A 44,788-nucleotide genomic window follows, 5' to 3' on the forward strand; every position below is an offset into this window, starting at 1 on the left:
GGCCCTCGACGAAGCGGACGAAGCCGTTCCACGGGTCGGGGTCGGTGAGGGCGTCGGCGGCGATCTCGTCCAGGGCGGCGATCCGCTGGGGCAGGATCGCGTCCAGGAGCGCCTCGCGGGTCGGGAAGTGGTTGTAGAGCGTGCCGATGCTGACCCCGGCACCGCGCGCGATCTCCTCCAGCGGCGCGTCCAGGCCGCGTTCGCCGAACACCCGCACGGCGGTGGCCAGCAGCTTGTCGCGGTTGCGGGCGGCGTCGGCCCGCAGCGGCCTGGATCCGGTCGGCATGGGTCCATCATACGAACTTGAGGAGACCCTCAATTTATGTGCTACCGTCGGACCAACAACCTGAGGAATCCCTCAACTTAATTTCGGAGGACGCACCATGAACGCAGCCGCCCACGGAACCGTCGTCGTCGTCGGCACCGGCCCCGGCCTCGGCATGTCGATCGCGCACCGCTTCGGCCGGGAGGGCCGCCCGGTGGCGCTGGTCTCGCGCGGCGCCGACCGCCACGAGGGCTATGTCCGCTCGCTGGCGGACGCGGGCGTCAAGGCCGAGGCGTTCGCCGCCGACGTGCGCGGCGACCGGTTCCCCGCCGTCCTGGACGAGATCGCCGACCGGCTCGGCCCGGTCGAGGTGCTCTACTACGGCGCGTTCGGCGCGGACCCGGCGGGCGGGCCGACGCCGATCCTGGACGCCGGGTCCGACCACGTCCGCCGGGCGATGGACTGGATCTACCCGGCCGTGGACGCCGCCCGCGCCGTGCTCCCCGGCATGCTGGAGCGCGGCGCGGGCGGGCTGCTGTTCGCGGGCGGCCTCAGCTCCGTGGTGCCGATGCCCGCGCTGGGCGACATGGCGCTCTCCTCGGCGGCGCTGCGCAACTACGCCCTGACCCTCCACGCGGCCCTCGCCGACAGGGGCGTCTACGCGGGGACGCTCACCATCGGCGGGCTCGTCGAGCGCGGCGACATCCACGCGATGGTGACGGCGGCCCCCGAGAAGTACGGCGACGCCGACGGGCACACCCTCGACCCGGACGCCATCGCGGCGACCGCCTGGGAGATGTACACCGCGCGCGACCGCGCCGAGACGGTGTTCAACGCCTTCACGTGACCGGGGCGTTCTGGACGGCGTAGTTCAGCACGACGACGCCCGACCGGCGGGCGTGCGTGCCGACGAGGGTCAGCGGCGTCCGCGGGTTCTCCGGGAACGGCCCCAGGGGCCGCCCCACGACGACGGGGTGCACCGCGAAGCGGAGCCGGTCGAGCAGGCCGTTCTCCAGGAGGGTGTGCGACAGCCGTCCGTGACCGAAGACGACCAGGTCGCCACCCTCCTGCTCCTTCAGCCCGCGCACCTCGGCGACCGCGTCGCCGCGTACGAGGACCGAGTTGTTCCACTCGGCGCGCTCCAGCGTCGAGGAGAACACGTACTTGCGGATGCCGTTGATCGCGTCGGCGAAGTCCCCCGTCTGGCCCGGCCAGCGCCAGGACAGGTCCTCGTACGTTCCGCGCCCCATGAGCATGGCGTCGCAGCCCCGCAGGAGCTCGAACGCCTCCTTGTGGAACTCCTCGTCGAAGTAGTCCAGGGCCCAGGAGCCGGGATCGTTCACGACCCCGTCGGTGCTGATCAGCGTCGACTCGATGATCTGGCGCATGCGCGGTCCTCTCGGTCGGGAAGGCGGTGGGGGGTGTCAGTCGTTCCGGGCGTCGGGCGCGGGCGGCCACAGCCAGACCCGGTCGGCGGTGACGCGCACGATGACCCGCTCGGCGTCGGGTTCCGGCGGCGGCTCCGCGCCGTCCATGTACCGGGCGTACAGCTCGTGCAGCAGCGTCTTGTCCGGGTCGTCGGTGATCGTCACGGTGCCGCGGATCTCCGCGTACCCGGACGCGTCCGCCACCAGGAGGCTCACGCGGGGGTCGCGCTCCATGTTGCGGGTCTTCAGCCGCCCCCTGATCGTGCTGAACACCACCGCGTCGCCGTCGTGCTTGACGAAGATGACCGAGGACTGCGGCCGTCCGTCGGCGTTGGTGGTGGCGAGGACCGCCGTGTGCGGCCCGTCGATCAGGCTCCGGGCGGCGGCGGGCAGGGCGACGGTCACGGGCTCTCCTCCGCGGTCGGGGTGCTGGTTCCGTTCATGGAGACCCGGCGGGGGCCCGGCGGGAATCGCTTCGCGGCACGGCTGTGACGCGGGTCACCCGGCGGTTCCGCGGACGCCGATTCCTTTGGGCGCGCCGGGAGGTCTCCATGTGCGGACGGTGCTGTCGGCGGGTGGGGACGGACGAGGATGACGCGTACGGGAGAAGCGGCCGGGACGGTGGAGGACTTCGCCACCCTGGCCGAACCGTTCCGGAGTGAGCTGCTGGCGCACTGCTACCGGATGCTGGGCTCGGTGGACGAGGCCGAGGACCTGGTCCAGGAGACCTTCCTGCGGGCGTGGCGCGCCTACGACCGGTTCGAGGGCCGCTCGTCCCTGCGGACCTGGCTGTACCAGATCGCCACCAACGTCTGCCTGACGGCGCTGCGCCGGGCGGGACGCCGCGTGCTGCCCTCCGGGCTGGGCGCGCCGGGCGAGGACCCGTTCGCGCCACCGGAGACGGCGGACCCGCACGGCCCCTGGCTGCAACCGTTCCCCGACGCGCTCGTCACCGCCGGGGCCCAGGACCCCGCCGCCGTGGTCGTCTCGCGGGAGAGCCTGCGGCTGGCCCTCATCGCGTGCCTCCAGTACCTGCCGCCCCGGCAGCGGGCCGTGCTGATCCTGCGGGACGTGCTGGCCTTCCCCGCCCCGGAGGTGGCGCGGATGCTCGGCACCACCACGGCGGCGGTCAAGAGCAGCCTGCAACGCGCCCGCGCCCGGCTGGAGGAGGTCGGCCCGGCGGCCGACCTGGCCGCCGAACCCTCCGGGCGCCGCCAGCGGGAGCTGCTGGAGGGGTACGTCGCGGCGTTCGAGAACAGCGACGCGGCGGCGTTCGAAAGGCTGCTCCGCCAGGACGCCGCGCTGGAGATGCCGCCGACCCCCACCTGGTTCTCCGGCCGCGCGACCTGCGTGCCCTTCCTCGCCTCGGCAGTCGGCTCCCCCGGCGACTGGCTGATGGTCCCGACCACGGCCAACGGCCAGCCCGCCGCCGCGGCCTACCGCCGCGGGCCGGACGGGGTCCACCGCGCGTTCGGGCTCGCCGTGCTCACCGTGACCGAGGCGGGCATCTCCCGGATCGTCGCCTTCGGCTTCCCCGGGATCCTCACCCGGCTCGGCCTTCCGGAGACCCGCACGCCCTCGCGGTAGGTGGGCGGCGCGGGCGTCCATCCCGTTCGGCTCTGGCCTTGAGGGTGGACACGCGCAGGGAGGTGTCGATCATGAGGGTGGCGAAGTACGGCGCGGCCAGCCGGATCATCCAGCCGGGCAAACGCCGGGAGCCCTGCGGCCTTGAGCTTGCTGAAGACGTCTGTCGGGATCGCGTAGGCGATCTGCCAGTACTCGCCGCGGTCGATGCAGATCAGCGCCCCCTTGCCGCCCTGGAAGAACGGCACCTGGTCCTGCGGGCGGCGGGGCAGACGGAACCACAGCACGTCCATGGGAGACGAGGAGCCCACCGGGGTCAGGTCGGCCTTCACCTTCACCGGCCCGTCCTCGGTGTCGGCCCGCACCCCGCTCGCCCGTCCCCGTTCGGTGATCAGTTCGGTCACCCGGGCGCGGCGCAGCAGGCGGAAGGAGGGGTAGGCCGCGGCCTTGCCCGCCAGGAAGTCCAGCACGTCCCACTGCGGCAGGAACGCGATGGAGGGGCAGCGCACCTTCAACCGGGTGAAGTCGGCGAAGGTGACGTCCCGGCCGCCCATGTTGACCGTCACCTGCGGCATCTTGGTGTGTGGCAGGTCCAGGAACTCCTGGATCCACCCCAGCTCGGCGATCAGTTCCAGCGTGGAGGGGTGGACGGTGTCGCCGCGAAAATCGCGCAGGAAGTCGGCGCGCTTTTCCAGCACCACCACCTGCACGCCCTGGCGGGCCAGCAGCAGCCCGGCCATCATGCCCGCCGGGCCGCCCCCGACGACGCAGCACTGTGCGCGCATCTCATCCCTGTTCTGGAAACAGCAGCCCGACCAGGGCCGCGACGTCGATGGGGGTGCCCAGCCGCCGGTTGATGGCGACGGCGGCGAACAGCGTCCGGGCCGCGGTGGCGGTGTCGTGCGGGCGCAGCTCACCGGCGGCGACCCGCTCGGCCAGAAAGTCACCGATCAGCCGCTGGCCCTGGTCCACCAGCCCGGCCAGTGGCGCGCGGGCCTGGGCGGCGCTGAAGAACACCGCCATCAGCTCGGCGTTGTCGGCCAGCAGCCGGTCGAACGCCTCCAGCAACCCGATCAGCACCTCGGTCGCCGGGCGGGTGTCGTCGTGGTCCCGCTCCCGCAGCTCCCGCAGCCGGGGCAGGAAGCCCCGCTCCGACAACAGCGTCTCCACCATCGCCTCTTTGCTGTCGAAGTAGCGGTACAGCAGTCCCGGCGTCACCCCGGCGGCCTGGGCCACGTCCTTGACCGTGGCCCCGTCCACCCCCTTGGCGGCGAACATCCGCAGGGCCGCGTCCAGTAGCTGCTCCCGGCGCCATGCCGCCTGCTCACCTCGTGGCCTGACCATCGCCCACCTCGTTGAATAAATGTTTATTCAACGTCGCATGCGGATGCGGGGCCGTTGACAAGATCATGTCGGGGGTCGCAGGCTGTGCCGTCGACGCTGGAGGTGAATCCCATGTTCGAAGAGCGGCTCGTGGAGTTCTCCCGCGAGCGTCTGGGCGGCCGCCCCCTCCCGGACGACCTGCGCACGATGCTGGTGGCGGAGTGGCAGGGGCGCGCCGAGTTCCGGGACCTGCTCGGCATCACCTTCCTGGAGGCAGGGAAGCCCCACCCGTTTCTCGACGCCGGCCATCGCGGCGCGGACGCCGACCCCGAGACGCGGGCCATCGACGCCGCGCTCGCGGAGATGAGCGGCCATCTCGGGATCGTGGCGCAGAGCGACAAGGGCTGGATCGGCTACTGGCTGCACCCCGACGAGCCCGCGGACCGTCCCCCGCCCCTCATCCAGCTCGACACCGAGGGCTCGTACTGGAGCATGGTGGGCAGCACCCTGGCCGAGGCGTGCGCCGCCGACCGCGCCCGGTACCACGATGAGCCCGACGAGCGGGTGGCCTTCACCCTGATCGCCGACCGGCTCGCCGAACTGGGCCTGCCCCTCGGCACCCGCGACTACGACGCCCTCCGCGACCCCGAGTACGCGGTGAACCCGGAGAAACTCACCGACGAGCTCATCGAGGCCGAGTGCAGGAGACGCGGCCTCGCCTGAGGCGCGGCCGGCCTCAGCGTTCGCCGCGTCCCGCCGTCTCCAGGAAGGTCGCGATCTCGTCCGCGACGACGTCGGGCGCCTCCAGGGCGCACAGGTGGCCGAGTCCGCTCAGCAGGACCGCGCGGCCTCCGGGGATGCGCCGCACGCCGTCGAGCTGCTTGGCCTGGTCCACGACGACGTCCTTCCCGCCGAGGACGTAGCAGGTCGGCACGCGTATGCCGGGCAGCTCGTCGGCCTGGCTCGTCAGCGCGCCACCGGTCGGCCAGCCGTGCCACATCCGTTCGGTGACGGTCAGCATGCCGCTCGCCAGCCCCGAGGTCCGCGACGGGTCCACAGAGATCGCCGCGGCTCCCCGCGCGAGGGCCTCGGCATCGCCGTACGCGGCGTCGAAGCCGGCGAGCACCCGGTCCTCGGCGGTCGTCCCGGCGGCGTTCTACGGAACGACTCCGACCAGGTGGTAGGCGCGGGCGCCCGCCTCGTCGATCGCGTCGTGCAGGGTCGCGGCCAGCGCGGGCAGCCTCCCGTCCGTCGGCACTCCGGCGGACCGGCCGTGTCCGGGCAGGTCGAAGACCAGGACGCGGAAGCCGCCCAGGCGTCGCGCGAGCGCTCCCAGCTGGTCGGCCGTGGCGCCGAACCCCGGCAGCAGGACGATCTCCGGGAACCCTGGCCGTGCTCCTCCCAGTGGATCCCCGAGCTGGTGTACGGCACCGGTTCAGTCCGTCCGCGCGGCGTGGGTCGTGGTGAAGGCCAGGAGGGTCGCGGCGGTGCGGGGCGGGTCCTCCAGCATGGGCGAGTGGCCGACGCCGGGCAGCATCTCGATCCTCGCTCCCGGAACGGCGCGGTAGTCGGCGGCGGAGGACGGCCGCCATCTCCGGTCCTCCTCACCGAAGATCACCAGCAGTGGTGTGCCGAGGGGCGCCAGCCGGTCCGGGAGCGGCCGCTCCTCCAGGTAGGCGAGGGTGCCCCGCATCGAGGCGGTGAGCGTGTGGAAGGTCATGGCCCGCACGTCGTCCAAGAACTCCTGGGGGATCTCGTAGCCCGGACGGCTGAACGCGGAACCGGCGAACAGGCGGAGCCGCTCGTCGGTCAGGTGCGGCCACTGCGAGGGCTCGATGTCGACCCGCGGCGCGATGTAGGCGTCCATGCCGGGCCCGGTGCCGATGAGCGCGAGCGCGGTCACCAGGTCGGGCCGTCGTTCGGCGAGGGCGGTGGCGACCGCGCCGCCGCTGGAGTGGCCGACCACGACGGCGTGCCCGACGCCGAGCCGGTCCAGCGCCGCGCCGACCCGGCGCGCCTGGTCGGGGACCGCATAGCCGCGGTCCTCCGGTTTGGCCGACCGGCCGTGGCCGAGCAGGTCGATCCGGATGACGCGATGGGATCCGGTCAGCAGCGGGACCAGCGGGTCCCACGAGCGGGTCGAGGAGGCGGACCCGTGGATGAGCAGGAGCGCGGGGGCGTCGTCAGGGCCGTCCTGGCGCACGTGGAGGTCGGCGGCCTCGGCGTCGTCGTGCGCGTGCGGTTTCCCGTCAGGAATGGTCATGGGCCCACTGTGACCGCCGGTCCACGTCGGTGGATTGGACGAATGTTCCCCTCCCCCGGCTCGCCCGGGTCCTGTCGCCGACAGTGGACGCGGCCGGACGGCGCGGCCCCGCGTTGATGACCGGCGGGTGCTCAGGCGAGCCCGCCGCGAAGCCCTCACTTGTCCCGTCAGGAGACGGCCAGCGAGACGAGGATGGCCAGCGAGCCGACCGTCGTGAGGAGGAAGCGGGCGATGACAAGGGGCCGGAACCAGCCGGGGAAGACCTCCTTGGCCGCCCCCATCAGCGCCTTGACGTCGATGGTCGCGGTGCCGGACCGGCGGAGGGCGCTCTCCACGTACCGGTCGACGAAGACCTGGCTGGTGGTGATGAAGCCGCCGGCGACCAGCAGGACGGGCTGCAGGATCCAGGTGGGAAGTGGCTGGTCGGCGAGGTTCAGCACGGCGAGCGCCGCGAGCCCGGCGGCGATCACCACCGAGACCGCCACGCTGGCTTTGCCAGCGGTGAAGTCGAGACCGTGCTCGGCCAGGACGGCGGGGGCGTGGCCCTGGCGCCGGATCTCGGTTTCGGCCGCCCGCTGCGCGGCGGCGCCGTGCCGGTGGCCGACGAGCGGAACGGCCAGGTAGGTCAGGGCCGTCAGGATCTGGAGGGCGATGACGACGGACACGAGGGGTCTCCTTGGGCAGGCATTTGAACTTAGTTCGACAACGTAGCGGCGATTTGATCTAAGTTCAACGCGGGTTAGGGTGAGCGGCATGCTGACCAAGGAGCAGATCGTCCGGGCCGCCGTCGAGGTGCTCGACGCCGAGGGGGTGGACGGGCTGAACGTCCGTCGTCTGGGCGCGCATCTCGGGTCGGCCGCGTCGGCGATGTACTACCACGTGAAGAACAAGGACAAGCTCCTCGTCCTCGCCGCCGACCACGTGTTCGGCGAGATCCCGATGCCCGACCCGGCCGGGGCGGGATGGCGGGAGGCCGCCGCGTCGCTGGCGAGGGGGGCGTACGCGATGGTCGTCCGGCACTACTGGCTGATCCCGGCGATGAGCACGCATCTCATCTACGGCCCCAACAAGGCCCGCTTCGACGAGCAGTCGCTGGGGGTCTACGAATCGGCCGGGTTCACCGAGGCCGAAGCCGACCAGGCGGCCGCGACCGTCCTCATGTTCGTGATCGGCGCCGCGCAGGGGGAGGCGGCGCAGGCGGCCTGGCGGGCGCAGCTCCGGCGAAGCGGCGCCGACGGCGACAAGGAGCTTCGCGAGATCACCGCCGAGGTGTTCGAGATCGCCCGCGCCTTCCCCCGGCTGCGGGCCCGCATCGACTCCGACACCGTCCGGCCGTCCGACGACACTTTCGAGTTCGGGCTCCAGGCCCTCCTCGCCGGACTGGAGTCACGCCTGACCGCCCGTGGAACACCGGCGCGGTAAGAGGCGGCCTCTAGCATCGGAGCATGCGGCTCATCGCGCACGAACGCGGCGACGCGGCGGTGTGGGACGTCGTGCGTCCGGCACGGCCCAGCCGGGTGGCCGGTGTCACCATGGCCGGGTTCCTTCGGGGCGCGGCTCCGGCCGACCACCGGGTGGTGCCGCACGCGGCCGTGATGCTGGCGCTGGACCTCGGCCCCGCCCCGCTCATCGTGGACGACGCCGACGGGCGGCGGCACCGGGGAGGTCTCGTCGCCGGGCCCGGGCTCGGCGGCGCGGTCCGGGTGCGCGGCGAGAACGTCGAGTGCCTGCACGTGCGCCTGACGCCGGTGGCCGCACGCGCCGTTCTGGGCGTCGATCCGGCCGACCTGGGCAGCGGCGTGGTGGCCCTGGACGACCTGTGGGGACGGCAGGCGTCACGGATCCGTGAGCGCCTGGCCGACGCCTCCTCCTGGGAGGAACGCTTCGCGCTGGCCGAGGCGCTGCTCGCCCAGCGGCGTACGGCGGGCGCGCCGGTGGAGCCGGAAGTGGCCTGGGCCTGGCAGCGCATCGCCGCCAGCGGCGGCCGGGTCCGGGTCGACCGGCTGGCGGCCGAACTCGGCTGGAGCCGCAAACGCCTGTGGTCCCGCTTCCACGCGCAGATCGGCCTGCCGCCCAAGCGCGCCGCGAGGCTGGTCCGCTTCGACCGCGCCGCCCACCGCCTGGCCGAGGGAGGGGACCCGGCCCGGGTCGCGGCCGACGGCGGCTACACCGACCAGTCCCACCTGCACCGCGACGTGGTGGCGTTCGCCGGGACGACCCCCGCGGCCATGGCCGACGAAAGTCGGCGCGCCACGGCGGCACTCACGGCCCCGGCCGCCCTCACAGACCCGGCCGCCCTCACGAACCCGACCGGGTCGGCTGGGTCAGCCGGGTCTGCCGGGTCGCGGTGGATCTCGGCCCGCCCGTCATGGACCATGTGCACCCGCTAGCCGACCTCAGCGTTCACTACGCCTCAGCGCCCGCCGACCTCACGCCCCACCGGCCTCAACGCCCGCCGCGCCGCACCCGCCGACCTCAGCGTTCGCTGGCCGCAGCGTTCGCCGACCGCAGCGTTCGCCAGCCTCAACGTTCGCCAGCCTCAACGTTCGCCTCGCCGCACCCGCCGCGAGAACCCCCGCCACTCGTCCACCTCGAACGCCAGCACGGCCCCGTTCGGATCCTTGGAGTCCCGAACCGCGACCAGAGGGAAGAGCTTCGCGACCTCGACGCACTCATACTCTTCGTCGCTGTGACTGCTCTTGCGCCAGCGCACTTCCGATGGATCCGTTGCGCTCACAGCTCCTCCATCACCCTCTTGATCAAGGAACGCGATTCGTCCACATGATGAGCGTAGGCTGCGATCGTGTCGTACTGGACGATATAGGGCCCTACCATCTCGGGCTGCTCGACAAACATTCTCCACAAGCTCGCCACTTCGATGTAGGCGGCGTGGGATCCGTCCTTGAATCCGAGAACGATAAGGCTCCCCGAGGTTCCTCGGTTATACCCCTGCCCCCAGGGGACGACGGTGACCGTGACGTTCGGGCGCTCACTCACGTCGAGCAGAGCCTGGAGTTGCCGCCGCTGCACATCCCTGCTGCTCACGATTCGCCGCAGGACGCTTTCATCCATGCAGAAGAACAGGTTCGGAGCGCCCTCCTTCGTCAGGAGGGCCTGTCTCCCCATTCTCTGAGCTAGCCGTTCCTCCAGGTCAGGGGGATTGCCGATTTCAAATATCGCACGCGCGTAGTCCTCTATCTGAAGCAATCCGCTGACCACGTACGCGCTGTAGGCCTTCAGGTGCGTCGTCTCCTTCTCGCGTTCCATGTACCTCTCAAAACCGGGGAACACGGGCATGGCGTTGGGCAGCTCATGGATGAGCTTCCAGTGGCGCACGAACACGCCGTTGGTCTTGAAGAACGTGTCCAGGTCTTCGGAGACGCGCTTTGAGGGTGTGTTAGTGCGGCGCTCGTACTGCCCGATGAGCTGGTCCGTGTAGCCGAGAGCGTCAGCCAGTTGCTTCTTGGTGAGACCCGCCGCCTCCCTCCACGCCGTGAGCTCTCTGGCGTACGCGATGTGTCCCAGGTCTTCATAGGGCTCGGAACGCGAGGGCATGGGGCTCCCTGAACGCTAAGCCGATCGGCGAACCGGCTGTCGGTAGGAACGGTTTCGGCGCGGGTTGTTCGAGGGTTAACCGGGGTTCGTGTCCGAGAGTAACCAATCATGTGAGCCTGGTCACACGTTCCCCGCAAGCGGCTCCCGGAAGGCGGATGAGACCATGGTTCCCTCGAACCAGCGGAGCACGTTCCTCGGCGTTCTGGACCAGGTCATCAAGGAGGACCAGCCGGAGTTGCGGTCCGGGGTGGTGTTCCGGCGCGGCGTTCCGATCCTGTTCGTCGCCTGCGTCACCAACCGTGGCGCGGTCGCCGAGATCGGCTGCGACTTCGACCTCACGCACGGCTGGACGTTCACGTGGGTGTCCGAGGAACGTCCGATCGGCCCCGTCACCGCCACCGCGCTCGCGGCGGCCGAGATCGCCCGCCGGCTGCGCCTCGCCCGGCCGCTCCCCCGCGAGTCGCCGGCATGAGCGCGCACGTCCCGCTGCGGTCGGCCCTCGCCATCGCCTCGGCGGCCTACGAGGAGGCGATGCGCGAGCACGGTCTCCTCCCCGACACCATCACCGTGATCAGCGCGATGGCCGCCCGGCGCCTCGAAACGCTGGAGGCCGAGGACCGTTCCGAGGACCGCGGGGCGGGACCGCCCGATGGCGGGACATGACGGAGCGGCCTGGTGACGAACTCAGGCGGGGAAGTCGGTGTCACGGCCGAGGGTCTCCAGGTGGTCCAGTTCCTCCAGCCGGGCCCGCAGGTGGGCGCGGATGCGGTCGAAGGCGGGGCCGCCGAGGGGGAGCCGCAGGGGCGGGCGGGGCCTGCTGACGGCGGTGACGATGGCGCGGGCGGCGCGGACCGGGTCACCGGGCTGGGCGCCGTTCTGGGCCAGGAAGCCGGTCCTGGCCGGTTCCAGGACGGGCCGGTAGTCGTCGATCGGGGCGGCCCAGCGCACCGAGCGTCCGGCGAAGTCGGTGCGGAACGGGCCGGGCTCCACGATGGTGACGCCGATGCCCAGGTGCGCCACCTCGGCGGCGAGCCCCTCCGACAGCCCTTCCAGGGCGAACTTGGTTCCGGCGTAGGCGGTGCCGCCCAGGGTGGTGCTGACCCCGCCGACCGAGGACATCTGCACGATGTGCCCGGACCGCTGGGCGCGCATGCGCGGCAGGACCGCGCGGATCAGGTTGACCGGGCCGAACACGTTGGTGTCGAACTGGTCGCGCAACTGCCTGTCGGTGATCTCCTCCAGGGCGCCGCGCATGGCGTATCCGGCGTTGTTGACCAGCACGTCGATCCGCCCGAACGCGGCCATGGCCTCCTCGACCGCCCGCTGGACGGCGGAGGGGTCGGTGACGTCCAGCCGCAGCGCCCGCACCCGGTCCGGGGCACGGTCGGCCAGGTCGGCGACGGTGGTCTCGTCGCGGGCGGTGGCCACCAGCCGGTCACCGGCGTCGAGCACGGCCTCGGCCAGTGCCCGGCCCAGACCGGTGCTGGTCCCGGTGATGAACCAGACCTTCGGCTCCGGGCCGGGGGCGGGGTGGGCGTCCATGGGTCCTCCTGATGATCGTTTCGAACGGTGGCGTGGCGGTGGACGGGTCAGCGGCCGGTCGGCGGCGGCGCCGAACGAGCGGCGGCGCCGTCGGCGGGCCCGGGGACGGGCGGAGCCGGGGTGGCCGCCGGGGCGGGCACCGGGGGAACGGTCGCGGGGAAGGCGTGGCGGCGGGCGAGCACGGCCACGACCAGGACTCCGGTGAGGACGGCGGCGCTGGCCCAGGGCAGGGGCGCCACCCCGGTGGCGGCGACCAGGCCGCCGCCCAGCAGGGGCCCGGCCGCCATCCCGGCGTTCAACATGGTGACCAGCAACGACTGGGTGATCTCCACGGACTCCCCGGCGGCTCGCGCCGAGGCGGCCTGCAACACGGTCGGGGCCGCGCCCAGCGCCAGCCCCCACACCACGGTGGCGGCCAGCACCACCCCGGGACGGGTCCCGGCCGCCGCCAGCACGATCATCACGGCGGCCAGGGCGGCGAAGACGGTCACCACGACGGTCCGCAGCCGCCGGTCGATCAGCGTCCCGGTGATCCACAGGCCCAGGATCGAGGCGATCCCGAAGGCCAGCAGCACCACCCCGACCCGCTCCTGCAACCCCGACCGCCCGAGGAACGGCGCGATGTAGGTGTACAGGTTGGTGTGCCCCACCTCGAAGGCGAACCCGGCCACCAGGATCGCGGCCACGCCCGGCAACGCGAGCACGCGGCGCACCGGCAGGGACCGCCCGGCCGCCTCACCGTCCAGGGCGGGCACGCAGCAGCGCACCCACACCGCCACCGCGACCCCCAGGGCCGCCATGACGGCGAAGGCGGCGCGCCAGCCCAGCGCCGTGCCCAGGAAGGTCCCGGCGGGCACCCCGAACGCCAGCGCCACCGGCACCCCCGCCATCGCCACCGCCAGGGCGCGTCCCCTGGCGGGGGCGGGGACCAGGCGCATGGCGTAACCGGCCAGCATCGCCCACTGCAACCCGGCCCCCAGCCCGGCCACCAGCCGTCCGGTGAAGGTCAGGGCGAACCAGGGCGAGCAGGCGGTCAGGGCGTTGGCCGCCGCGACGGCGGCGATGGTGGCCAGCAGCACCGGGCGGCGCGGCCGGCGGCGGGTCAGCGCGGTCAGGGGGATCGCCGCCAGCATCGACCCGGCCGCGTACACCGTCACCAGCTGTCCCGCCATCGCCCGCGAGACCCCCAGCCCGTCGCTGAGCTGGGGCAGCAGCCCGGCCGGGACGGCCTCGGTCAGCAGGGTGACGAACCCCGCCACCGCCAGGGCCGACAGTCCCGCCCAGGGCATCGGTGCCCGTGCTGACCTGCGCGTTCGTGGCATGGCTCCCCCTCGCGCCTATAATTACTTTGAGACTCAATGGAAGTTAGTTTGAAACTCAAAGGATGTCAACGTGACCACGGAAGACCCGCGCGCTCCCCGGGACTCGATCGCCGCCGAACTGGACGGGTGGACCGCGCCGATGGCCGGGGTGGACCCGCAGACCGAGGCCGCGCGCCAGCGCATCGGCCGCATCTCGCGCCAGTTCGAACGCCTGCTGGGTCAGGTCGCCGCCGACCACGGGCTGACGGTGGGCGACTGGACGGCGCTGTCGGCGCTGCAACGTTCGGCGCCACCGCACCAGCGCACCCCGAAGGAGCTGGCCGACGAGGTCGGCGTGACCGCCGGAACCATGAGCGTGCGCATCGACCGCCTCATCCAGGCCGGGCTGGTCGAGCCGGTCGCCGACGGCGGCGACGGCCGCCGCCGACCGGTCCGGCTCACCGATCTGGGCCGCCGGCGCTGGAGCCAGGCCACCGGGCAGCGCACCGCCAGCGAGCGCGACCTGTTCGGCGACGCCCTCACCCGCCAGGAGCTCCAGCAGCTCAACGGCCTGCTGGCCAGACTCCTCGGCCATCTGGAGGACACGTTCGGTCCCGCCTCACGCCACGACACCCCGCGCCACCAACTCCGCTGACGGCTCCCCCGCCGCCCGGCCGGTTCGCGTGCCGGGCGCCGCCACGCGAGGTCAGGACGCCCGGGTGTGGTGGTCCAGCAGGCGGGTGAGCGTCCGCACGAACTGATCGCGTTCGGCGGGGCTGAGCGGCGCGAGCAGCTCGTCGTGGAGGTCGTCCAGGATCTCGTCGAGGCGGCGCAGGTGGCGGCGGCCCCGGGCGGAGATGGTGATGATGTTGCGGCGCCGGTCGTCGGGGTCCGGCGCCCGCTCGACGAGGTCGCGTTCGGCCAGTTCGTTGAGCACGCCGACCATGTCGCTGCGGTAGATGCCGGAACGCCTGCTCAGCTCCGCCTGGCTGCCGGGCCCGTACTCCTGTAGCGAGGCGAGCACGGCGTAGTGCCACTTGCGGGCGTCAGCCCGGGCCAGCCCCTCGCCTATCAAGCGGTCCGACCGCGTGGTCAGCTGCGACAGCAACCGGCTCGCCCGGCGGCGCAGCCTGTCGGGCGTCCTGAGCGCGCCGGCGTCGGGCAGGTCCGCGGCTTCGGCTCTGGTCATGGCGCCGGTCCCTCCATTGCGTTAGTCGGACTAACGATATACGTTCGTTCCCGCCGAAAACGTTAGTGCGACTAACGCTGGTCGCGTGGACTCCACGAAAGGCAGCCCTTGCCCATCGAGACAGTGCGGATCCCCACCCCTGACGGCCAGGCCGACGGCTTCGCCGTCTTTCCCGACGACGGCGAGCGGCACCCGGGGGTGCTGATGTACGCGGACGGCTTCGGCATCCGGCCCGTGCTGCGCGAGATGGCCGCCGAACTGGCCGGGCACGGCTATCACGTGCTCGTCCCCCACCTCTTCTACCGGCACGGCCCGGCCCCGGTGATCGAGCTTCCCGAGCACATCGGCGAGGACGTCCGGCCCGCGATCCTCGCCCGGCTGATGCCCATGATCGAGGCGCACACCACCGAACGGATCCTGCGCGACGCCGACGCCTACGTCCGGTTCCTCACCGCCCGGCCCGGGGTGGGCGCCGGGCCGATCGCGGTGACCGGCTACTGCATCGGCGGGCTCCTCGCGATGCACACCGCCGCCGCCCACCCCGGCCAGGTGGCCGCCGTCGCCGTTTTCCACGGTCCCGTGAGCGCGGGCGGGCCCGGCAGCCTGGACCGTCTCCTCTCCACGCTCACCGCCCGGGTCCACCTCGGCCACGCCGAAACCGACATCACGCCCGAGGCCCTCGACGAACTCAACCAGGCCCTGGAGGCGGCGGGCATCGACCACACCTCCGAGATCTACCCGGGCACCGTCCACGGCTTCACCATGTCCGACACCGACGCCTTCGACCCCGCCGCGCTACAGCGCCACTGGGACCGCCTGCTCCCCCTCCTCGCCCGCACCCTGGCCAACGGCTGGGACACCGCTCGTTGATCAACGAGCCGTCCGCCACGGCACAAGGCCCCCTGCGGACCGCCGCGTACGGCGCCGTCACGCTGATGTCCGCCGCTGACGTCACCGGCTCACCCCACAAGGTCGCTACCCAGGGCTCCATCGCCCTGTCCTCGGCGACCGGCCTGGTCGGCCACGTCCTCGCCGAGAAAAGACCAGGGACCTCAAGCTGAACGGCAGGTCCGTCGCCCAACTCGCCGACCCCGTGCTGCCCGCCCTGACGGTGGCCATGAGCCTGCTGAACCGGCGGGACCCGGCGGAGGCCGACGACTTCCGCAGCGCCGCCTGAGCGGCGGGCCGGGCCGCCGTACCGGGGAGGACTACCCCGGGGGCGGTAGGGCAAGATCGGCCAATGGTCGAACATGATGCGGTAGCCCTGGTGACGGGAGCCTCGCGGGGGCTGGGGGCGGTGATCGCCCGAAGGCTGGCGCGGCAGGGACATCCGGTCGCGGTGAACTACCGGTCCGGGCGGGAGCGGGCGGACGAGGTCGTGCGGGCCGTGCGGGCCGACGGCGGGACGGCCGAGGCGTTCGCGGCCGACGTCACCGACGAGGCCGAGGTGACCGGGCTGGTCGAGGAGGTCGGGCGGCGGCTCGGGCCGGTGCGCGTCCTGGTCGCCAACGCCACCGGGCCCCAGCCCGAGATCCCGCTTGAGGACCTGACGTGGCAGGCGCACCTGGACCAGCTCTCGTTCTTCGTCAAGAGCCCGACGCTGCTGACGCAGGCCGTGCTTCCGGGGATGAAGGCCGGTGGCGGCGGGCGCGTCATCCACATCGGCTCCGACATCGTGGCGCGGGGGCTGGCGGGGATGTCGGCCTACGTGGCGGCCAAGGGGGCGCAGCTCGGGCTCATGCGTTCCTGGGCGCGCGAGCTGGGGCCGCACGGCGTCACGGTCAACCTGGTCGCCCCCGGCTGGATCCCCGTCGAACGGCACAGCGACCTCCCGGCGGCCGAGCGGGAACGCTACCGGGCCGAGGTCCCGCTCGGGCGGATCGGCGCGCCCGAGGACGTCGCGGCGGCCGTGTGCTTCCTGGCCTCGGACGCGGCGGGGTACATCACGGGTGAATGCCTCACCGTCAACGGGGGACACACCCTCACCTGACCGGCGCGCGGCAGGGGCCCGGTCCCCGCGACGCCGTACGGCCGTCAGTCCCGGCGCGGACGGGCCGCCGCTCCGTCAGGGCGGAAGCGCGTGCGGTAGGCGGCCGGGCTGAGGGCGAAGAAGTGCCGGAAGCGGCGGCTGGCGTAGTTGGGATCGTTCCAGCCGACCAGCCTCCCGACCGCCGCGACGGGCAGGTCGGTCTCGATGAGGAGGGCCGCGGCGCGCTCGGCGCGCAGCCTGCCGAGGTAGGCCATGGGCGGGACCCCGAGCCCCGCGGTGAACAGGCGGGCCAGGTAGGCCGGTGACGTGCTCACCGCCGCGGCCAGCTCGTCCAGGCTCCAGGCGCGCTGGAGGTCGTCCTCCAGCAGCCGCGCCGCGGCCGTCACCGCGGGGTGGCCCCGCCCGGCCGGGTCCGCGGGGAGGGACGCGGCCACGCCGCCCAGCAGGCAGAGCAGCACGCCCACCCGTACGGCGTGGGCGGGTTCCGGCCGGCCGGCGATCGCGGCGAGGCCGGCCTCGACGACACCGAGCGTGGCGGGGTCGAGCCGCGGCGGGTGGCCCGACCGGCCGGCGCCGTGCAGGATCCGCCCGAGCCGCGGGTCCGCGCGCAGCCAGGCCAGCTCGCGCTGGAACACCTCCGGGCCGACGTACAGGTTGTGGACGGTCAACCCGCGGCAGTCCCGGTAGCCGTGCCAGTCCCCCGGCCGCAGCATCGCCACCGAGCCGCGGTCCAGCTCCCGTTCGCCCGCGGCCGAGACGTGCGTCGCGGCGCCGCCGGTGACCACGGCCAGCTCGACGAAGTCGTGGCCGTGGGCGGCGATGTCGCCGCGCGGTTCGTACCGCTCGGCGACGATGGGCGGCCCGCCCGGCGGGAAGACCTCCGCTCGCCGTACGCGATGCACCGGGCCTCCCTCCTCCAGGCGGTCGTCAAGATTGTGCTACACCTGCCGGGCTCCCGTGCTAGCCGCTCTCCCCCCGCGATCGCGACAGTTGTCGGAACGAACCGCCCGGCAAGGCGAGGAGAACGACGATGGCCGCCGCCCGCACCACATCCGAGAACCTTTCCGAGGACGCCGTCTCCGCGTACCGCCGTGATGGTTTCGTCCACCTGCCCGGCGTCATCTCCCGGGCGGACGCCGCCAGGTTCGCCGACGCCGCGCTGGCGGTCCGGCACAGCGTCCGCGACAACCACGACGGGAGGGTCTTCACGCAACTGCTCCAGCTGTGGCGGCAGGACGCGACGCTGCGCGAGCTCACCCTGCACCCCGGCCTGGCGGCCATCGCGGCCCGGCTGGCGGGGATCCCGCTGCGGCTGTGGCACGACCAGCTACTGATCAAGGATCCGCGCAACGGGGCCGCCACCGAGTTCCACCAGGACCAGCCGTACTGGCCCCACGCCGGCTCCCGGCACGCGCTGTCGGCCTGGGTGGCGCTGGTGGACGTCCCGGTCGACCGCGGCTGCATGACGTTCATCCCGGGCTCCCAGCACCTGGACGGGCTGCGGCCGCAGGACCTGTCCGACCACGCCGACATGTTCGCCGTGGCCCCCGGGCTGGAGTGGGAGCGGCGCGTCACCGTTCCCCTGCGGGCGGGCGACTGCACGTTCCACGACGCCCGCCTCGCGCACAGCGCCACGCCCAACCTCACCGACGATCCCCGCATCGCCCACGTGGTCATCTACGTGGACGCCGACCTGACCCTCGCGCCCGGCCCCTCCCACCCCGTCACCGACCCGCTCGGCCTGGCCGTGGGCGCCCCGCTGCCCGACGGGCACTTCCCCCGCCTCACCCCGTGACCGGACGCGCCGCCAGGAGGGCGCGGAGGGCCGCGACCGTCTCCGTGACGGCGGGCCTGGCGTCGTCGCGGCGCCAGGCGAGGGCCGTGGTGCAGTGGTGGCCGCCGAGCAGCGGCACCACCGCCACGCCGGAACGCGCGTAGTGCTGGTCGGTGCTCTCCGAGACCAGGGCGGCCCCCGCCCCGGCGGCGACCAGCTCCAGGGTCTCCTCGATCGCGCCGGACCCGGCCGCCACGGTCGCGTCCGCGACGCCGACCGCGGCGGGGTGGCGGAAGCGGGCCCAGACGGGGTCGGGTGATCTCGGCGTCACCCAGGCCAGCCCGCCGAGGTCGGCGGGGTGCAGGGCGGGCCGGGCGGCCAGGGGGTGCGTCACCGGCAGGGCGACGGCGCGGCGGTCGGCGCCGAGCGGAAGGGTGTCCAGCGCGCCGGTGGACAGCGGCGGCCAGACGACGGCCAGGTCGCTGTCGCCGGTGAGCAGGCCGCACGTCGGGTCGTCGAAGTCGAACCTCCGCAGCCTGACGCGTCCTTCGGTCCGGGCGCGGACCGCGTCGACCACCAGGGCGGTCCGGGGCCCGGCGGCCTCCCCCATGAAACCGACGGTCAGCCCCGGCGCGGCCGTGCCGGAGAGGGCGGCCGCCAGGCCGTCGACCGCGGCCAGCACCGAGACGGCGTGCTCCAGCACCCGGCGGCCGTGCGCGGTCAGGGTCGCGCCCGTCCGCTCCCGGCGGAGCAGCGGCGCGTCCGAGCACGCCTCCAGCCGGGCGACCGCCGCGCTGACGGTGGGCTGGCTGACGCCCAGCGTCTCGGCGGCGGCGGTGAACGAGCCCGTCCGCGCGACGGCCGCGAACGCGCGCAGCGCCGGAAGGGTGATGTCGCCGGTCTTGCTCATAGCCCGAGGCTATGGCCATGCCCGCGGGCTATGCGACGGCGCGGGTGGCCGTGGGGAGACTGGCCGCCGTGAGGACACCGGGAAGTTCCGACATCAGGCTGGCCGTCGGGGCCAGTGCCGGGGCCGCCGTCTACTCGGCGGTGTTCGGGGCGCTCGCCGTCCAGAGCGGCTGGTCGGTCTGGCAGGCGGTGGCCGCCAGCGCGCTCGTGCACGCGGGCGGCGGCCAGCTCGCCGGGCTGGCCGCGCTCGGCGGCGGGGCCTCGCCGGTGGCGGCGCTGGCCGTCGGCACGCTGGTCAACCTGCGGCTGGGGGTGTTCGGGTTCGCGCTGGGCGACGTGTTCGGCTCCTGGCGGGACCGGCTCGCCGCCTCCCACCTGGTCTCGGACGAGTCGGCCGGGGCGGCGCTGACCCGCGCCACGGCGGCGGAGCGGCGGCGGACGTTCGTGACCGTCGGGCTGATCCTGTTCACGGGGTGGACGGCCGGGACGCTGGCCGGGGCCGCCTTCGGGACGGCGCTCCCGGCCGGGGTGCGCGGCTCCCTGGACCCGGCCGCCGCCGCGGTCTTCGCCGCGCTGGTCGTGCCGCTGGTCCGGGGCGTCCGGGAGGCGGCGACGGCGGTGGCGGCGGCCGGTGTGACGGTGGTGGCGGCGGCCTGGACCCCGCCCGGCGTTCCGGTGCTGCTGGGGGCGCTGGCGGTCGTTCCGGCCGCGCTGGTGCGGAAGCGGGAGAAGGTGTGATGGCGACCTGGTTCCTCATCGGCGGCCTGGCGGTGACCACCTACCTGGTCCGCCTCGGCGGCGTCGCGCTGGCCGCGCGGCGCGGCGCGAAGGCAGGCGAGGAGTCCCGAGCGGACCGCATGGTGGCACTCCTGCCGGTCGCACTCCTGGCGGCCGTGGCGGCGACCCGGGTCGCCCCCCAGGGAGACGTCAGACCACCCCTGCTGTGCGCGACACTGGCAGCAGCCGTGGCGGCCCCACGCCTCGGCTTCCTCCCCGCCATCCTGACCGGCGGAGTCGTGGGCGCACTGATCACGTGGTGGTGACCGGCCGCCCGTTCCCGTCGCACCGGCGGCCTTCGGCCAGGATCCGCACCGTTCTCAGTGCCGCCGCCCGCAACCACGCGAGGAAGGGCGTGGGCTCGCGGGAGGGCCGCTTTGGCGGGGGATGTGCGGGGCTTGTGTGGGTTCGGGGGGTGGTGTTGACGTGGTTATCCCCCGGCTGCTGGACTCGCCGTTCGTGACCTTTTCCCAGGCTGTGGCTCCGTTCCTCGTGGTGGCCGCGGCGACCGCCGTTCTCGTGTGGGGGACGTTGTCGCCCCGCAAGCGGCTGCCGTTCCTGCTGCTGGGGGCCGCCGCCGCCCTGGGCGCCGCCGGGTACGGGCCGTTGATCGTGCTGTTCCCCATGATGTGGTTGTTCTTCTGGCCGGTCCCCGCCGTCGCGGCCGGGGTGACGGGCGCCTTCGCGGTCGTGTCGGGGCAGCGGGAGGGGCCCGGCGCCGAGCTGACCACCTGGCTCCGGCTGTGCCTGGCGTGGCTGTGGGCCCTGGTCGCCGTGTACGGGTACGGGATCTCCGGGAGCAGCATCGTCGACGGCGCCTCCCCCTCCTGCTCCTCGGGGGATTCCAGCAGGTCGACGGGGTTCTTCCCGCTGCACGACACCGTCTGCGGGAAGGATCAGGTGCCGGGGTGGGTCAATCCCGCGCTCCTCGTGTTCCTGCTGCTGCTCGCGGTAAGCGTCGCGGGCGCGATCCGGGCCGGAACGGTAAGGAAGCGGTAAGCGCCCCCCGCCATGCTTGAGCCATCAAGGAACACCGGAGAAGGGAACACCCCGATGCGTATCGTGATCTGCGGCTTCATCAGCCTCGACGGTGTCGTGCAGGCCCCGGGCGGGCCCGACGAGGACCGCGACGGCGGCTTCGCCCACGGCGGCTGGACCCAGCCGTACTTCGACCCGGAGGTGGTCGGCGGCGCCTTCGACGCGGCCATGAAGAACGCCACCACGCTGCTGTACGGCCGCCGCACCTGGCAGAACATGGCCGCCGCGTGGTCGCAGCAGGCCGGGGACCCGTTCGCGGACAAGCTGAACGCCCTCCCCAAGTACGTCGTGTCCGACAGCCTGGACGAGAAGGACATGACCTGGAACACCTCGCTGATCCGCAACGCGGAGGCCGCCGAGCGCATCCGCGGGCTGCGCGAGACCGGCGACGGCGACGCGATCCTCATGGGCAGCCCCACGCTGGCGCGGACGCTGATCGAGGAGGGGCTGTTCGACGAGCTGATCCTGATCTCCATGCCGGTGATCCTGGGCGGCGGCAAGTCGATCTTCCCGGCGGAGGGGACGAAGCACGCCCTGGAGCACGTCTCCACGGTCACCTCCCCCACCGGCGTCAACGTCTGCGTCTACCGCAGGGCGCAGGGGTAGGCTGCGAGGTGTACCGCACCGGTGGCGGCCTCCCCCGTTCGATGACGTGTGTCCGGAGGTCGTCCGATGATCGAGGTGCGGGTCTTTCGGCGGAGCGATCGCGACCAGCTCGCCGCTCTCGTCAACGCCCACGTGCAGGCCGTGGTGCCCGGTGTCTCCCTGTCCGTCAACGCGGTGCTCGGCTCCCTGGAACGGGAGCCCGGCGAGTTCGTCGTCGATCCCTGGGTGACCGCGCGGGTCACCCTGGTCGCCGAGCAGCGCGGCCGGATCGTCGCCGCCGCGCACCTGGTGCGGTACGGCGGCGGCCCCGAGGTCGGCGGGACCTACCGGGACACCGCCGAGATCCGGTGGCTGCTGTTCTGGCCGGACGCGGCGTACTGGCCCGACGCGTCGGCGGCGGCCGGGCCGTTGATGGAGCGGTGCCTCCAGGTGTGCGCGGGATGGCGGGCCGCGCGCTGGTACGCCGACGGGACGCTCCCCGCGCCGGGCGTGTACGGCGTTCCCGAGCAGTGGCCGCACGTCCGGGACCTGTACGGACGCGCCGGGTTCCGCCCCGAGGGGCGGCGCGAGGTCGTGCTGCTCGCGGAGGTGGACCGGCTCCGGACCGAGGACGGGGGCGACGGGCTCGCCGTCCACCGCACGGTCGGGGTCAACGGCACCCGGCTGACCGCGCGGCGCGACGGCCGGGAGGTCGGGTTCGTGGAGGTGGACACCGGGCTGGCCGAGGGCGGCCGGTTCGCGCACCTGGCGGGCTGGGCCGACGTCGGGAACCTGGAGGCCGACGACGACGCGACCGCCGTCTGGCTGGTCGGGCGGGCCGCGCGCTGGCTGCGGCTGGCGCGCGTGGAACGCCTGCTCGACTACGCCCTGGACGACGAGCACGACCGGCTCCGCCTGCTGCGCGGCCTCGGGTTCGAGGAGCTGACGCGGACCGAGCGGGGCTGGGTCCGGCGACGAGAGGATGAGGAACGATGAAGCTCACCGTGACCACGTTCGTGACCCTCGACGGCATCGCCCAGGCCCCGGGCGGCCCGGACGAGGACCGCGCGGGCGGGTTCGAGTACGGCGGATGGCTCGCCCCGTACGTGGACGAGGACTTCGGGAACGCGGTGGACGCCTGGTTCCGGCCCGCCGACGCGTTCCTGTTCGGCCGCCGGACCTACGAGATCTTCGCCGCGTACTGGCCGGACGTCACCGGCGAGGACGACGTCGTCGCGACCAAGTTCAACACGCTGCCCAAGTACGTGGCGACCCGCACCCTGGACAGGGCCGACTGGGCGGGGACCGAGCTGCTGCGCGGCGACGTCGCCGCCGACGTCGCCGGGATCAAGGCCCGGCCGGGCCGGGAGCTCCAGGTCCACGGCAGCATCGACCTGGTGCGGACGCTGGTCCGGGCCGACCTGGTGGACGAGTTCCGGCTCCTGGTGTTCCCGGTCGTGCTGGGCACGGGCAAGCGGCTGTTCGACGGCGCCGTCCCGACCGCCCTGCGGCTCGCCGACTCCCGCACGACCAGCGCCGGGGTCATGCTCCAGACCTACGAGGCCGACGGCCGCCCCGAGTTCGGCACCGTGGGATGACCGTGACGTCCCGCGGGGGCCGGGCGGCCCCCGCGGGACGGGGTCACAGCAGCCGGAAGTGGCGCAGGGTCTCCGGGTTCGCCATCGAGTCGGGGTTGGCCGCCTGCTCGACCGGCGTCCCCAGCAGGATCTTGCGGACCGGGACCTCCAGCTTCTTGCCCGACAGGGTGCGCGGGACGCCCGGGACGACGTGGATCTCGTCGGGGACGTGGCGCGGCGACAGCGCCGACCGCAGCTCGCGCTTCAGCCGGGCCACCAGGTCGTCGGTCAGCTCCGCGCCCTCGGCGAGCTGGACGTACAGGAGCAGCAGGCCCTCGCGCCCCAGCCGCCCGGTGTCGATGACCAGGCTGTCGGCGATCTCGTCGAACGCCTCCACCACCCGGTAGAAGTCGGCGGTGCCCATCCGCACGCCGCCCCGGTTCAGGGTCGAGTCGGACCGGCCGTAGATCACGCAGCCGCCGTCCGGCCGCACCTTGATCCAGTCGCCGTGCCGCCACACGCCCGGGTACATCTCGAAGTAGGACTCGCGGTAGCGGGCGTGGTCCTCGTCGTTCCAGAAGAACACCGGCATCGACGGCATCGGCTCGGTGAGGACCAGCTCGCCGACCTCGTCCACCACGGCCTTGCCCGCGTCGTCGAACGCCTCCACCCTCGCGCCCAGCCCGCGCGTCTGGATCACGCCCGCGTGCAGCGGCAGCAGCGGGCACGGGCCGACGAAGCCGGTGCACAGGTCCGTGCCGCCGGAGAACGAGCCGAGCAGCAGGTCGCGGCCGACGTTCTCGTACACCCAGGTGAACCCCTCGGGCGGCAGCGGCGAGCCGGTGGAGCCGATGCCGCGCAGCCGCGACAGGTCGTGCTCGGTGCCGGGACGGCGGCCCTCCTTCAGGGAGGCCATGAGGTAGGGCGCGCCGACGCCCATGTACGTCGCGTTCGTCTCGGCGACCAGGGTCCACAGGTCCAGCGGCGCGCCGTCGTACATGACGACCGTGGCCCCCACCAGCAGGCCGCCGACCAGGTAGTTCCACATCATCCAGCCGGTGGTGGTGTACCAGAAGAACACGTCCTCGTGGCCGAGGTCCTGGTGGAACGACAGCGCCTTCAGGTGCTCCAGCACGATGCCGCCGTGGCCGTGCACGATCGGCTTGGGCAGGCCGGTGGTGCCCGAGGAGTACACCACCCACAGCGGATGGTCGAACGGGACCGCCTCGAACTCCGGCGCGTGCCCGCCGCGCGGCAGTTCCGCGTACGGCAGGACGTCCGGCATCGTCGCGGCCGGGTCCAGGTAGGGCACGAGGACGGTGGCGTTCAGCGTGGGCAGCGCCGCGCGGATCTCGGCGACGGCGTCGCGGCGGTCGAACCGCCTGCCGTTGTAGGCGTAGCCGTCCACGGCCAGCAGCACCTTCGGCTCGATCTGCGCGAACCGGTCGACCACCGACGACGACCCGAAGTCCGGCGAGCACGACGACCAGATCGCGCCGAGCGACGCGGTGGCCAGGAAGCACACCAGCGCCTCGGGGATGTTGGGCAGGTAGGCGGCGACGCGGTCGCCCCGGCCCACGCCCAGCTCCGCCAGGCCCGCGCGGACCTCGCCGACGTGCAGGGCGAGCTCGCGGAACGTCATCACCCGGTGCCCGCCCTGCTCGGAGCGGAACACCACGGCCGTGTCGTCGGGGTGGGTGTCGGCGCGGCGCAGGGCGTTGGCCGCGTAGTTCAGGGTCGCGCCGGGGAACCACCGCAACCCGTCCACCGGCGTCGGCCCGCCGATCCGCACCGGCCCGTCACCGCGGTCGCCGACGACGTCGAAGTACTCCCAGATCGAGTCCCAGAACGCGTCGACCTCGGTCACCGACCAGTCCCACAGCTCCCCGGGCGACTCGGTGAGCACCCCGCGATCCCACAGCCAGTGCTGGTAGTGGGTCAGACGGGCGTTGGCGATGACGGCCTCGGACGGCTCCCACAGCGGGACGCCCTCGGGCACCTGGGACATGAGCACTCCCCTCCTACCGCGCCCCTTCGCGCGGCGTTCCCAATCTGGAGGATCCCTCCCCTCCGGCGCAACCAGGCGCTTTCCCGGGACCGCGGCGAGCCGGAGCGCGCCGTCCCCGCACGTCGGGGCCCGCCGCGTGGCAATCTGGGGACGCGCGGACGCCACGCCCCCCACTTCGGCCCGGATGGCGGCGGGGCGGTCCGGTTCTGAGTAACGTTCAACCTTGAATTTTCTTGACCAAACAAGGGAAAACGGTGCGACGGGGAACCACGGTGCTGGTGCTCGTGCTGGTGCCCGTCCTGGGGCTGGCGGCGGCCTGCTCCTCGGGCGGCGGGGACGAGACGGTCCAGGGAGGGAAGGACGGCGCCCCCTCGGTGTCGATCAGCCCGGCGAACGCGACGACGGACGCCCCGCCGGACAGGGGCGTGACCGTCACGGCGAACGGCGGGACGCTCAGCCAGGTCACGGTGCGCAGCCGGGGCGCGGAGGTGCCCGGCTCGCTGTCGCCGGACAGGCGGACCTGGCGGTCGTCCTGGACGCTCACGCCGGGCGCGCGGTACCAGGTGTCGGCCACCGCGACCGGCAACGGCAAGACCACCAACGCCACCAGCGGGTTCCGCACGGTCAGGGACGTCGCCGCCACGGCCATCACCAACGTGATCCCCGCCAACGGGCAGAAGGTCGGCGTCGGCATGCCGATCATGGTGCAGTTCAACAAGCCGGTCCCGGAACGGGCGCGGGCCGCCGTCGAACGCTCCCTGGAGATCGTCTCGACGCGTCCGACCGAGGGCGCCTGGCGCTGGGTGGCCGCCAACGAGTCGTTCAACGGACTGCCGTCGGTGATGTTCCGGCCGCGCAGGCCCTGGGCTCCGAACCAGAGGGTGAGGCTCGTCGCGCACTACGCGGGCGTGCGGATCGGCGACAGGGTGTTCGGCGCCCGGGACGTCACCCGCGAGTTCACCGTCGGCGACGCCCACACCGTCACCATCTCCGCCACGACCCACCGCGCGGTGGCCAGGAGCAACGGGAAGGTCGTCAAGACCTGGCCGGTCAGCCTGGGCCGCGGCGGCGACGTGTGGCCCGACGGCGTCGACCACCAGCTCACCACCAGCGGCGTCCACCTGACCATGAACAAGGTCCGGCTGGAGAGGATGGAGTCGCCCGGCAAGAAGAAGGGCGAGCCCGGCTACTACCTGGAGATGGTCCCGTGGGCCTACCGGATCTCCAACAGCGGCGAGTACATCCACCAGAACATGGACGACCCGTCCTGCCTCGGCAACCGCAACTGCTCCCACGGCTGCGTCCGCTCCCCCGAGGCCTCGGCCAGGTGGTTCTTCAACTGGGCCTACCCGGGCGACATCGTGAACATCACGGGCACCAGGCGGAAGCTGGACTGGTGGAACGGCTGGGGGTACTGGCAGATGCCGTTCGAGAGGTGGACCGAGGGCGGCGCCCTCAGGAGGCCGGTGACGACCCGGTCCTTCCAGAGCTGACCCCGGAGGTCCGGTGCCCGAGCTCGCGGTCCTGATCGGCCTCCAGGCGTCGGGCAAGACCACGTTCTACCGGCGGCGCCTGGCCGCCTCCCACGTCCACGTCAGCAAGGACGCCTTCCCCCGTTCGGCGCGCCGCCGCCAGGCCCGCCAGCTCCGGCTGGTCGACGAGGCCCTGGCGGCGGGGCGCGACGTCGCGGTCGACAACACCAACCCCTCACCCGAGGAGTGGCGGCCGCTGGTCGAGCTGGGACGGCGGCACGGGGCGCGGATCACCGCCTACTGGTTCCCACCCGACGTCCCCTCCTCGCTGACCCGCAACGCCGCGCGGCCGCCCGGGGAGCGGGTGCCCGAGGTGGGCCTCTACGCGACGCTCAAGCGCCTGCGCCGCCCCCGGCCGGGCGACGGCTTCGACGCGCTGTGGTCGGTGGAGCACGACGGCGAGGGAGGCTTCACCGTCACCGCGCTGCCCGGGGAGGGCCCCGGCGCGCCCTGAGGCGACGGACAAATCGGATGCCCGGCGCGGGGATCCGTGCCACGCTCGGGCACCTGCGCGGCGTCGGAGGAGAGGGGCCCGATGAGGACGACGGATCTTGAGACGCGGATGCGGGAGCGGGAGTGGTTCCACTCCCTGACGTTGCTGCCCGGCACCTGGGCCGTGGTCCGGATGGACGGCCGCGGTTTCTCGCGGTACACCGAGCGTCGCTTCGAGAAGCCGTTCGACCTCCGCTTCTCCGAGCTGATGACCGGTACCGCGCGGGTTCTGCTGGAGGAGCTGGGCGGCCGGTACGCCTACACCGAGAGCGACGAGATCTCGGTGGTGCTGCCGCCGGGCTTCGACCTGTTCGGGCGGGAGGTGGAGAAGCTGGTGTCGCTGTCGGCGGGGATCGCCTCGGCCGCGTTCACCTCCGCCGCCGGGGAGGTCGCGGTGTTCGACTCCCGCGTCTGGATGGGGACGGGGCTCGGCGACGTCCTGGACTACCTGTCCTGGCGGCAGGCCGACGCGACCCGCTGCGCCCTCAACGGCTGGTGCTACTGGACGCTCCGCAAGGGCGGCGCCACCCCCCGCCAGGCCACCCGCGCCCTGGAGGGGACGACGACCTCCGCCAAGAACGACCTGCTCCACTCCCACGGCGTCAACTTCAACGAGGTCCCCGCCTGGCAGCGCCGCGGCGTCGGCCTGTGGTGGGAGACCTACACCAAGACCGGTCACGACCCGGTCCGCGGCGTGGACGTGACCGCGACCCGCCGCCGGGTGCGGGTCGAACGCGGGCTGCCGATGAAGGACGCCTACCGCGATCTGGTGCGCGGGCTGCTGGACGTCGGCGGCCCCGCCTGGAGTCGTCCGGCATGACGATCGACTGGATCCGGGTGCGGGAACGCGTCGCCGCGCTCGCCGCCTCCCCGCGCGCCGCCGAGGTGTTCGGCGGGCACAGCCACCGCTTCGAGCTGGAGCCCGTCCTGACGCCGGACGAGCTCGCCGAGGCCGAGGCGCAGTTCGGCGTCACCCTCCCCGAGGACTACCGGGGCTTCCTGCTCCACGCGGGGCGCGGCGGCGCGGGCCCCTCGTACGGGATCTTCCCGCTGCGGCGGGGGAGGGACGGGTGGCACTGGGAGGGCGACGGGGCCGACCTCGCCTCGCTCGCCCGGCTGCGCGAGCCGTTCCCCGTCCAGGGGCCCGATCCCGCGGCGCTCGACGCCCTGCTCGCCGAACGGCCCGAGGAGGAGGACTTCGAGGACGTCGACGCCTTCGACGTGGCCTACGAGGCGTGGGACGAACGCCTCGCCGGGCTGCTGTGGAACGAGGACCGGACCGTCGGCGCGGTCTGCCTGTGCCACCACGGCTGCGCGACGCGCGAGTGGCTGGTGGTCAGCGGGCCCGAGCGCGGCACGATCTGGAGCGACGACCGCGTCGACGAGGTGGACCTGCGGCCACGCGGGGAGCGCACGACGTTCGGGCGGTGGTACCTGGAGTGGCTGGCGGAGGCCGAGGAGCGGGTCAGAGCGCCAGCTCGGTGATCGCCGACAGGACCGCGCCCGTGTCGGACAGGTCGTCCAGCACGCGGTCCGCGCCCGCCGCGCGCAGCTCGGCGGCGGTCGCGCCGCCGGTGGCCACCGCGACGATCGGGGAGCCCGCGATGTGCGCGGCCTGGACGTCGCGCGGGTGGTCGGCGACGTAGACCGTGGCGGTCTCGCGGAAGCGGGTGCGGTGCTTGTCGCCGGTGCGGGTGCGGGCGAGGTCCAGCAGCGCGGCCTTGCTGTAGACGCCGGTCTCGTAGCCGCCGGTGTCCAGGTCGAGGTGGTCGGCCAGGCCCAGTTCGGTGAGCTTCAGGACGGCGTTGGGCCGGATGCAGCCGGTCAGCACCGACTGGGCGGTCCGGGGGGCGCTCAGCCGGGCCAGCGCGGCGATCGCCTCGCGGGCCCCGGCCAGGACGCGGCCCTGGGCCCGCAGGTCCGCGCGGCGCTCGGCGAACGTCTCGGCCAGCGCCGCCGTGAACGCCGGCAGGTGGTCGTCGTCCGGCGCGATGTCGTTGAAGGCCAGCGTCTCGAAGATGATCTCCGATTCGGTGCGGCCGTGGGTGGGGGCCAGCCGGACCATGGGGCGGCCGGTGGTGCGGCGGAACGCCGCGGCGTACGCCTCGCGGGTGACGCGTCCGACGTCCACCAGCGTGTGATCGATGTTCCACAGCACCAGGCGGTTCAACGTCGTCATCCCGTTTTCCATCAGCGTGGTCCGTTCCCTGCGGGGGCGCACCAATGGTCGGCCCTCGCGGTCACTCCGCGCAACCGCGCGCCCCGGCGGGGGACGTGGCCTCGGTCACGCCGCGGCCGCGACCGCCGGGGCGGTCGCGGCCGTGGCGCGTGCCGGGTCAGGAGCCCATGTGCGGGTACCGGTGGTCGGTCGGCGGCACGAACGTCTCCTTGACCGACCGGGCGTTGACCCAGCGGACCAGGTTGAAGATCGAGCCGGCCTTGTCGTTGGTGCCCGACGACCGCGCGCCGCCGAACGGCTGCTGGCCGACGACCGCGCCGGTGGGCTTGTCGTTGACGTAGAAGTTGCCCGCCGCGAAGCGCAGCTTCTCCGACGCCGCCGCGATGGCCTGCCGGTCCTGCGCGATGATCGCGCCGGTGAGGCCGTACTGCGCGACGCTCTCCATCTGGTCGAGCGCCCTGTCGTAGTCGGCGTCGTCGTAGACGTGGACGCCGAGGATCGGGCCGAAGTACTCGGTGGTGAAGATCTCGTCGGTCGGGTCCGCCGACTCCAGCACCGTCGGACGCACGAAGTAGCCCTCGGAGTCGTCGCACTCGCCGCCGACCAGGATGTCCACCGTGTCCACCGACCGGGCGCGCTCGATGGCGGCCCTGTGCTTGGCGAACGCCCTCTCGTCGATCACCGCGCCCATGAACGCCGACAGGTCCTCGGCGACGTTGCCCACGGTCAGCGACTCGACGGTGGCCAGGAAGTCGTCCTTGATCCGGTTCCACAGGGAGCGCGGGACGTAGGAGCGGGAGGCCGCCGAGCACTTCTGGCCCTGGTACTCGAACGCGCCGCGGATCAGCGCGGTCTGGAGCACCGCCGGGTCGGCCGACGGGTGCGCGACGACGAAGTCCTTGCCGCCGGTCTCGCCGACCAGGCGCGGGTAGCCCCGGTAGCCGGAGATGTTCTCGCCGACGGTCCGCCACAGGTGCTGGAAGGTGGCGGTGGAGCCGGTGAAGTGGATGCCCGCCAGGTCCGGGTGGGTCAGCGCGACGCGGGACACGGCCTGGCCGTCGCCGGTCACCATGTTGATCACGCCCGGCGGGAGCCCGGCCTCCTCCAGCAGCCGCATGGTGAAGTGCGCGGCGAACTGCTGGGTCGGCGACGGCTTCCAGACCACCACGTTGCCCATGAGGGCGGCCGAGGTGGGCAGGTTGCCCGCGATGGCGGTGAAGTTGAACGGGGTGATCGCCAGGACGAAGCCCTCCAGCGGGCGGTACTCCAGGCGGTTCCACACGCCCGGCGAGGAGATCGGCTGCTGGGTGTACAGCTCACGGGCGTAGGCCACGTTGAACCGCCAGAAGTCGATCAGCTCGCAGGCGGAGTCGATCTCGGCCTGCTGGACCGACTTGGACTGGCCGAGCACGGTGGCGGCGTTCAGCACGTTGCGCCACGGGCCCGCCAGCAGCTCGGCCGCCTTGAGGAAGATCGCGGCGCGGTCGTCGAACGACAGGGCCCGCCAGCCCGGGGCCGCCCGCCGCGCCGCCTCGATGGCCGCGCGCACGTCGTCGTCGGTGGAGTTGCGCAGCGTGCCCAGCACGTGCCCGTGGTTGTGGGGCTCGACCACCTCGATCGGGTCGCCGCCGCCCAGGCGCCGCTCCCCGTCGATGGTCTGGGTCAGGTCGATCCGCTCGCCGCCCAGCTCCTTGATCTTGGCTTCGAGCGAGGCGCGCTCGGGGGTGCCCGGCGCGTAGCCCTTGACCGGCTCGTTCACCGGTACCGGCACGTTGGTGACGGCGTCCATTGGTCGCTCCCTGTCAGGTCCCGACATCGTTGTCGTGGCGCACGATCGGCATGCGCCAGCGCGTCGCCCGGATGCCCGGGGATCTACCCGGGCCACCGGCCCGCGACGCGCGCGCCACCAGCCTATGAAACTTTGCCGGTTCTGCCCGATTCGGTGCCCTGGGAGCCCAGCTCAGGGGGCGAGGTCGCCGAGCTCCTGGGTGGCGTACCACATCAGCTCGTGCCCCTCGGCGCCGTCCACGGTGAACGCGGCGTCCTCGTCGCCCGCGTCGGCGGCGGGCAGCGCCGCGACGGCCGCGCGCACGTCGGCCTCGGCGTCGGGGTCGTCGACGTGCCCGGAGGCGACCTTCTTCCAGGGGACCTCGGCGGTGAGGCGCACGCGGGCGCGCTCCTCGTCGCCGTACACGGTCTCGACGTCCTGGTCGGGCACCTCCACGGCCAGCACCACGCGCCGCGCGGGGGCCCCGGGGTCCCGGTCGAGTTCGGAAGCGAGCAGGCGCAGCGAGGCGCGGGCGGCGGCGGTCATCGCCGCGTACTCCAGCTCCTCCTGGTCACCCTCGGCGTACCACTCACGCAGCGCGGGCGTGACCGCGTAGCCCGTCAGCGGGGCCGGACCGATCCGGCGGGCGGTGTGGATCTCGGCGAGGAGCGGCAGCGTGGCCGGAACATAGACGCGCATGGCAGGACAAGGGTAGGGCTACAGCGCGCCGAGTTCGCGCAGCGCCGCGACCGTGGCGTCGGGATCGGTGTGCAGGACGGCGGTCATCCCGACGGCCTCGGCGGCGCGCACGTTGTGGTCGATGTCGTCGATGAACACGCACTCGGCCGGGGGGAGGTCCAGCAGGTCGGCGGCGTGCCGGAAGATCCGCTGGTCGGGCTTGCGCATCCCGACCTCGCAGGAGATCACCACGGCGTCGAACAGGTCGGCGAACAGGTCGCGCGGGTACTCGTTGCCCCAGGAGTTGGACAGCAGCGCGGTCCGGGTGCCCGCCGCGCGGGCCTCCCGCAGCGCCGCGTACATCGGCTCGACCGGCGCGAACGCCGCGAACATCCGGTTGATCAGGCCCTCGGCGACGACCGGGTTCCCGTCGATGGTGAGCAGTTCGGCGGCCAGCAGGCGTTCGAACTCGGCCGGGTCGAGGGTGCCGTCCTCCAGGCCGTGGATGGGGTTCAGCCCGCCGCCGTCGTAGGCGGCCTTCACCCAGGCCCGCATGATCGCCCGGTAGCGGTCGGCGTCGATGCGGTCGGCCTCCAGCCAGCGGGCGACGGCTTCGTTCAGCGGGGAGGTCAGGACGCCGCCCCAGTCGGTGATGACTGCTCTGATGGCCACGGCCCGATGGTAAAGCACTACTAACCGGGACGTTTCGCCAAGGCGGCGAGCATGATCAGGGGAACGGCGGGCAGCACGTAGCGGTAGTCGAACTGCGCGGTGAACACCGGCACCAGCAGCAGCGTCATCCCGGCCGCCCAGGGCAGCAGGGCGTCCCCGCCCCACGCGCGCCGCTCCCGCACGATCCGCGCGGCGCCGAGCAGCACGAACGCCCCGAGCACCGTCCCCGGCAGGTAGGCGAACCGCTGGTAGGCCCCCAGGAACGAGGAGTAGGGCCGCACGGCCCTCGTCTCGGTGAACCCGGGGTCGTACCTGCGGATCAGCCGGTCGCCGTCCGGCAGCGCCTCCTTGGCGTCGTCGCGGAACAGGTAGTACTCGTAGGTGTCCCGGTCGGGGAACGTCGGGTGCCCCCACCGGAACGTCCGCGCGATGTCGGTCCCGGCGATCGCCAGGTAGTCCAGCGGCTGCGACACGATGGCGCGGACGGCGAAGGAGCGCATCAGCTCCTCGACCTCCTTGGAGAAGCCCTCGGCGTCCACCCGGTGCCGGGGGGCCTCCATGCCCCAGATGTAGGACTTGCGCACCGAGCGGCGCTCCGGGTCGGAGGCCAGGCACAGCGGCATCTCCTCGACCGGCACGCGCATCCTGTGGCAGTCGGCGAACGGGGCGACGCGCCCGTACAGGAAGACGCCCGTGCTCCGGTTCATGCCGAACTGCCCCTGCTCGACGGCGAACCACGTGCCGTAGCCCGCCAGCATCAGTCCCACCGTCGCGACGCCCGCCACGACGGTCCGCCACGGCACCCGCCGCGCCAGCAGGAACACCACCAGCGGGGCCAGCAGCGGCAGCCCCGCCGTCCGCGTGATCGCCGCCAGCCCGACCAGCACGGCCCCCGCGACGACGTGGCGGCGCGTCAGCTCGCGCGGCCACAGGAAGACGGTCACGGCGGCCATCACCAGGAACGCGAACAGCGTGTCGGACATGACCATCTGTTCGAGCTGGACCTGGAAGGCGTCCAGCAGCACCGGGACGGTCGCCGCGCCCGCCAGCCATGGCCGCACGCCGCGCCGGACCAGCAGCGCGTACAGCATGACCGCCATCCCGACGCCCATGGCGTGTTGCAGGAACGCCACCCAGGCCAGGCCGGGCAGCGGCGCCAGGAACAGCGAGTAGCCGCTCGGCCGGATCAGGCTGGGCATCAGGTGGACGGCGCCCGACAGGTAGTCGATCGAGTCGGGGAACCACATGACGGGCCGGTAGCCGAGCATCGCGGCGGCGCGCAGGGCGACCCCGAGGAGCGCCGCCAGCAGGAACGGCCAGTGCCGCCGGGCGAACGGGCGTACGCGACCCCACCGGCCGCCCCGCTCCGGGGGCGTGGGGTCCGGTTCCGTGGATGTGGTCATGACCGCTCCGCAGGATATCCACGCCCGCACCCGGCCGGGGAAACCGAATCGCGTTCTGCCAGACTGGCCGCATGGACTTCGAACCCAGCCCGAAGGCACGCGAGTACCAGGAAAGACTGCGGGAGTTCATGGACGAGCGCGTGTACCCGGCCGAGCCGGAGTACGCGCGGTGGCGGGCGGAGCACATGGCCACCGACCCCCACGCCCTCCCGCCCGTCGTCGAGGAGCTGAAGGCCGAGGCCCGGTCGCGGGGCCTGTGGAACCTGTTCCTGCCCGACGTCTCCGGCCTGTCCAACCTGGAGTACGCGCCCCTCGCCGAGCTGACGGGCCGGTCCCCCGACCTTGCGCCGGAGGCGGTCAACTGCGCCGCCCCCGACACCGGCAACATGGAAGTCCTGCACATGTTCGGCACGCCCGAGCAGAAGAAGCGGTGGCTGGAACCGCTGCTGGACGGCGAGATCCGGTCGGCGTTCGCGATGACCGAGCCGGAGGTGGCCTCCTCCGACGCCACCAACATCACCACCAGCGTCGTCCGCGACGGCGACGAGTACGTGATCAACGGCCGCAAGTGGTTCATCACCGGCGCCGCCGACGAGCGCTGCAAGATCTTCATCGTGATGGGCAAGACCGACCCGGACGCCCCCGCGCACCGCCAGCAGTCGCAGATCCTGGTCCCCCGCGACACCCCCGGCGTGCGGATCGTCCGCCATCTGCCGGTCTTCGGCTACCAGGACCAGCACGGCCACTCGGAGATCGTCTTCGAGGACGTCCGCGTCCCGGCGGCGAACCTGATCGCGCGGGAGGGCGACGGCTTCATGATCGCCCAGGCGCGGCTCGGGCCCGGCCGCATCCACCACTGCATGCGCGCCCTCGGCATGGCCGAGCGGGCGCTGGAGCTGATGTGCGAGCGGGCGACGGCGCGGGTGGCGTTCGGCAGGCCGCTGGCCGCGCAGGGCGTGGTCCGCCAGCAGATCGCCGAGTCCCGCATGGCGATCGAGCAGGCCCGGCTGCTCACCCTCAAGACCGCCTGGCTGATCGACCGGCACGGCGCCAAGGGCGCCCGCAGCGAGATCGCCGCGATCAAGGTCGTGGTCCCCCGGATCACCCACGAGGTCCTGGACCGCGCGATCCAGGTCCACGGCGGCATGGGCGTCTCCGACGACACCCCGCTGGCGCAGATGTACTCCTGGGTCCGGGCGATGCGGATCTTCGACGGCCCCGACGAGGTCCACGTCCGCACCGTGGCCCGCCAGGAGCTGCGCCGGTACGAGTGAACCGGCCCGCGAACGCGCGCGTCCCGCCCGGTTCCGCCGGGCGGGACGCGACCTGTCCGTGGCGTCGGGAGCTTCCTTCAGGGTCGGGCGGGACCGGCACCCCCGGTCCCGCGGTGGGGGCCCGTCAGGCGGACCTCAGTCGTTGCAGCGCCTCGCGGACCCCGCCGTCGCTCTCCTCCAGCGCCGCGGTCGCCCGCGCCGCCGGAACCTCCCCGAGCAGCGACACCAGTGCCACGCGCGTGTTGCCGCCCGCCTCGGCCAGCGCGTTCTCACACGTCCGGGCGTCGAACCCGGTCGCCTCGGTGAGAATGCGGACCAGCCGCGCGCGCAGCTTGGCGTTCAGCGCGTTCACGCTGACCATCAGGTTCGAGTAGGTCCGCCCGAGCCGGATCATCAGGGTCGTCGAGAACGAGTTGAGCACCAGCTTGGTGGCGGTGCCCGCCTTCATCCGCGTCGAGCCGCTGATCACCTCCGGTCCGGTGGCCAGGCCGATGTGGACGTCGACCTCCTCCCCGTAGGGGGTGTGGGGATTACAGCTGATCAGCGCGGTGTGCGCCCCGGCCCGCGCCGACGCCCGCAGCGCGCCGATCACGTACGGGGTGCGCCCGCTGGCGGCGACCCCGACCGCGATGTCGCCGCGCGCCACGTCGGCGGCGTCGCGCGCGCCGAGGTCGGCGTCGTCCTCCACGTCGGAGATCGCCTGGGACAGCGCCCCCGGCCCCCCGGCGTGGTGGGCGACCACGCGGCCCCACGTCCCGAACGTCGGGGGGATCTCGGCGGCGTCGATGACGGCGAGCCGTCCCGACGTCCCGGCGCCGAAGTAGTGGACACGGCCCCCGGCGCGCAGCGACGCGACCGCGAGCTCGACCAGCTCGGCGATCTGCGGCAGCACGGCGGCCACCGTCATCGGCACCGTGGCGTCCTCGCTGTTGATCAGACGCAGCACCTCCATGGTGGGAAGGGTGTCGACGTCGAGGGTCCGTGGGTTACGGCCCTCGGTGGGCAGATCGCAGTCGATCACCGACGCCTCCGGTCGGGTCGCACGGTCCGGCCGCGGACCGCCTCGAACGTGGCCTCCAGGGCCTTACGGGTGGGTCCGTAGGTTCGCTGCGCGATCCCCACGAACAGGCAGTCGACCACGGTGAGCTGCGCCAGCCGGCTGGCGGTGGCGCCGGAGCGGAACGTCGTCTCCCGCGCCGCCGTGGTCAGAACGAGATGCGCGACTTCCGCGATGGGTGACTTGGGGAAGTTGGTCAGGGCCACCGTGACCGCCCCGCGGCCCTTGGCCACCTCCAGGGCGTCGATGGTCTCGACCGTGGCGCCGGTGTGCGAGATGCCGACGGCCACGTCCCCCTGCCCCAGCACGGCCGCGCTGGTGAGCATGATGTGGGCGTCGGACCAGGCCGAGCACACCCGGCCGATGCGGTGCAGCTTCTGCTGGAAGTCCATGGCGACGAACGCGCTGGCGCCCACGCCGTAGACGTCCACCCGGTTCGCGGCGACGACGGCGTCCACGACCTGCTCGAGCGTCTTGATGTCGAGCTGGGCCGCGGTCTCCTCGACCGCCCGCGCGTCGGCGAAGGTCACCTTCTCCACGATCTGCTCTAGGGAATCGTCGGGACTGATGTCGCTTCCGATGACCCGGCCGCCGGTGGCGCTCTGCGCCCGGCCCGCCTCGGTGGCCAGGGTCAACCTCAGCTCTGGATATCCATGGAACCCGATGGCGCGGCAGAACCTGATGACGGTGGTCTCAGAGGTGCCGCAGTTCTGGGCGAGTTCCGTGATGGTCGAGTTGGCGACCCCTTCGGGGTCGTCGATGACACGTTGCGCGACGCGACGCTCCGCCGGGGGCAGCGAGGGCAGCAGGGACCGCACCCGCACGACGGTGCTGAGCGGCGCGGCCTGGCTGCCCGGAGAGGAGGACGCCCCCTGCGTCCCCGTCTGAGGCCCGGCCTGTTCCACAGGCGTTCCGACCTCCCCTGTGCTCCCCGGCTCCGAGCCGGTGGGTTTCCTCATGTAAGGAATTTTCTTACCCTCGTGATGTCACGTCAACGGTAGAAAAGGCTACGGTCGGCGTGTGTTGACCCATTTGGCCGGTCCGTACGTGATCGGCATAGACGCGGGTGGCACGAAGACCCGCTGTGTCGTACTAACGCTCGGGGGCGCCCTGGCCGGTTGTGGCACCGGCCCCGGCGCCAACCCCAACTCCGGGGGCGACACCGCGGGGGCGCTCACCACGGCCCTGCGGGAGGCTCTCGGCGACCTGGACCGCTCCCTGGTGCTGGCCGGGGTGTTCGGCATCGCCGGCGCGGGCTCGGCCGGACGGCCCGCCGCCGTCGCCGCCGCGCGACAGGCGTGGAGGGAGGTGGGCCTGCGCGGATCCCCGGCCGTCGTCACCGACATCGCCGTGGCGTTCGCCGCCGGAACCGACGCCGACAAGGGCATCGTGGTGTTCTCCGGCACCGGCGCCGGCGCGGCCGTGATCAGCGACGGCACGATCGTGCGGCGCGCCGACGCCTACGGCTGGCTGGTCGGCGACGAGGGGTCGGCGGTGTGGCTGGGCCGCGAGGCGGTCCGCGCGACGCTGGCCGCCCTGGACGGCCGCAGCCATCCGACCGTGCTGACCGAGACGGTGCCGCACGCCCTGCTCGGCCCGGCGGTGATCGCGGAGCTGGAGAACACCCGGCACCGGCGGCGGCACCGGACGCTGGCCTCGGTCGGCGCGGCGACGACCCGCTCCGGCCGCTCCGGCTCGGCGCTGTCCTCCGGCGGCGTCGCGCACGGCGTCGGAACGGCGGTGCTCGGCCCCGAGCAGCCGGGCGGGCTCGTCCCCGGCCCGGCGCTGGCCGCCGGGTTCGGCGCGGGCGGCCACGCCCCCGGGCCGGGCGGCGGCTCGGGGACCGGCACCGCGCTGCTGACGGCCGATCCGGTCCCGCCCCCCGCCGCGCTCCCCGCCCGCGAGTCCCCGCCCAACCCCCAGCTCGCGCAGGCGATCATCAAGGAGGTCTACGGCCGCCCGCCCGCGGCCCTCGGCAGACTCGGCCCGGTCGTCGCCGCCGCCGCGGCGGCGGGCGACCCGGTGGCCCGCCGGATCACCGAGGAGGCCGCCGAGTGGCTGCTGCGCGACGTGGACGCCGTGCGCCCCGCCCTCGCCGACCCGTGCGCTCCCGTGGTGATGCACGGTTCGGTCCTGCGGGACGGCCCCGTCGCCGAAGCGGTGCGGGCCGGACTGTGCGACCGGTTCGCCGAGGCCCCCCGCCGGGCGGGCGACGGAGCCGTCGGCGCGGCCGGGCTGGCCCTGCGCCGCCTCGGTTACCCGCCGCCGCGCTGACATCCGCTCCCCTTCCGCGTGATGCCACATAGGCGCGTGTAGTCATGCGTAGGCACACGTTTCGGGGCGTTCCGGTTGCGACACCGGGGACCGTTGTGATTCATTTGTGATCAACGGTGGAGCGATGTCCGACCGGAGACGGCGGAACCACCAGCCACAGACGTGGCCCGTACAGAACGCCGCCCCGATCGGCGGAACCGTCCGAAACACGCCCGCCCCGCGCCGCGCGCGGGCCGAAGCGGAGCGCGCACCCGGCATCCCCCTGCCCGCGGGACGCCGTGGCGCTCCGGCGTGCGGAGGGACGGCCCGGTTCCGTACACCCACGTCACCCGAGGTGCCCGTGCCCGCTCTACCGCCATCCGTTCGTCCCCTGCTGCGCTCCTTCCGCAGGCGCCCGTCCCCGCCCGAGGCGTCCCCTCCCGACGGGGGCGGCGGCGCGCGCCGCGCCGACCGGCACCGGGAACGGAGGAGACTGCGGCGGGCGCGGCTGCGCCAGGGATGGGTCCTGTGCGTGGCCGCCGTGGCGCTGCTCGTCGTGGCGTCCGTCGTCACCGTCGTGGTCGCCTACCAGGGCACGCCCACCCCCACCGAGCCGCAGGCCGGGGTCACCGACGAGGGGTCCACCGTCTACTACGGCGACGGCCGCACCCCCCTGTTCCGGCTCGGCGCCAACCGGGAGGTCGTGCGGCACGAGCAGATCCCCGACCACGTGCGGTGGGCCGTGCTGGCGGCCGAGGACCGCGGCTTCTACCAGGGACACGGCGTCTCCCCCGTCGGCACGGCCCGCGCCCTGTGGAACAACGCCTCCGGCGGCGACACCCAGGGCGGCTCCACCATCACCCAGCAGCTCGCCCGCAACTACTACAAGGGCCTCAGCCGCGACCGCACGATGGGCCGCAAGCTGAAGGAGATCTTCATCGCGGTGAAGCTGGACCGGGCGCAGGGCAAGGACCGCATCCTCGACCTGTACCTGAACACCATCTACTTCGGGCGGCAGACCTCCGGCGTGCAGGCCGCCGCCCGCGCCTACTTCGACAAGGACGTCTGGCACCTCAACGTCGCCGAGGCCGCGCTGCTGGCCGCGATGATCCAGCGCCCCACCTACTTCCACACCCAGGGGAACGCCGCGCCCGCCCGCGCGCTGCGCGCCCGCTGGCGCTACGTGCTGGACGGCATGGTCGGCATGGGGCGGCTGCGGCGCGCCGAGGCCGACGCCCTGCGGTTCCCGGTCACGCGCCGCGCGTGGCGCGGCGTCGAGCTGAGCGGGCAGTCGCTGCTGGTCCGCCAGCGGGTCCTGGACGAGCTGCGGATGCTCGGCATCCCCGCGTCGAGCGTCGTCAACGGCCGCTTCAAGATCTACACGGCGCTGGACCAGCGCTGGATGGCCCACGCCGAGCAGGCGATGCGCGCGGCGCGCGAGCCGCACTGGCCCAAGCGGGTGCGCGGCGGGCTCGTCGCCGTCGATCCGCGGGACGGGGCGGTGCGCGCGTTCTACGGCGGCGACCCCAAGCGCAGCCAGTACGACTCGGTGTTCAACGCCGTCGCGCAGGCGGGCTCGACGTTCAAGCCGTACGTGCTCGCGGCGGCGCTGCGGCGCGGGTTCAGCGTGCGGTCGAAGGTGAGCGGCAGGTCGCCGATGAAGTTCGCGCCGAACGGCGAGACGACCCCGATGACCGCCCCCGGCTACCTGGTCAACAACGACGAGAAGATCGGCTCGCTCGGCACCGTGGACCTGGCGCGGGCCACCGCGCTGTCGGTCAACACCGGGTACGTGAAGCTGGCGTTCGAGGCCGGGCTCGACAACGTGCTGCGCACCGCCACCGACCTCGGCGTGCCCGAGGACGCGCTGAAGCCGTTCCGGGGGCAGGCGGGGGTCGCGCTGGGCGTGCCGGACGTGTCGGCAGCGACGCAGGCGGCCGGGTACGCGGCGTTCGCCAACGGCGGCACCGCCGTCACCCCGCACGTGATCACCCGGATCGTGGACGCGCGCGGCAAAGAGGTGCCGCTGCCGTGGACGAGGCCGGGCCGCCGCGTGCTGAACCGCGAGCAGGCCGCGCAGGTCGGGTACGCGCTGCGGCGGACGGTCCAGGAGGGCACCGGCCGCAAGGCCGCGCTGACCGACCGGGAGGTGGCGGGCAAGACCGGGACGACCGACCAGAACCGGGCGGCGTGGTTCGTCGGGTACGTGCCCCGGCTGTCGGCGGCGGTGGTGATGGCCGACGAGACCCGGCGCACCCTCAAGGACCTGCCGGGCTGGCCCGGGGTGGTCTCCGGGGAGACCGCGCCCGCGAAGATCTGGCAGGCGTTCATGGCCAGGGTCGCCAAGGACCTCCCGGCGGACCCGTTCCCGGAGCCGGAGTTCACCGGGGTCGTGCGGTCCTGGGTGCCGCAGCCGGAGCGGACGGCCGTCCCGTCGCCGTCCACGACCCCGTCCACCTCGCCGTCCACCCGGCCGACCTCACCGGCCTCCCCGGGCGTCGACCGGCGCTGCGCGTCCCCGGAGGCCGGCGGCGCCTGCCAGAAGTCCCAGAAGCCCCAGAAGCGCCGGTGAGCGGCGCGCCGGTCCCCGGCTGAGTCGACAGCACCCCGGGGAGTCGCATAGCGTCACCGGGTCGGATCACGAACGAGTAACGGCCCAGTCCACGATCTGCCCGGGGGTGCCTGTCCCGTGCGCGTCCCACCGCGTTCCCTCGCGCTCGGCGCGGCGACGCTGACCGTCCTGCCGCTGGCGGCCTGCGACGGGCGGTCCGCGCCGCCCCCCGCGCCGTCCGCCGCGACGACGTCGCCGGCGGCCGCCGCGGGGCAGCGGTCCGCGGGCGACGCCGTTCCCGCGCTCGTGCGGGGGATGACGGTGGAGGAGCAGGTCGGGCAGCTGTTCGTGCCGACGTTCGCGAGCGAGGCCGCCGCCAAGCAGATGATCAGGAAGTACCGCGTCGGCGGCTTCATCTACTTCCCCGGCAACCTGCGGTCGGCCCGGCAGACCGCCCGGCTGTCCAACGCGCTGCAGAGCGCCTCGAAGGTCCCGCTGCTGCTGGGCACCGACGAGGAGCAGGGGCTGGTGACGCGCGTCCCGTTCCTCACCCGCTTCCCCGGCAACATGGCGCTCGGCGCGACCCGCGACCCGGAGCAGGCGCGGGCCGCCGCCCGGGTCACCGGCACCGAGCTGCGCGCGATCGGCATCAACCAGGACTACGCGCCGGTCGCCGACGTCAACGTCAACCCCGCCAACCCCGTCATCGGCGTCCGCTCGTTCGGGGCCGACCCGGCGCTGGTCGCGCGGATGCTCGGCGGCGCGATCACCGGCTACCGGGAGGCCGGGGTCGCCGCGACCGCCAAGCACTTCCCCGGCCACGGCGACACCGCCACCGACAGCCACACCGGCCTGCCGGTCATCCGGCACAGCCGCGCCGAGTGGGAGCGCCTGGACGCGCCGCCGTTCCGCGCCGCCGTCGCCGCCGGCGTGGACGCGATCATGTCGGCGCACATCGTGATGCCGAAGCTGGACCGGTCCGGCGACCCGGCCACGCTGTCCCGGACCGTGCTGACCGGGCTGCTGCGGGGCGAACTCGGCTACCGGGGCGTCGTCGTCACCGACTCCCTCCAGATGGCGGGGGCGCGCCGCAGGTACGGCGAGGGCGAGACGGCGGTGCGCGCGGTCAACGCCGGGGCCGACCAGCTGCTGATGCCGCCGAACCTGGACCGCGCCCACCGCGCCGTGCTGGGCGCCGTCCGCTCCGGGAGGATCTCCCGTCAGCGGCTCACCGAGGCCGTGTCCCGCATCCTGCGGATGAAGGAGCAGCGCGGCCTGTTCCGCGGCACCCGCGTGGACCCGGCGCGGGCCGCCGCGACCGTCGGCTCGCCCGCCCACCGGGCCGTCGCCCGCCGCGTCGCCGAACGCTCGGTCACCCTCGTCCGCAACGAGGGCGGCACGCTGCCGCTGGGGAAGGGCGCGCGGGTGCGCGTGACGGGTCCGCGCGCCGAGCGGCTGGCCGCCGCGCTGCGCCGCGCCGGGGTGCGCACCACCTCCTCGGCGGGCGCCGACGTGACCGTGCTGACCTCGTCGAACGGCGACCCGTCCGCGCGCGTCCGCGCGGTGCGGGGCGGCCGGGTGGTCGTCGCGGCGATCGGCCGCCCCTACGACCTGAACGGCGCGCGCGGCGCGGACGCGGCGCTGGCGACCTACTCCCCGGGGGACGCCTCGCTGGCCGCGCTGAGCCGGGTGCTGACCGGGGCCGTGAAGCCCACCGGGAAGCTCCCGGCCCCGGCGGGCGGCCCGGCCGGGCACGGCCTCACCTACCGGTGAGCGTGGACGGACGCGGGGAGCCCCTGGCAGGATCGGCGCGCGCCCTCGTCGCCTGGGAGGTCCCGTGCGCCCGTTCCTGCTGGCCCTCACCGCGTGCCTGGCCCTGACGACCGCGTGCGGCGACGACGCTCCCCCGCCCCCGCCGCCCTCCCCCGCGCCGCCGTCGCCGCCGCCCACGGTGCCGCCGGGGCGGACCCTGCCCGCCCGGACCGCACTGCTGGACTACCTGCGGGGCGTCGGGTCGGGGGACGCGAAGGTGTGCTCGGCGATGACGCCCGCCTACGAGCGCGCGGTGTTCGGGAGGGAGGGCGGGTGCCGTCCGGGGCTGGCCGGTGAACGGCGCCGGCTGCGGGCCAAGGACCTGGCGGCGCTGCGGACGGTGAGCGTCCCGGTGGCCGAGCCGGGACCGGAGCCGGGGACGTTCACGGTGGGCTTCGAGGACCTGCGCTGGGAGGGCGACCCGGCCCGGCCGGGCGGCCTGCTGGCGGCGCGCTTCACCCTGAAACGCTCGGGAAAGCGCTGGGTACTGGTGCCGTGAGGCGCGGGAGCGTCACGGTCGAGGGGCTGACGGAGTGCCTGCCGCCGTTCGGCGTCGGTGGTAGGCGACCGTGACGGCGCCCAGCAGGAACGGCCAGGCGACCAGGGGCGCGTACGCGAGGCCGACCAGCGACATGGCCTTCGGGGGCGGGCAGTCGGGGTGGACGTTGTTCGGCTCGGCGAGGAAGAGGCCGTAGCCGATCAGCGCGATCAGGAGGGCGGTCCCCACCAGGGCGGGGACCACGGCGGCGAGCACCGGCACCCGCCTGCCGCCGAGACCCGGGATCCACCGCGGGACCACCTCGCCCCACGGCCGGACCAGCCCGACCGTCAGCAGCGCCGCCCCCAGCGAGACGGCGGACAGCCCGACGATGTAGTAGGGCTCCCACGGCTCGGCGTGCGCCATGCAGGCGGAGTCGCGGAAGGCCTCACGGACCCGCCACAGGGACGAGGGCAGCACGCACAACGGTGCCGCGTAGGCGGCCCACACCGCCCATCGGGGAACGCTCACGACGACCTCCTGGCTCTTCTCTACGAAGATCGTCCGCCCTCGCCGCCCTCCGGCCCTCCCCCGCGAGCGCCAACCCGCTCCCCCGCCGGGGGGACGCGGCCTCCACCCCATGCGCGCGGGCACGACCCGGGATCGTTCGTCGCGGGGCCGGCCTTCGCCGGGCCCGGTCGGGAGTGACGTCGGCCATCGCGGCGCCGGTCCCGGAACGGATCCCTCGCGTTGACATCGACGTTCGCCTCTCAGGTAGTTTGTAGTACGAATTTCTTCGGCGGGAGGACGCGCGATGGTCAGGGACACGGGTCAGCGGATGGGGGTCGTGGCCGCGCTGGTCCGGTCGGCCTTCCTGGTGGACGCCGTGTACGCCGCGTCCGCCCGCGAGCACGGCCTGACCCAGCAGCAGGGGCAGTTGCTGTGCGTGCTGATGGGCCGGCCGTACGGCATGAGCGAGCTGGGCTCGACGCTGGGCCTGGCCAAGTCGAGCCTGACCGGGCTGGTCGACCGCACCGAACGGCGGGGCCTGGTCCACCGGGAGCCGGACCCGGACGACGCGCGGGCCGTCTGGGTCGCGCTGACGCCCGCCGGGAGCGCGCTGGCCTCGGAGTTCTACGAGGCGTGCTGCGCCCGGATCGACGAGCTCCCCTCGGGGTTCGACGAGCGGGAGCGCCGGACGCTGACCGACCTGCTGGCGCGGCTGGTGAGCGACAACGAGGTCCCCGCCGTCTTCGACTAGGCCGTGTTTCAAAGCCCTGGCCCACGGCGCTCGCCCTGGGGGCTCGCACCTCACCAGGGCTTGGCGAGCGCGGCATCGCTTCGCGATCTGACCCGCGGGCCCTCGCCTCCGGCGTCGGGCCCGCAGGTCAGGTAACGCGCTCGCGTGCGCGGCTGAGGCCCACTGTGAAACAGGCCCTAGGTCGTGTCCGGCAGATCTTGGTGTTTGGCTGAGGTTGATCAGTGGGCCGGGTTGTGATGGTGGCCATGGTGCGTCGTCATGAGCTCACCGA

At 73.5% G+C, this 44,788-nt stretch carries 51 protein-coding genes and 1 pseudogene (1 of these 52 only partly in view); 27 read left to right on the top strand and 25 right to left on the bottom strand.

Annotated features, from left to right (window positions below; genetic code table 11):
- On the bottom strand, positions 1 to 286 hold the 5' end (the start) of the coding sequence (locus tag HNR61_RS49170; protein ID WP_182843864.1) for a TetR/AcrR family transcriptional regulator. 347 nt of this gene lie to the left of the window's left edge; the window shows 286 of its 633 coding nt (coding positions 1-286); its start codon is at positions 284 to 286; its stop codon lies off the left edge, out of view.
- A 97-nt stretch (positions 287 to 383) separates the two neighbouring features.
- On the opposite strand from HNR61_RS49170, the gene HNR61_RS15820 reads away from it, so the two are divergent.
- Entirely contained in the window at positions 384 to 1,112 is a 729-nt protein-coding gene (locus HNR61_RS15820; protein WP_182843865.1) for an SDR family NAD(P)-dependent oxidoreductase, read from the top strand.
- On the opposite strand, the gene HNR61_RS15825 is transcribed toward HNR61_RS15820, so the two are convergent.
- Positions 1,105 to 1,653, bottom strand: a complete 549-nt coding sequence (locus HNR61_RS15825; RefSeq protein ID WP_182843866.1) for a dihydrofolate reductase family protein — start codon at positions 1,651 to 1,653, stop codon at positions 1,105 to 1,107. The two genes, HNR61_RS15820 and HNR61_RS15825, sit on opposite strands and share 8 nt — an antisense overlap.
- Positions 1,654 to 1,689: 36 nt before the next feature.
- Entirely contained in the window at positions 1,690 to 2,097 is a 408-nt protein-coding gene (locus HNR61_RS15830; RefSeq protein WP_067824849.1) for a PPOX class F420-dependent oxidoreductase, read from the bottom strand.
- Between the two features lie 186 nt (positions 2,098 to 2,283).
- Between HNR61_RS15830 and HNR61_RS15835 the strand changes: the two genes are divergently transcribed.
- Positions 2,284 to 3,279, top strand: coding sequence for a sigma-70 family RNA polymerase sigma factor (locus HNR61_RS15835; RefSeq protein WP_182843867.1), 996 nt, complete (start codon positions 2,284 to 2,286; stop codon positions 3,277 to 3,279).
- Positions 3,280 to 3,608: 329 nt separating this feature from the next.
- Here HNR61_RS15835 and HNR61_RS47710 read toward each other — a convergent pair.
- Together HNR61_RS47710 and HNR61_RS15840 are read right to left on the bottom strand one after the other, a co-directional pair.
- Positions 3,609 to 4,061, bottom strand: a pseudogene (locus HNR61_RS47710) (FAD-dependent monooxygenase); the annotation flags it as partial.
- Between the two features lies 1 nt (position 4,062).
- A complete protein-coding gene (locus HNR61_RS15840; RefSeq protein WP_182843868.1) occupies positions 4,063 to 4,620 on the bottom strand; it encodes a TetR/AcrR family transcriptional regulator in 558 nt (185 codons plus the stop codon).
- Between the two features lie 111 nt (positions 4,621 to 4,731).
- Here HNR61_RS15840 and HNR61_RS15845 point away from each other — a divergent pair, with 111 nt between their 5' ends.
- Positions 4,732 to 5,322 (top strand): hypothetical protein, encoded by a 591-nt coding sequence (locus tag HNR61_RS15845; RefSeq protein ID WP_182843869.1) that lies wholly within the window; start codon positions 4,732 to 4,734, stop codon positions 5,320 to 5,322.
- 13 nt (positions 5,323 to 5,335) lie between these two features.
- Here HNR61_RS15845 and HNR61_RS15850 read toward each other — a convergent pair whose 3' ends face one another.
- The 4 genes from HNR61_RS15850 to HNR61_RS15865 all read right to left on the bottom strand — a co-directional run bounded on the left by HNR61_RS15850 (position 5,336) and on the right by HNR61_RS15865 (position 7,527).
- The gene (locus HNR61_RS15850; RefSeq protein ID WP_182843870.1) at positions 5,336 to 5,725 is read right to left on the bottom strand and encodes an alpha/beta fold hydrolase; all 390 of its coding nucleotides are present in this window, start codon (positions 5,723 to 5,725) and stop codon (positions 5,336 to 5,338) included.
- 30 nt (positions 5,726 to 5,755) lie between these two features.
- On the bottom strand, positions 5,756 to 6,004 hold the full coding sequence (locus tag HNR61_RS47715; protein ID WP_182843980.1) for an alpha/beta fold hydrolase: 249 nt from the start codon (positions 6,002 to 6,004) through the stop codon (positions 5,756 to 5,758).
- 30 nt (positions 6,005 to 6,034) lie between these two features.
- The gene (locus HNR61_RS15860) at positions 6,035 to 6,862 is read right to left on the bottom strand and encodes an alpha/beta fold hydrolase (RefSeq protein WP_182843871.1); all 828 of its coding nucleotides are present in this window, start codon (positions 6,860 to 6,862) and stop codon (positions 6,035 to 6,037) included.
- A gap of 167 nt (positions 6,863 to 7,029) precedes the next feature.
- A complete protein-coding gene (locus HNR61_RS15865; protein WP_182843872.1) occupies positions 7,030 to 7,527 on the bottom strand; it encodes a hypothetical protein in 498 nt (165 codons plus the stop codon).
- An 88-nt stretch (positions 7,528 to 7,615) separates the two neighbouring features.
- On the opposite strand from HNR61_RS15865, the gene HNR61_RS15870 reads away from it, so the two are divergent.
- Positions 7,616 to 8,284 carry a TetR/AcrR family transcriptional regulator gene (locus HNR61_RS15870; protein ID WP_182843873.1) on the top strand — a complete coding sequence of 223 codons (669 nt, stop codon included), beginning with the start codon at positions 7,616 to 7,618 and terminating at the stop codon, positions 8,282 to 8,284.
- A gap of 23 nt (positions 8,285 to 8,307) precedes the next feature.
- Positions 8,308 to 9,252, top strand: coding sequence for a helix-turn-helix domain-containing protein (locus tag HNR61_RS15875; RefSeq protein ID WP_182843874.1), 945 nt, complete (start codon positions 8,308 to 8,310; stop codon positions 9,250 to 9,252).
- Positions 9,253 to 9,401: 149 nt separating this feature from the next.
- On the opposite strand, the gene HNR61_RS15880 is transcribed toward HNR61_RS15875, so the two are convergent.
- Entirely contained in the window at positions 9,402 to 9,599 is a 198-nt protein-coding gene (locus HNR61_RS15880) for a DUF397 domain-containing protein (RefSeq protein ID WP_182843875.1), read from the bottom strand.
- Positions 9,596 to 10,417 carry a helix-turn-helix domain-containing protein gene (locus HNR61_RS15885; protein WP_182843876.1) on the bottom strand — a complete coding sequence of 274 codons (822 nt, stop codon included), beginning with the start codon at positions 10,415 to 10,417 and terminating at the stop codon, positions 9,596 to 9,598. The genes HNR61_RS15880 and HNR61_RS15885 overlap by 4 nt, the downstream gene beginning before the upstream one ends.
- Before the next feature lie 163 nt (positions 10,418 to 10,580).
- Between HNR61_RS15885 and HNR61_RS15890 the strand changes: the two genes are divergently transcribed.
- Together HNR61_RS15890 and HNR61_RS15895 are read left to right on the top strand one after the other, a co-directional pair.
- Positions 10,581 to 10,889 carry a hypothetical protein gene (locus tag HNR61_RS15890; RefSeq protein ID WP_182843877.1) on the top strand — a complete coding sequence of 103 codons (309 nt, stop codon included), beginning with the start codon at positions 10,581 to 10,583 and terminating at the stop codon, positions 10,887 to 10,889.
- Complete coding sequence (locus HNR61_RS15895; protein WP_182843878.1) at positions 10,886 to 11,080, top strand: hypothetical protein; 195 nt, start codon at positions 10,886 to 10,888, stop codon at positions 11,078 to 11,080. The genes HNR61_RS15890 and HNR61_RS15895 overlap by 4 nt, the downstream gene beginning before the upstream one ends.
- Positions 11,081 to 11,101: 21 nt before the next feature.
- On the opposite strand, the gene HNR61_RS15900 is transcribed toward HNR61_RS15895, so the two are convergent.
- Together HNR61_RS15900 and HNR61_RS15905 are read right to left on the bottom strand one after the other, a co-directional pair.
- Complete coding sequence (locus tag HNR61_RS15900; protein WP_182843879.1) at positions 11,102 to 11,959, bottom strand: oxidoreductase; 858 nt, start codon at positions 11,957 to 11,959, stop codon at positions 11,102 to 11,104.
- Between the two features lie 47 nt (positions 11,960 to 12,006).
- The gene (locus HNR61_RS15905; RefSeq protein ID WP_246442685.1) at positions 12,007 to 13,248 is read right to left on the bottom strand and encodes an MFS transporter; all 1,242 of its coding nucleotides are present in this window, start codon (positions 13,246 to 13,248) and stop codon (positions 12,007 to 12,009) included.
- 103 nt (positions 13,249 to 13,351) lie between these two features.
- Here HNR61_RS15905 and HNR61_RS15910 point away from each other — a divergent pair, with 103 nt between their 5' ends.
- Positions 13,352 to 13,915 (top strand): MarR family winged helix-turn-helix transcriptional regulator, encoded by a 564-nt coding sequence (locus tag HNR61_RS15910; RefSeq protein ID WP_220509334.1) that lies wholly within the window; start codon positions 13,352 to 13,354, stop codon positions 13,913 to 13,915.
- A gap of 51 nt (positions 13,916 to 13,966) precedes the next feature.
- Here the strand turns inward: HNR61_RS15910 and HNR61_RS15915 are convergent, their stop codons facing one another.
- A complete protein-coding gene (locus HNR61_RS15915; RefSeq protein ID WP_182843881.1) occupies positions 13,967 to 14,449 on the bottom strand; it encodes a MarR family winged helix-turn-helix transcriptional regulator in 483 nt (160 codons plus the stop codon).
- A 108-nt stretch (positions 14,450 to 14,557) separates the two neighbouring features.
- On the opposite strand from HNR61_RS15915, the gene HNR61_RS15920 reads away from it, so the two are divergent.
- Positions 14,558 to 15,319 carry a dienelactone hydrolase family protein gene (locus tag HNR61_RS15920; protein WP_182843882.1) on the top strand — a complete coding sequence of 254 codons (762 nt, stop codon included), beginning with the start codon at positions 14,558 to 14,560 and terminating at the stop codon, positions 15,317 to 15,319.
- A 370-nt stretch (positions 15,320 to 15,689) separates the two neighbouring features.
- Positions 15,690 to 16,439, top strand: coding sequence for an SDR family NAD(P)-dependent oxidoreductase (locus tag HNR61_RS15925; protein ID WP_182843883.1), 750 nt, complete (start codon positions 15,690 to 15,692; stop codon positions 16,437 to 16,439).
- A 44-nt stretch (positions 16,440 to 16,483) separates the two neighbouring features.
- Here the strand turns inward: HNR61_RS15925 and HNR61_RS15930 are convergent, their stop codons facing one another.
- Positions 16,484 to 17,341: an AraC family transcriptional regulator gene (locus HNR61_RS15930; RefSeq protein WP_182843884.1), complete on the bottom strand. Its 858-nt coding sequence runs from the start codon at positions 17,339 to 17,341 to the stop codon at positions 16,484 to 16,486.
- A 128-nt stretch (positions 17,342 to 17,469) separates the two neighbouring features.
- On the opposite strand from HNR61_RS15930, the gene HNR61_RS15935 reads away from it, so the two are divergent.
- Entirely contained in the window at positions 17,470 to 18,234 is a 765-nt protein-coding gene (locus HNR61_RS15935; RefSeq protein ID WP_182843885.1) for a phytanoyl-CoA dioxygenase family protein, read from the top strand.
- On the opposite strand, the gene HNR61_RS15940 is transcribed toward HNR61_RS15935, so the two are convergent.
- Positions 18,224 to 19,123 carry a LysR family transcriptional regulator gene (locus HNR61_RS15940; RefSeq protein WP_182843886.1) on the bottom strand — a complete coding sequence of 300 codons (900 nt, stop codon included), beginning with the start codon at positions 19,121 to 19,123 and terminating at the stop codon, positions 18,224 to 18,226. The genes HNR61_RS15935 and HNR61_RS15940 overlap by 11 nt on opposite strands.
- Positions 19,124 to 19,140: 17 nt before the next feature.
- Here HNR61_RS15940 and HNR61_RS15945 point away from each other — a divergent pair, with 17 nt between their 5' ends.
- From HNR61_RS15945 to HNR61_RS15970, 6 genes are all read left to right on the top strand, one after another.
- Complete coding sequence (locus HNR61_RS15945; RefSeq protein ID WP_182843887.1) at positions 19,141 to 19,860, top strand: AzlC family ABC transporter permease; 720 nt, start codon at positions 19,141 to 19,143, stop codon at positions 19,858 to 19,860.
- Entirely contained in the window at positions 19,860 to 20,165 is a 306-nt protein-coding gene (locus HNR61_RS15950; RefSeq protein ID WP_182843888.1) for an AzlD domain-containing protein, read from the top strand. Before HNR61_RS15945 ends, HNR61_RS15950 begins: the two co-directional genes overlap by 1 nt.
- Positions 20,166 to 20,376: 211 nt before the next feature.
- Positions 20,377 to 20,898, top strand: a complete 522-nt coding sequence (locus HNR61_RS15955; protein ID WP_182843889.1) for a hypothetical protein — start codon at positions 20,377 to 20,379, stop codon at positions 20,896 to 20,898.
- Between the two features lie 54 nt (positions 20,899 to 20,952).
- Positions 20,953 to 21,543 (top strand): dihydrofolate reductase family protein, encoded by a 591-nt coding sequence (locus tag HNR61_RS15960; RefSeq protein ID WP_182843890.1) that lies wholly within the window; start codon positions 20,953 to 20,955, stop codon positions 21,541 to 21,543.
- A 66-nt stretch (positions 21,544 to 21,609) separates the two neighbouring features.
- A complete protein-coding gene (locus HNR61_RS15965) occupies positions 21,610 to 22,518 on the top strand; it encodes an N-acetyltransferase (RefSeq protein WP_182843891.1) in 909 nt (302 codons plus the stop codon).
- Entirely contained in the window at positions 22,515 to 23,120 is a 606-nt protein-coding gene (locus HNR61_RS15970; RefSeq protein WP_182843892.1) for a dihydrofolate reductase family protein, read from the top strand. The genes HNR61_RS15965 and HNR61_RS15970 overlap by 4 nt, the downstream gene beginning before the upstream one ends.
- Before the next feature lie 43 nt (positions 23,121 to 23,163).
- Here HNR61_RS15970 and HNR61_RS15975 read toward each other — a convergent pair whose 3' ends face one another.
- Entirely contained in the window at positions 23,164 to 25,107 is a 1,944-nt protein-coding gene (locus tag HNR61_RS15975; protein ID WP_182843893.1) for an acetoacetate--CoA ligase, read from the bottom strand.
- A gap of 254 nt (positions 25,108 to 25,361) precedes the next feature.
- Between HNR61_RS15975 and HNR61_RS15980 the strand changes: the two genes are divergently transcribed.
- From HNR61_RS15980 to HNR61_RS15995, 4 genes are all read left to right on the top strand, one after another.
- Positions 25,362 to 26,600: a L,D-transpeptidase gene (locus HNR61_RS15980; protein ID WP_182843894.1), complete on the top strand. Its 1,239-nt coding sequence runs from the start codon at positions 25,362 to 25,364 to the stop codon at positions 26,598 to 26,600.
- 13 nt (positions 26,601 to 26,613) lie between these two features.
- A complete protein-coding gene (locus HNR61_RS15985; protein ID WP_182843895.1) occupies positions 26,614 to 27,093 on the top strand; it encodes an ATP-binding protein in 480 nt (159 codons plus the stop codon).
- 81 nt (positions 27,094 to 27,174) lie between these two features.
- Positions 27,175 to 27,951 carry a tRNA(His) guanylyltransferase Thg1 family protein gene (locus HNR61_RS15990; protein WP_182843896.1) on the top strand — a complete coding sequence of 259 codons (777 nt, stop codon included), beginning with the start codon at positions 27,175 to 27,177 and terminating at the stop codon, positions 27,949 to 27,951.
- A complete protein-coding gene (locus HNR61_RS15995) occupies positions 27,948 to 28,616 on the top strand; it encodes an SMI1/KNR4 family protein (protein WP_182843897.1) in 669 nt (222 codons plus the stop codon). Before HNR61_RS15990 ends, HNR61_RS15995 begins: the two co-directional genes overlap by 4 nt.
- On the opposite strand, the gene HNR61_RS16000 is transcribed toward HNR61_RS15995, so the two are convergent.
- The 5 genes from HNR61_RS16000 to HNR61_RS47725 form a co-directional block, all read right to left on the bottom strand.
- Positions 28,597 to 29,310: an HAD family hydrolase gene (locus HNR61_RS16000; protein ID WP_182843898.1), complete on the bottom strand. Its 714-nt coding sequence runs from the start codon at positions 29,308 to 29,310 to the stop codon at positions 28,597 to 28,599. The genes HNR61_RS15995 and HNR61_RS16000 overlap by 20 nt on opposite strands.
- 157 nt (positions 29,311 to 29,467) lie before the next feature.
- Positions 29,468 to 31,099, bottom strand: coding sequence for an L-glutamate gamma-semialdehyde dehydrogenase (gene pruA, locus HNR61_RS16005; RefSeq protein WP_182843899.1), 1,632 nt, complete (start codon positions 31,097 to 31,099; stop codon positions 29,468 to 29,470).
- 171 nt (positions 31,100 to 31,270) lie between these two features.
- On the bottom strand, positions 31,271 to 31,777 hold the full coding sequence (locus tag HNR61_RS16010) for a DUF6912 family protein (protein WP_182843900.1): 507 nt from the start codon (positions 31,775 to 31,777) through the stop codon (positions 31,271 to 31,273).
- Between the two features lie 18 nt (positions 31,778 to 31,795).
- On the bottom strand, positions 31,796 to 32,428 hold the full coding sequence (locus tag HNR61_RS47720; RefSeq protein WP_182843901.1) for an HAD family hydrolase: 633 nt from the start codon (positions 32,426 to 32,428) through the stop codon (positions 31,796 to 31,798).
- A 20-nt stretch (positions 32,429 to 32,448) separates the two neighbouring features.
- Positions 32,449 to 33,831, bottom strand: a complete 1,383-nt coding sequence (locus HNR61_RS47725) for a hypothetical protein (protein WP_182843902.1) — start codon at positions 33,829 to 33,831, stop codon at positions 32,449 to 32,451.
- Positions 33,832 to 33,902: 71 nt separating this feature from the next.
- Here HNR61_RS47725 and HNR61_RS16025 point away from each other — a divergent pair, with 71 nt between their 5' ends.
- On the top strand, positions 33,903 to 35,105 hold the full coding sequence (locus tag HNR61_RS16025) for an acyl-CoA dehydrogenase family protein (protein WP_182843903.1): 1,203 nt from the start codon (positions 33,903 to 33,905) through the stop codon (positions 35,103 to 35,105).
- A gap of 124 nt (positions 35,106 to 35,229) precedes the next feature.
- On the opposite strand, the gene HNR61_RS16030 is transcribed toward HNR61_RS16025, so the two are convergent.
- Together HNR61_RS16030 and HNR61_RS16035 are read right to left on the bottom strand one after the other, a co-directional pair.
- Positions 35,230 to 36,126 carry an N-acetylmuramic acid 6-phosphate etherase gene (locus tag HNR61_RS16030; protein ID WP_182843904.1) on the bottom strand — a complete coding sequence of 299 codons (897 nt, stop codon included), beginning with the start codon at positions 36,124 to 36,126 and terminating at the stop codon, positions 35,230 to 35,232.
- The gene (locus HNR61_RS16035) at positions 36,123 to 37,121 is read right to left on the bottom strand and encodes a MurR/RpiR family transcriptional regulator (protein WP_245681820.1); all 999 of its coding nucleotides are present in this window, start codon (positions 37,119 to 37,121) and stop codon (positions 36,123 to 36,125) included. The genes HNR61_RS16030 and HNR61_RS16035 overlap by 4 nt, the downstream gene beginning before the upstream one ends.
- 61 nt (positions 37,122 to 37,182) lie before the next feature.
- On the opposite strand from HNR61_RS16035, the gene HNR61_RS16040 reads away from it, so the two are divergent.
- The 4 genes from HNR61_RS16040 to HNR61_RS16055 all read left to right on the top strand — a co-directional run bounded on the left by HNR61_RS16040 (position 37,183) and on the right by HNR61_RS16055 (position 43,277).
- The gene (locus HNR61_RS16040; protein ID WP_312897923.1) at positions 37,183 to 38,436 is read left to right on the top strand and encodes an N-acetylglucosamine kinase; all 1,254 of its coding nucleotides are present in this window, start codon (positions 37,183 to 37,185) and stop codon (positions 38,434 to 38,436) included.
- 340 nt (positions 38,437 to 38,776) lie between these two features.
- Positions 38,777 to 40,987: a transglycosylase domain-containing protein gene (locus HNR61_RS16045; protein ID WP_182843905.1), complete on the top strand. Its 2,211-nt coding sequence runs from the start codon at positions 38,777 to 38,779 to the stop codon at positions 40,985 to 40,987.
- Positions 40,988 to 41,104: 117 nt separating this feature from the next.
- Positions 41,105 to 42,739, top strand: a complete 1,635-nt coding sequence (locus tag HNR61_RS16050) for a glycoside hydrolase family 3 protein (protein ID WP_182843906.1) — start codon at positions 41,105 to 41,107, stop codon at positions 42,737 to 42,739.
- A gap of 64 nt (positions 42,740 to 42,803) precedes the next feature.
- Positions 42,804 to 43,277, top strand: a complete 474-nt coding sequence (locus HNR61_RS16055; protein ID WP_067825466.1) for a hypothetical protein — start codon at positions 42,804 to 42,806, stop codon at positions 43,275 to 43,277.
- A 12-nt stretch (positions 43,278 to 43,289) separates the two neighbouring features.
- On the opposite strand, the gene HNR61_RS16060 is transcribed toward HNR61_RS16055, so the two are convergent.
- Positions 43,290 to 43,787 carry a hypothetical protein gene (locus tag HNR61_RS16060; RefSeq protein WP_220509336.1) on the bottom strand — a complete coding sequence of 166 codons (498 nt, stop codon included), beginning with the start codon at positions 43,785 to 43,787 and terminating at the stop codon, positions 43,290 to 43,292.
- 283 nt (positions 43,788 to 44,070) lie between these two features.
- Here HNR61_RS16060 and HNR61_RS16065 point away from each other — a divergent pair, with 283 nt between their 5' ends.
- Entirely contained in the window at positions 44,071 to 44,517 is a 447-nt protein-coding gene (locus HNR61_RS16065; protein ID WP_220509337.1) for a MarR family winged helix-turn-helix transcriptional regulator, read from the top strand.
- Positions 44,518 to 44,788: the final 271 nt, after the last annotated feature.

This window comes from Actinomadura kijaniata (genome assembly GCF_014138665.1).
GTDB lineage: Bacteria > Actinomycetota > Actinomycetes > Streptosporangiales > Streptosporangiaceae > Spirillospora > Spirillospora kijaniata.

What these genes read in the sequence shown, in the direction of transcription:
- HNR61_RS15900 (WP_182843879.1), bottom strand. Translation starts at nt 11,959, where the DNA reads ATGGACGCCCACCCCGCCCCCGGCCCGGAGCCGAAGGTCTGGTTCATC.
- HNR61_RS15970 (WP_182843892.1), top strand. Translation starts at nt 22,515, where the DNA reads ATGAAGCTCACCGTGACCACGTTCGTGACCCTCGACGGCATCGCCCAG.
- HNR61_RS15835 (WP_182843867.1), top strand. Translation starts at nt 2,284, where the DNA reads ATGACGCGTACGGGAGAAGCGGCCGGGACGGTGGAGGACTTCGCCACC.
- HNR61_RS15905 (WP_246442685.1), bottom strand. Translation starts at nt 13,248, where the DNA reads ATGCCCTGGGCGGGACTGTCGGCCCTGGCGGTGGCGGGGTTCGTCACC.
- HNR61_RS15950 (WP_182843888.1), top strand. Translation starts at nt 19,860, where the DNA reads ATGGCGACCTGGTTCCTCATCGGCGGCCTGGCGGTGACCACCTACCTG.
- HNR61_RS15925 (WP_182843883.1), top strand. Translation starts at nt 15,690, where the DNA reads ATGGTCGAACATGATGCGGTAGCCCTGGTGACGGGAGCCTCGCGGGGG.
- HNR61_RS15990 (WP_182843896.1), top strand. Translation starts at nt 27,175, where the DNA reads ATGAGGACGACGGATCTTGAGACGCGGATGCGGGAGCGGGAGTGGTTC.
- HNR61_RS15995 (WP_182843897.1), top strand. Translation starts at nt 27,948, where the DNA reads ATGACGATCGACTGGATCCGGGTGCGGGAACGCGTCGCCGCGCTCGCC.
- HNR61_RS15860 (WP_182843871.1), bottom strand. Translation starts at nt 6,862, where the DNA reads ATGACCATTCCTGACGGGAAACCGCACGCGCACGACGACGCCGAGGCC.
- HNR61_RS15875 (WP_182843874.1), top strand. Translation starts at nt 8,308, where the DNA reads ATGCGGCTCATCGCGCACGAACGCGGCGACGCGGCGGTGTGGGACGTC.
- HNR61_RS15960 (WP_182843890.1), top strand. Translation starts at nt 20,953, where the DNA reads ATGCGTATCGTGATCTGCGGCTTCATCAGCCTCGACGGTGTCGTGCAG.
- HNR61_RS15965 (WP_182843891.1), top strand. Translation starts at nt 21,610, where the DNA reads ATGATCGAGGTGCGGGTCTTTCGGCGGAGCGATCGCGACCAGCTCGCC.
- HNR61_RS47725 (WP_182843902.1), bottom strand. Translation starts at nt 33,831, where the DNA reads ATGACCACATCCACGGAACCGGACCCCACGCCCCCGGAGCGGGGCGGC.
- HNR61_RS15870 (WP_182843873.1), top strand. Translation starts at nt 7,616, where the DNA reads ATGCTGACCAAGGAGCAGATCGTCCGGGCCGCCGTCGAGGTGCTCGAC.
- HNR61_RS15940 (WP_182843886.1), bottom strand. Translation starts at nt 19,123, where the DNA reads ATGAGCAAGACCGGCGACATCACCCTTCCGGCGCTGCGCGCGTTCGCG.
- pruA (WP_182843899.1), bottom strand. Translation starts at nt 31,099, where the DNA reads ATGGACGCCGTCACCAACGTGCCGGTACCGGTGAACGAGCCGGTCAAG.
- HNR61_RS15975 (WP_182843893.1), bottom strand. Translation starts at nt 25,107, where the DNA reads ATGTCCCAGGTGCCCGAGGGCGTCCCGCTGTGGGAGCCGTCCGAGGCC.
- HNR61_RS15840 (WP_182843868.1), bottom strand. Translation starts at nt 4,620, where the DNA reads ATGGTCAGGCCACGAGGTGAGCAGGCGGCATGGCGCCGGGAGCAGCTA.
- HNR61_RS15885 (WP_182843876.1), bottom strand. Translation starts at nt 10,417, where the DNA reads ATGCCCTCGCGTTCCGAGCCCTATGAAGACCTGGGACACATCGCGTAC.
- HNR61_RS16000 (WP_182843898.1), bottom strand. Translation starts at nt 29,310, where the DNA reads ATGACGACGTTGAACCGCCTGGTGCTGTGGAACATCGATCACACGCTG.
- HNR61_RS16065 (WP_220509337.1), top strand. Translation starts at nt 44,071, where the DNA reads ATGGTCAGGGACACGGGTCAGCGGATGGGGGTCGTGGCCGCGCTGGTC.
- HNR61_RS15895 (WP_182843878.1), top strand. Translation starts at nt 10,886, where the DNA reads ATGAGCGCGCACGTCCCGCTGCGGTCGGCCCTCGCCATCGCCTCGGCG.
- HNR61_RS15890 (WP_182843877.1), top strand. Translation starts at nt 10,581, where the DNA reads ATGGTTCCCTCGAACCAGCGGAGCACGTTCCTCGGCGTTCTGGACCAG.
- HNR61_RS15845 (WP_182843869.1), top strand. Translation starts at nt 4,732, where the DNA reads ATGTTCGAAGAGCGGCTCGTGGAGTTCTCCCGCGAGCGTCTGGGCGGC.
- HNR61_RS16025 (WP_182843903.1), top strand. Translation starts at nt 33,903, where the DNA reads ATGGACTTCGAACCCAGCCCGAAGGCACGCGAGTACCAGGAAAGACTG.
- HNR61_RS15915 (WP_182843881.1), bottom strand. Translation starts at nt 14,449, where the DNA reads ATGACCAGAGCCGAAGCCGCGGACCTGCCCGACGCCGGCGCGCTCAGG.
- HNR61_RS15935 (WP_182843885.1), top strand. Translation starts at nt 17,470, where the DNA reads ATGGCCGCCGCCCGCACCACATCCGAGAACCTTTCCGAGGACGCCGTC.
- HNR61_RS16010 (WP_182843900.1), bottom strand. Translation starts at nt 31,777, where the DNA reads ATGCGCGTCTATGTTCCGGCCACGCTGCCGCTCCTCGCCGAGATCCAC.
- HNR61_RS16035 (WP_245681820.1), bottom strand. Translation starts at nt 37,121, where the DNA reads ATGAGGAAACCCACCGGCTCGGAGCCGGGGAGCACAGGGGAGGTCGGA.
- HNR61_RS15945 (WP_182843887.1), top strand. Translation starts at nt 19,141, where the DNA reads ATGCCCGCGGGCTATGCGACGGCGCGGGTGGCCGTGGGGAGACTGGCC.
- HNR61_RS15825 (WP_182843866.1), bottom strand. Translation starts at nt 1,653, where the DNA reads ATGCGCCAGATCATCGAGTCGACGCTGATCAGCACCGACGGGGTCGTG.
- HNR61_RS15820 (WP_182843865.1), top strand. Translation starts at nt 384, where the DNA reads ATGAACGCAGCCGCCCACGGAACCGTCGTCGTCGTCGGCACCGGCCCC.